Origin of the sequence: Sphingobacterium puteale (assembly GCF_003627955.1) — a bacterium.
Classification (GTDB): domain Bacteria; phylum Bacteroidota; class Bacteroidia; order Sphingobacteriales; family Sphingobacteriaceae; genus Sphingobacterium; species Sphingobacterium puteale.
The window spans coordinates 1-57,671 of the sequence record NZ_RBWS01000012.1; the positions used below are offsets into that span (position 1 = coordinate 1).

Consider the following 57,671-nt stretch of genomic DNA (forward strand, 5'->3'; position numbering starts at 1 on the left):
AGCGGAAAAATCTTACAAAGATCGGGATAACAGAACAAAAAATGGTGACCGAAATTATTCTGACCACCATTTTTTATAACATTTACTGAATATCCCTTATTAAAGGTATCAATATATTTCAAGCCTCTTCGTGCTCACTAATGATGCAAAATCATGTAAAAATCTTAGAATAATACGTTCTGTAAACGTTTTTTAAAATCCTTGTCATCCATCCAATCGTAGACCGTATCTTTCATTTTTTTTATGATCTCTGCCTTAGATTCTGCAACAACCTTTTTCTTTTTGGTAAGTACATTGGAGACCGGGGCATTGGTAAGTTCAATTTTGGTTGCAAACATATTGATATTCATGCTAGGGACGGATATCCCTAGAATCAATCCGGGTAAGCCATGGATTAATTCGGGACCGCCTGCTATCGGAATCTGTCCCGCAAAAAATGCGACAACATAAATAGAATCTTGTATGATCCCATTTGCGCGTCGACAATCATATCCGGCTATGTTGCGATATTCGTCAGTATACTTCCATTTCACCGCCGGCAAAGAATCTTTCATTAATAACTGCTCATCACCAAAGGGCAGTAACTTGGTAAACTCCCCTTTCTTAAAATTCATATAAGTCTTTGAATCCGTCAGTGCGGGGTTGTACCAAGAAACATTTCGATAATTCGCGGGATAATCTTCCTCTACTGTTTCAAACAACGTTTCCTGATCGTAAAATTTTAATGTATGATGTGTGATCACTTCAACGGGCCCATTTTTGACCGCATTGTCTACCCCCAGCTTATCCCAGGTATCCAGATCTGGCTTACTGAGATACGTCCGTTTCAGATAGTTCTGCACATGAAATTTCCGTTCGAAAGTCACAGTACCACTGCTCGGAAAGAATGCATGCTGTGCCTGTATAGCAGTAACGGACAAGCATACAAACCACATTACTAATATTATTTGCTTCCTCATTTAGCATCTCCTTTCATCTGTAAATAATTTTTTCTTCCATCGGCAAGATGGAGTTTGGACAATAAAATTGATAATTTAATCATGGACGGTTCATTGTTGTAAAATTGTAGATCACTTTTAACATCCCATAACGACGCAATACATCATTGCTTGTCTGGATAAATGCCGTACCATCCTGATAGCGATTCACCCCAATATTTTTATTTAATATATCGTTGACAAATAATTGCGCTTCTAAAGATTTGTCCTTTAAAAACTTTTTAGAGATATAGCCATTCATGTTCATCATGTTAATGGATTGCAAAGTCTTTGTTGCAGCCTGATAATTCTGTTGCATGGATAGCGAAATTTTAAAGTCTTGGGGTAGGTAATAGGTGACTTGTGCATAGGAATTAAATTTAAATGTGGTCTGGTTCAATTCGGGCTGCAGATAGGAGTCCATCTGTTCGACCCCGGGACTTAAATTAATATTAAAATCCATTTTATTGGCCTTATACCGATTAAAGCCAATTTCGGGCCCGATACTCCAGGTCTTATTACGGTTGAGCCTTGGTTCTTCATTAAGCAGCGACAGATAGCTATATTGAGTATTATATTCTGCATTCATGCCCATATTCATTTTCAAACCCCATTTCTTCTTTAACATGAAATTATATGATCCGCTTCCGTAAAAACGCCAGTTGTCCTTATCAATATTTACAAAAGAAATCTGTCGGGTACCGTCTTCCAGATTATAACGAACACTGCTGTTAATGTTTCGTTTCCCCTGATTGGCGCTGACATAAAAGTAGAAGCTCTGGTCTTTGATCTGTTTGTAGGAATTATAATTGATGGAATAGGAATTATTAAAACCGGCTTTCAGGTCCGGATTGTCCAAATATTCGACAAGCGGCTGACTATTTTGTTTGAGCGGTTCAATCTGTGTGAGCGAAGGCTGAACAGTCTGCCCGTAATAATTGAGCCATATATTCTTGGTTTTTGAAATCTTATAGTTCACATTAAGTGAGGGTCTAATGGATATCTGATCACGTTGCAATACGGTATTCAAATTGTTATAAGTCCGTTTTACAGCCTCAAAATCAGTACGGTTGCTCAGATTGACCGTCCATGTGTTTGTTTTATAATTCAATGCCGTATTGACACTATTTTTTAAACTGGAAAAATTAAAATCATTCAATACACTTTCATCCAGCACGGTATATTTTTGTGTCTTAGGATCCTTATTGAAGGATTGATTAAGTGTCTCTGATTTATTGCTGGAAAAGGAATATCCTATTGATCCAGTGATCCTTTTTGAGAGCGGCTCGGTATAGGTGACTGAGGCTCCGTAGGTGTTATTGCTGAGCTTATCTTCTTTGAACTGATCAATTGTGTCGGTACGGGAATCGTTGTAAAATCTGTTTTCGGAAAAATACTTTGTATCTGACCGGCTCTGATCCGTATTTACATTCACATTGAATGTAATGGAGCGACGTTCTTTTTTAAAGCGTCGTGTCAATAGTGCATTCACGTTGATTTTATCCTGATCACTATTCAGATCCGTGCTCGACGTGGTCTTTGTAATCGGCTGTCCACCTAAGGTGCTCTGGTAAGCTTCCGCTTCGGAAATATTATCCCTATTGGATTTATTAAAGCCCATATTCACCGTCAGATCAGCTAACGAATCCAACTTATAATCGTATCTAAGATTGGCAACATTGGCTCTGTTCTCATTTTCTGATCTGGTGATATTACTGTCTATCTGCGCGCGCTCCGGCAAGTTATTCTGCGCATTATAAGTACTTGTATTATTTACATTGATCTGGCTGCGCTTGTAGTTGACATTGATTTTATGTTTGTCATCTTTGGTTTTATCGGAATAACTTACCCCCATATTTAGTGCCTTAGGTACGCCGCCGCCCTGGTATCGCCCATCCCATCCACCTTCCGTTTCGTCTCCGCCCGAAGAGATCATAATGCCCCCTCCATCCATCATCTGAACATTGCCGCTCCCCCCGACACCATATTTTTGACTATCTTCAAACCCCAGTCCCACCATACCATCGTTGGCCAGGATACCGTAAGCCGCAATTTTCTGCGCTCCTTTAAATTTATTGAGCATGACTTTGCCGCCATAGTATTTATCCGTTCCGGCCCCAGCAATTGCCTGACCGAACATCCCTTTCTTCTTATCCTCTTTCAGCTTGATATCTATGGTCTGTGTACGCTCCCCATCATCCACACCGGTACGTACGGCCAGATCTGATTTCTTTTCGTAAACCTGTACCTTGCTCACCATATCCGACCTGATGTTTTTCGTAATCAGGGTGGGGTCATCTCCAAAAAATTCCTCCCCATCAAGCAGTACCTTTTTGACCTCTTTTCCCTGCGCCGTAATCTTACCTGTCCCGTCGATCGTAATGCCGGGCAACACCCTGAGCAGATCATCTACTTTGGCATCTTTCTCCACCTTAAAACTACCGGCATCGTACTCTATCGTATCTCCCTTAATAACGACTGGAATTCGTCCATTGACCTGTACCTCTTCCAAAAGTAATGCTGCCTTTGACAGCGATATCATGCCAAGATCAAGACCTTGAGCTGTCATATGGATCTCCTTCACAAGGTCAGCATATTGCGGATAAGACACGACTATTTTATAAATACCTGTATCCAGATTGGCAATTTGGAAAGTCCCATTTTCTTTTGTTCGATCGAACTTAATTAAAATAGAATCTTTTGGGTTAAGTAAAGCAACAGACGCTTGATGGAGTTTGGCTTTGTCTTTAGCATCAACAACTAGACCTGTAAGCCTCTGTTGGGCATGGGAAATAGCGCTTATGGCCGAAAGTACAAGAAGCAAAACTAAGGTATAGGTTAGTCTCATAAATTTCCGTTTATATATTGTCGCAATAAAGATATCAATGTTGCTACGGAAAATTCGTAAAATAATGTTAAATAATTAAGAAATTAAAAAAACAAACAAAACAAGCACATAACACTGAAAACAAGCAAGATACAGCAATTAAACAATAGAAAGGAGGAATACATGACATACCGGTTAACATGAGAAGAAATACTATCTTTATGTTTTTGCTTATTTGTTATAAGAAAAAGACACAATTATTCATTATACCCCCTTAGAGTTTTTAAATCCGCTTTTTATTTCGTCTCGACCGCATTCAAGTTCAACTCTTTTTCTTTATTGATTAAATAGGCATAAGAAAGCGCCAGCATTTTTCGATGCTGGCGCTTACATTTAAAAGTGGCTAAGGGAGCTGCTAGTAACCGAATAGCTTAACCAAATAAGCCTTTAACTCCTCTCCCCTTAGGTTTTTAGCAAGAATCTTTCCATCCGGATCTATCAGGAAAGTTGTAGGCAGTGCTGTCACAGCAAATCGACTAACTGCAATATTGTTTTCCACCGGGCTATCGTGCAGCTGAATCCAAGGCAATTGTTGGGTTTTAAGCATGTTCTTCCATGCACTTTCACTCTTATCGGTAGAAATACTTAAAATCTCGAACGCCGATTTACCCTTATATTTTCCGTAAATCTCCTTGAGTGTTTTAAATTCTTCGATACAGGGACCGCACCAAGAGGCCCAAAAGTCCAATAACACATAGGAGCCTTTCATGGAAGCAAAATCAATTTTTTGACCGTTTTCATTTGGCAACGAAAAATTTGCCACCAGAGCTCCTTCTTTTGATAACAAAGCCCCATGAATCTGATTACCGGCAGACTTACCATAATAGGACTGTTTGACATCAGGGCTCAAACTTTCATAGGCTTCTAATGCCACTTCAGGCTTCATGGCCTTTCCATAACGATCCAATAAAAAAGCGGCTCCAAAAGAACTCTTATTTTGAGCAACGACCTGCGCAATCACTGCAGCCTCATCCGCCCCTTTCGTCTGCATGCGTGTGAAATATTGATTCAGCACATCATGAGCTTTGGATCCCGAAACCTTGGCGGTATAGAAAGACTCCAGGTCACCCGCAATATGGATTGTTGTTGGAGCATCAACAAGAATACCAAATGGTGCGTAACCGCCATGTTTTTTAGATTCTGCCTCCGAGGCCAACATGTGCCTGGTGGCTACGGTAAATGGCCGTTCTATTTGCCAGGTCCCTTTTGTAACCGTAGCTGTATCATTATCGCCCGTAATATTATTATAAAGATAGATCTTGGTACCATCAAATTTCGGATCAGCTTTTCCTACAAAAACAACCTTAGAAGTTGTCTGCGCATGAACAGCAGCAATGCAGAACAAGGATAAAACCGTCCCTATCGTTCGTATAATAAACTTTAATCTCATCATCCTTATTTCAATAGTTCTGCTAATTTTTCATGCAGCTGTTCGCCACGTAGGTCTTTGGCAACAATCTTCCCATCAGGACCGATTAGAAAATTCTGTGGGATACCGCGTACACCGTAGAGCTTAGCTGCCTCGTTATTCCAGAACTTCAGATCACTTACATTTGTCCAGCTCAATTTGTCCGCTTCAATAGCCTTCAACCAGTTGTCTTTCTTGCCCGGTTGATCCAACGAAACACCCAGTACTGTAAAATTTTTATTCTTAAACTTATCATAAGCTGCTACAACATTTGGATTCTCCGCCCGACAAGGTCCACACCAAGACGCCCAGAAATCCAACAACACATATTTACCCCTAAAATCAGATAACTTAACCTGTTTGTCATTGACATCATGTTGAGTAAAGTCGGGTGCAAGCACACCAACTGCAGTTGATTTAGCCGCCATGATCTGTTTCGCGAAAGCTTCTCCGGTTTCAGAAGCCCGTACCGAAGCCGAAAGTTTATTAAATTCAGGCTCCAAAGCTAAAATTTCGGTCCCAGCATAGAGTTGATCCTGGATCGCCAATAAACTGAAATAAGAGTTTGGATTCTTTGCGATATAGTTTTGTTGCAACTGTTTCTTCTGCTCAGCAAATTTCATATACTGCTCCCGAAGTGGTCCCGCAAAAGCATCGTCTTTGCGTTGCTCTGCAGTCGCACTGCTGTATTTCAGATTGATTGCATTAATTCCTTCCTCGGCTTCCTTGATAAGATTCTTATACGCTGCGTGAGCATCCTGTAACGGCGAACCTTTAATAACGGCCGTTTTAACAGAGTCTATTGCCGTGATTGTCGTTTTCCCTTTATCGACATAAATACCGACCATGTCCCCTTTATATCCGATCTTATCCCAACCTTTGTTCTCCTGATCGTATACAATATAAACCATAGTAGGTCCATTAGCCTGCCCTTTAAAAGAGAAAGTCCCTTTGGTAACCTTCACAGAGTCCAACACTTGGCTATTGGGTGTGCGAATAGACATAAATACCTGCCCTTCTTTTTTGGGCTGTTGTATTTTTCCTTCAATGCTGAAATCCGACTTTTGCGCCATTACTGCTCCAGGAAGGGCCAACAAGGCGATCATTTTTAAAATTTTCATGTGTATAAATTTGATTTTTTAATGGTTGTACTTGCTATTTTACTCTTACTTTATGAATCATAGGTGAATGTCTTAATTCCACCTATGATGAACGGCTATTTTTGCGGTATTTTCTGCGTCTATCCCAGTCTCATTAATGGAAGCTATCTAATTTTTTGCGATACTTATTACCTGCAGCCTGAATGTCCCAATTGTATTCCTTTTTGAGAAAATCTGTCAAAATCTTGTATTTAGCGGCTCTTTTTTCACTGGAATCTAAGTATACTTTTTTAATGTTTGGATAGGATTCCGTTGTCAACAGACTAAACCACTGCCCCAAATCAACTTCGTAACCCCTCGAGCCAGAGCCAGAGATATAACCACGTTCGGCGGCTAATTTGGAAACCTCACGATTACGAGCTTCAATATCTTCATCACTATTGCCCGGAAAATTTTTGTCAATTTCATCGAGTGCCTTTCCATTGTCATAAGGCATTCCTGCAGCCTCAAATCCAGGAACCTTTCCTTCCATTCGCTGCGCGAGCATCCCGGACAAATTGCCCCAGACCATACGGGTAAGTACAGAATCCTGGTAATAATGTGTTTCAGGCACGGTAATAGGTTGGGTATTTAATCGTTCATTGGGCCAGCAAACAATCAGGCGTGAACGTCCCAGCACATAAATATCCTGTTTCCACCAAGAGCCATTATAGGTCTTTACGAAAAAGAACTCCCGGGGAAATACCCTTCGCACAAAATCCGTAGAAACATTATGTAGCAAGGTATCTACAAACATAATGGCACTTGGCTTGGCTTTATCATCCATTGGTGTTGCCCCATAGCGATTATTGACATCTTGTACCAAAATACTATTTGTCACCTCCTTCGGATCCTTAAAATTAAGACGCAACCATAAATCATAGGTCTTGAACATCTCCTTAACAGCGGGTAACTCCTCTTCTTTTGGGCCAAAACGCTCTTGAAATCCGAAAGATTCTGAGGAATTGATTGATTCATTTTTTGTACATGAACTGGCCAGTAACAACATGCTGACTAGGCCGATTGAAAATATCTTCTTCATTGATGAATTGATTATCGTGGATTAATAGGCATATTGGGTGAATTATTCTGTTCTGATTGAGGAATCTGCAAGACATATTTTGGATCATCTTTACGCATGACAAACTCCTGTCCATTTTTATAAGTATGCTTGATTTCAGGCTTTCCAAGTCTACGCAGATCGAAAAATCGCAATCCACCGTCGAATGCGGTTTCCAGACGGCGCTCTTCGAGTACTCTTTTCAAAATACCTGCTTTATCACTATAGTCACTTTCCTTTAACCCGATAAACGTTCCTTTTTTGTAACGCGTCACCAACAGATCGTTGAGGTCTTTCAAAGCATTGCTATATTGCTGTTTTCTAGCGTAGGCCTCAGCGCGGATCACATAGGCCTCACTGGCTTTAAAGCCAATATAAAACCAATATTTCTCCTGTGTGGCAAACATATGGTATACCGTCTTTCCAACCATAATACCATCAGGTTGCGAAAAGTCTTCAAATGAATCAAACAAGTACTGCCTGTAATCTACCAGATTACCATTTCTTTTCGTTAGGTCCAAGATCTCTTCGGTAGGCTTAAATGCTGACTGTGAATAGTAAAAGAGATTATTATTGGCTCTCCCGGCTGTAAAGAACAAAATTTCCCTATTATAATCCGTATCAATAAAGCCTGTATTGCCCGAAAAAGCATACTTATTGGATTTACTATCGATATAGGATTGCATACTGTTCAGATCAGCAAGTTTTGCGCTTGACATCACTTCTCCGGCAAAGGCTATCGCCTGATCATATTGACCCATAAATAATGCAATACGGGCACGTAATAATTGCACAGTCGTAATATTGAGTCGAAAACGATCATCTGTAGGTTTTCCACGTAACAGACCTGCTGCTAACTCTAGATCTGAGTTGATCTGACTCCATACTTTGCCCAAGGGCTCACGTACATTGTTCTTACTAAATTCGTTGACATCAACTGCATTCAGCGGCATGGGCACCCCGGGGAGCTCGAGATTATTTGCCGAATAGACATCGGCATACATATTGACAAGATAAAAATAAGCATAAGCTCGTAGTGCTAGGGCTTCACCTTTTATTTTATCATAGTTAGATTGTTCTTCACTGGTAGGTATGACTTCTTTGAACTTGTCCAATACTGTGTTGGCGTAAAAAATAGTCTTGTAAAGCTGTCCCCAATAGGGATCATTCGGTGTATTGTCCAATTGATGGGATGAAGCGAATAAAAACCAAGGTTCATCTACGGCTCCTGGCTTATAGGTCGTGTTGAGATTTACCATAGCATTATCAGTCATCAACTCTGTTTTATAGAAATAATCGCTGCGCGGATATCCGCCTAATAAAATTGATTCATAGTCATTGATTGTTTCGGGTGTCATGCTATTGACAGGTGTGATGTCCAATAAGCCCGTACAAGATGTCAGGCCTATTGCTGAACAAAACAGGCCCAACAACAAATATTTAGATGTAATCTTCATCATAGTTTTTAGGTTTAAAATTGAACTTGTAGGGATGCAGTGTATGATCTTGGCACAGGGAGGAATGTATTTCCAAACGATACCTGAACGGATCTCGAGTCTGTGTAAGACATTTTGCTTCCTTGCGCTTCTGGATCCTGACCTTTCAGTTTAGCATCTTTCCATACATAGAGATTATTTCCCTGTAACATAAGACGAATATTCTGGATTCCTAATGCCCGCAATCTAGGCGTAAAATAATCGTACGATATGGAGAGATTCTGCATTCGGATAAAATCGCCTTTCACCGTTCTCAGATCGGAATTATCATACATTCGGCCATTAAATGGTGCGACACCTGTTACAGCAGCCTCAAATGCTGAATCCTCTAGTTTGGGGATATTCGTGTTGAGTTCATCTCCAGGTTTGCGCCATCTGTTTACCCATTCTTTGGATAAGTTCTGTGTAGGCTCTGGAAAAGTCAGGGCATAACCTTGAGAAAGGTTACGCAGTCGCATCATATTGCCAAAGCTGCCGATAAATAAGGTTGACAACGAAAAACGCTTATAGGAGAATGTATTTGTAAAACCCAACTGCGTCGTTGGCAGATTAGGCCCTTCATATTTCAGTCCGTCCAAATTCGTCATCCCATAGAGCACCTTCTCGCCCTCTTTATTGGTATAAAATGTCGCTCTGCCGTCTGTATTGAGTCCGGCATAGCGGTAGGACCACATGCCATCCAAAGGTTTTCCTACAACGGCTGATGCAGCATAATTCGTCCGATTTGCATCAGTCAGTGTGGTTACTGTTGGTTTGGAATTGACTTCGAGCACCTCGTTTCTGTTCAAGCCAAAATTGATATTTGATGACCATCTAAAATTCTTAGAATCCATATTGATTGAGCTGACAGAAAACTCCCAACCCCTATTGCGCATTGTCGCCCAGTTCACCTGAAGCGATTCGAATCCGGTCACTTGCGACACTTGTTTTGATCCCAACAGGTCTGTGCCTTTTTTATTATAAAATTCGATAGAGCCCATTAAACGCCGTTTCCATAAACCAAATTCAAGTCCCAAATTGGTTGTATAGGTCTTTTCCCATTTGAGATAAGGATTTTTCGGTGCGTTGATAATTAAATAATTGACCGGATTATCTACATTCACGGCACCGATCGTCGCAACCAAGTCGGAGTAGGCCTGAGAAGCAACATTACCCTGGCTGCCATAGGATCCTCTTAGTGTCAAATAGGATAACCAATCAATCTGATTTAGGAAGCGCTCCTGCTTCATCTGATAGTTCGCTCCCAATGCCCAAAGTGGCTGAAATAACTGATTAGTTTTCAGCCCAAATCTATTGGAACCATCTGTACGGGCGTTAAAGCTGACAGTATATCTATTGTCAAAGGTATAATTGAATGCACCGAAATAAGATACCGCAGCAGCTTCATCCAGACGTTCTGTCCAATAGGGAACACCCATCTTTTTCATCAGTTCAAACTGTGGCACTTGTTGATGGCCCCGATCATGTGCATATCCATAGACCTGCGTTACTTCCTCCTCAGTTTTAGATTTGCGGATCTCTTGCCCTAGCATCACATTCAAATAATGCTTGTCTTTAAAAAGGGGATTATAGATTATTTGATTCCGAAAGGTAATCGAACCGTTAATTGATGCCTTTCCTCTTCTATACCCCCCATCCTTCCAGATCTGCACTGCTGTATAGTCGACGATATCATAATAATCTTTTTTCCGGCTCCGCACAAAATAACTATCCTCCAAAGCTATATCTACATCACGTGTATTTTGTTTTGTATAACTAAACAAGGAGGTGAATGTCAGATCTTTCATGAATTTCCATTCAAAATCCACTGAAGACCGTAGTCCGAAGTTATTCGCATTTCTCCAGCCCTGTTCCCTGTTTTCCATAAAGTTATATTTCAAGGTATTATGGTAGAAATAACTATAGTTTCCATTGTTGTCAAAAGCGGGTTGCGCACGTGTGGTATAGATCGCCCATTCATAGGGGTTTTCGCGCGAATCGACAGCAAAAAAACTCTTATTGTCGCGTGCATTGATATCCATCATGACTCCCAATCGCATCTTGGGTGTTAAGAAAGTATAGGCTTTCAATGATCCCGTATAGGTTTTCTGTCCCACACCTTTGGCGGTCGCCTGATCATTATTGTAGCTTCCTGAGGCATAAAAAGTCGTCTTTTCATTTCCTCCAGAAAAACTTACATTATACCGTTGAGACAGCGAATTCCTAAATAGATGTTTAAACCAATCGGTATTGACCGTTTCCAGGTACTTTATTTTGTCTTCAAATTGACCCCAGCTAATCCGCTTATCATTTGCATCAATAAAATAACGTTCAAAATCAGTAACAGTGCCATATTCGCCAGGTTTAGGGCTGTTTGCATTAAACAAATTCCGCTGCAACATTTCTAAATTGACGTCCACCCGTTCCTTGGAATTCATCATATAGGCGTCCTCTATCCGTGGTCGTTCCCCCATAGTTAAAGTACTTGAAAAATTCACCCGGGTTTTACCTGCCCGTCCCTTCTTGGAAGTAATTACAATGACACCATTAGCGGCTTTAGTTCCATAGATAGCTGTTGCCGCTGCATCTTTTAAGACATTGATACTTTCGATATCTTCTACATTGACACCACCAATACCAGAAGCGATCAGGTTTCGATTAGTCATAATATCATCTACGGAAACATTCACTGCATCATCCAGAATAATACCATCGACAACCCATAAAGGCTGTACATTCCCGCTTAACGCAGCAGTACCACGAATGCGAATTTGCGGCATAGCGCCCGGAGCGCCCGAAGTACTCATGACCATAAGCCCAGGTACCTGTCCTTGTAGGAGTTTATCAATATTCGGCTGAAATATCGTTTCTAACTGCTCCATATTAACCGTAGCGACCGAACCGGTCAATGATTTGCGCTGTAGGTTTTGGTACCCTGTGACGACCACATCGTCCAGCTGATTTTCTATGGGGGTCAAGCGCACCTCTGTCCAGGTCTTACCCTGCATGGATATCTGCAAAGTCTGGAAACCCATGCTTTTGAAAATCAATGTTGTATTTGCATTTGTTACCGATAGGATGAATGTCCCATCGGTATCCGTTCCAACAGCATTCTTTGGATTGTCTTTTTCGGTCACTGTAATACCGACCAGTGGTTTTCCCTTATAATCCATTACACGGCCACGTAGCTGTACTTTCTGCTGTTTGGCTGAACGAGGCTTAGGGGTAATTACAATTGTTTTATTATCGATGCTATATTGCAGCGACTGATCTTTAAAACAGTGATCCAATACTTCTTGCACAGTAGCATTCTGCATGTCGATATCCACCGCTGTATTGGATTTGACAAGAGACTCATTGTAGAAGAAATCACAATTGCATTGTCTCTTGATTTCACTAAATACTTGAGAAAGTGGAACTCCCTTTCTCTTTATAGTGACCCGTTGTGCAAAAGCCGTCAGGCTAAACTGCGCACAGGTCAGTGCAACAAATAAAATTGCAGTGCGTTTGCCCAAAGCCCTCCTTTTCAATAGGTCTCTGGAATTGAATAAATTCATTTGGTCGTAATTTATTGGTCAAATAATTAAGGTATACTGCTGTCCCCCGCTCAGCAGTGGTTAGTTAGATTTCATAGGTAAAACTACATCATCAGAATCACCCTCCTTTCTTTTGCTCCCCAAGGAGTGATTTGATATTTTATCTGTCCTGTTCTCCGCAAGATGGACAACACTTCTTCTAATGTCTTTTCTTTGGAAATGACTCCAGTAAAGCCCAATTCGTCGGCTTGGCCGAGTACCCTAACATCTATGCCATACCAGTGCGACAACTCCACTCCGATCTCTTCCAAACCTGCATTAAAAAATGAAAATTCATTATTTCGCCAAGCATTCACATTGGCTAATAAGGCCGGAGAAACATCGATATTAGTATTCCCAGGGTTGACAACACTGCTTTCTCCGGGGGTCAAAATACGAAGCTTCGATGCTGTAGAAACGGCAACACTACCTTCCATCAATGTTGTTGTGGTCCGATTATGCGCATAGGCCTTAGCATTAAAATGCGTCCCCAGCACCTTGATTTTTTGATCATTTGAAACCACCACAAAAGGTTTCTGCTTATTGTGCGAAACTTCAAAATAAGCTTCTCCCTCCAGATAAACGATACGTTCGGATCCAACAAAATTAGCATCATAACGTAATTTAGTACCCGTATTCAGCCAAACTTTGGTCCCATCTGTCAACACGATTGCTCCAGTTTTACCCGTTGGAACGTTAATTTCCTGTACCATAGGTTCGGAGGCATTCTCAAGTTTTTTGATCTCAAAAAAAGAATCTTTATTTGTTGTTTTAGCAGTAGCATATTGCGTTTTGCTACTATCCGTCAACTCAATTTTCTCACCATTCGGCAGCGTCAATGTCATCAGTGATTCCACTTTGGAGCTTTCCATATATTTATTCGTGACAGTAACACCGGTAGTGCTTAAAGCCTCCTCAGATGCTTTATATTGATACCCTCCTACATAAAGAATCAGTATTGCTGCCGCAGCGGCCGCCCATGGCCATAAGCGGATCAAAATGGATGGTTTCGTTTTAATCTCTCCTCCAGTGAGCAACGATTCTAAGATTGGGTATTGGTTTTTCGATTGGGTATATAATTCCTCAATAATGTCCCCTTCCTCCAGCTGATCATCCATTGCTGCATCCATATACATTTCCAGTTCCTCACGAAAAGATTCGTCAGCGAATAATGCTACCAACCAAGCGGCCTGCTCCGGTGTGCAGGTGCCGGCCAAGTATTTCTCGAAAATCTCCTTTTTATCGTACATAATAATCGCTCAAATCACAGCCTTAATAACCTTAATACGGAGAAGACATAGAAAGTCTATGCTTAGAAAATCTTTTTTTTTTAAAAATCTAAAATTAGGTTTAAGGAGGATAAAAAAGACTATTGGGACTAGTCTTATGGGAAGCAAATCCCTAGTTAAGAAGCCCCAAAAGTGTCATCAAAAGCATAAAAAGTTTGGTTCCGAGCTCCTGTTTTAAAAAGCGCATCGCTTTGGCCATGTGATCTTTTACAGTACCAACTGAAACTTCATGGATCTTTGCGGCTTCTTCATAACTCTTTCCCTGGAATTTGCACAACAGGAAGATTTCTCTGCGCTTGGGAGGCAATTTTTCTATCGCTTTTGATAGTTCATCAGATAGCTGTTCCAACGTATCATTAGCTTCGTCCAGTTCATAATATAAGGTTGCCTGTGTCAGAAGCGCTTTACGCACAGCCTCATCTGTAGCTGATTGGCGAAAATAATCAATGGTCAGGTTACGGGCTATTGTATGTAGCAATGACCAAACGCCTTTCTCGGGAATAATTTTGGCGCGCATATCCCATAAGCGTACGAAGGCAATTTGATGTATTTCCAGCACATGCTCCTCGTCTGGTAGCAATCTGTTCAGCTTGTGCAACAAAGTGGGAGAATAGTGTTCATAAAGCTTAGAGAAAGCCGTTTTATCTCCCTTAATTAAAAGAGAAACCAGCTTAAACTCATCATTTTCATCGTTTTTCAAGTGATCTGTCCGTATATTATGAATGCTCCAAAATTATAAAATTTATCTTATTCTAAAGCAAAACTCCAATTATTGTCTATACCAATAAATCATGCTAAGGGGGCTTATTCTGCCAAGATATGTTTTTAGAAATACCCTCAGTATAAAAAAACAGCAGTAAGCTTGCGCCACTGCTGTCTATATTATTCATTGCAAACAAGCTTTTTTGTCTAGTCTGCAGACGGCGTCGAACACGTCAATTATTCGACGCTTAGATTCAATTCTTTTTCTTTATTGATTAAATGGGCGATGCTCGTATCATTCAAAATTTGCAACATCGCATTCCTGACTTCCACAAATGTATCACGGATGCCACAGGCATGCTCTTCGGTGCACTCTTCACAGGAACGATAGAAATTTAGACTGACACAAGGGAGCAAAGCAATCGGTCCATCGATCAGACGCATTACCTGAGATAAAAATACATCTTCCGGAGCTTTATTCAGACTATAGCCTCCCCCCGCTCCTTTTTTACTATAGAGAATACCTGCGTTGCGCATTTCAAGGAGAATCTGTTCCAAGAATTTTTTTGGAATATTTTCTTCCTGTGCAATTTTAACGATCTGCATAGGTTCATTTCCGTAGTTACGACCGAGCACCATAAGTGCCTTAATTGCATATTTTGTCTTTTTGGAAAGCATAATTTGTTAACCCCCTGTTGAATTGCAAATTTACGTTTTTTATTCAATAGAATAAAACCTATAAAACTAGCCTGTAAAAGAAAAGCCCTTAGCACAATTTACCTATTGGATATCCTTATGCTAAGGGCGAATATTATCTGATAATCTAATTGCTATTGGCCCAGTACTGCTGTAATGGGTTTACCGATACTTCCATTGGGTTCGGTAATATGCAATAGTGATGAAATCGTAGGCGCAATATCGACAATATGGACCTCGGTATTGGACACACCGGGCTTAATACCCCAGCCCATAAATACCAGTGGAATATGAGAATCGTATCCCGACCAAGTACCATGTGTCGTACCCGTAGAACGTGGCGTACCATCATACCATTGTGGTTCACAAACGATCTGGATAACACCGCTCCGTTTGTAATTATAGCCATTGATCATTTTTTCACGGACAGGCTCCGGGATCATTAGGCTTTCACCTTTCTCCATATCCGCAACATAAGCAACACCTTCAGTCTTGCGCAACTCGCGAATAATGGTCTCTTTTATTTTATCCCGATCCAATTGAAGCGAATCAATGATTTGATTATTCAGATGCACCTGATAATTCATCATACTCTTGACGATTTTTTCCTGTCCAAATTTCTCTTTCAACTTTTTGTTTAGATCCGAGATAATCTGACGGGAATAGAAATAACCGCCATTTCCTTTCATATCCATATAGAATCTAGAGTTGTAAGAAGCGCCATGGTCAGCAGTCAGGAAAAAGGTATAATTGCCTTTACCAACAGAGTTATCCAGATAAGCAAAGAAATCGGCCAGTTGTTTGTCCAATTGCAGATAAATATCTTCAATTTCTACAGCTGTCAATGAGTAACGGTGTCCGACATAATCTGTCGCCGAAAGACTGACACAAAGGAAATCGGTATTTTTAGTTGGGTTATTTCCCATCTGCTCATTCTTGATGGCTTCCATTGCCAGATCTAAGGTAAACTGATTACCCATTGGTGTTGTTTTTATCAACTCAAGACCTTCATCTTTCATCAACTTAGATGTCGCACGCGGCAAGGTTGGCTTCTCTTCACCGGGGTATTTCCCCTCATAGATATTATCATCAGCAATACTATTCGCTGCATAAGTACTCACATCGTACATCGGCTTCCAGTCTGCCTTAAGGTATTTTTCCGCTAACTTTTTCTTATTGAAGTCAACGACCCACTTTGGTAATTGATCCATATAGAAATTGGAGGTAATCCAATTGCCAGATTTTGCCTCAAACCAATAGGCAGCATCCGCAAAGTGACCGGCAGGTAATATACCGCCTCTGTCTTTAATTGCGATACCAATGACTTTAGATTTAAAATTTGAAGCCAGTTTCAACTGATCCGTTACTGTAGACGCCAGTAAATTACGTGGGGACTGTTTTCCTTCTTTCTCCGTAGTACCTACACCAACGACATTGTCATCTTGGGTACAATACATATTCTTACCTGTAAGCTCTTCGATCCAATCATTACCCGCAATACCGTGGATTGAAGGAACAGAACCAGTGTATACCGAACTGTGTCCTATAGCTGTATAGGTCGGAATATAATTGATCAGGGTATTCTCACAGGAGAAGCCTTCTTTCAAAAGTCGCTTGAAACCATCATTTCCATATCGATCCGCAAAGCGATATAGATAATCCCAACGCATCTGATCCACCATCAGACCGACGACCAATTTGGGTCGTTCCGGTTGTTGTGCCATGGCGGAGAGTGCAGCTATTCCAAATACGACACTTAAAAAAAATCTTTTAATCATAATAGTATTGAGTATTGAGTATTGAGTAATTAGTATTTAGATTTTAGTTGTGCAAACCTTTGGTTTACTAACATGATCTTTCATTCCTTGCTCTTTAATCTTTTTTCCCTAAATTCAGCAGCCACTGTGCAGGCGCCATTGTTTAATAACGAATGCTAATGTAGGGTTTAATCTTTTAAATGTGTTTTTAAAAATTGCCCTGTATAAGAATCTTTACAATGCGCAAGATCTTCTGGAAGTCCTGCAAAGACCAACTTTCCACCTTTATTGCCCCCTTCAGGCCCAATATCAATCACCCAATCGGCCGACTTGATCATGTCCATATTATGTTCGATGACCAAAATACTATTCCCAAGGGCGATCAGCGCATCAAATGATTTTAAGAGCTTTTTGATATCCTGAAAATGTAAGCCTGTAGTCGGTTCGTCAAAAATAAATAAGGTCTTCTTGCTGTTATTGCCTTTGATCAGGAAAGAAGCAAGTTTAATTCGTTGTGCCTCACCGCCAGAAAGTGTACTGGAAGACTGCCCGAGCTTCACATAGCCCAGACCTACATCCTGTAGTGGCTGTAACTTGGCCAATATCTTAGGCTGATCGCCAAAGAATACAATGGCTTCATCCACGCTCAGCTCAAGTATATCCGCTACGGATTTACCTTTATACTGCACATCTAGCACAAACTGCTTGAAACGTTTTCCACCACAGGCCTCACATGGAAGTACGATATCCGCCATAAATTGCATCTCGATCTTCACTTCCCCTTCACCTTGACAGACATCACAGCGGCCGCCCTCGACATTAAAAGAAAACGCAGCAGGTTTCAATCCCGCAGCTTTGGATGCAGCCTGATTAGCATACAAAGCTCTGATCTCATCCCAGGCTTTAACATAAGTTACTGGATTGGACCGTGAAGAACGACCGATTGGATTCTGGTCAACCATTTCGATCTGTTCCACTTGTGCAATATCGCCTTCTATGGAATCATATACACCTGTTTGTTCACCAGAATAATTACCGATTGATTTCTGCAAAGCCGGATAAAGAATACGTTTCACCAAGGATGTCTTTCCGGATCCCGATACCCCTGATACAACGGTAAATGTATTTAAAGGAAACTGCACATCGATCCCCTGAAGGTTATTTTCATGCGCTCCCTTTACAGTAATGCTATTGGACCATTTTCGTCGTTTTTTTGGAACTTCGATCTTGCTCTTGCCACTCAGATATTGACCTGTTAAACTCCTATCATCTTTTAGAATCTCACTATATGTTCCTGCAAATACCATCTCACCGCCATTGATCCCTGCTTCGGGGCCAATATCGATCAGATAATCTGCAGCCTCCATCATTTCCTGTTCATGCTCAACCACAACAACTGTATTACCTACATCACGCAAGGATTTCAGTACCGAAATCAGACGCTGAGTATCGCGTGGATGCAACCCAATACTCGGCTCATCCAGCACATAGATTGAGCCCACGAGCGAACTTCCGAGCGAAGTTGCCAAATTGATCCGTTGGGATTCCCCTCCGGATAGCGTATTGGACAGACGGTTTAAGGTAAGGTAGCTTAACCCTACATCGCATAGAAATTGTAGCCGGTTATTAATTTCGGCCAGCAGGCGTTTGGCAATCACCTTTTCATTTCCCTCCAGTGACAAATCCGTAAAAAATGCCAAAGCTTCTTCAAGAGGCATCAATACGATATCGGTAATTGACCTACCACCGACTTTGACATAGGTCGCATCTTTACGCAACCTTGTTCCCCTACAATCGGGACAGTCGGTTTTACCTCGGTAACGTGACAACATCACGCGGTATTGAATTTTATAGGTCTGTTCTTCGAGCTCTTCAAAGAACTTGTTAAGCCCTGTAAAATAACTATTTCCCGTCCAAAGTAATTCTTTTTGGGCTGTTGTCAGATCGGAATAGGCGCGGTGTATCGGAAAATCAAACTTTAGAGAATTCTTTACCAGCACCTGTAACCATTCATTCATTTTCTCTCCTCGCCAAGGAGCAATAGCGCCATCATAAACAGAGCGGCTCTTATCTGGTATAACAAGATCTGGGTCTATACCAATGATCTTCCCATAGCCTTCACACCGACGGCAGGCACCATAGGGATTATTGAAACTAAAGAAGTTAGGACTAGGCTCCTCAAAGGTAATTCCATCGAGTTCAAACTTGTGTGAGAAATGATGTCTTTTATCCTTTTCTTCGATATACAATTCACCTTTACCCTCAAAAAATCCCGTTTGAATGGAATCGGATAATCGATTCATGGTATCATCATCCTGCTCGATACGTACCCGATCCACGACAATCAATACCTCGCCGTCCTGAATCGTTTCATTGGCCATGCTCTTATCGTCAATAATACTTTCGATTTTTTGCATTTTATCCTGATAGACGACACGGACAAACCCTTTCTGCAGTAAGAGAGATAACTCTTCTTTGAGTTTTCGCTCATGGGAAGGCACCAGCGGAGCCAATAGCGTAACAGATTCTCCCTCGTCAAATTTCAAGGCAAAATCTACCACCGAGCTCACGCTATCTTTGGTCACCTCCCTACCTGAAACAGGAGAAATCGTCTTCCCGATCCTTGCATATAGTAATTTTAGATAGTCATATATTTCGGTAGAAGTTCCGACAGTGGAACGCGGATTGCTGGTAATAACACGTTGTTCAATTGCAATCGCTGGGGCGATCCCTTTGATGTAATCGACTTCGGGTTTATTCATCCGTCCCATAAACTGTCGTGCATAGGAAGAAAGACTTTCAACATACCGTCGTTGTCCTTCAGCGTATAGGGTGTCAAAAGCGAGGGAAGATTTTCCTGAACCTGACATTCCAGTAATGACAACCAATTTATTTTTGGGAATATCAACATCAATATTTTTCAGATTATTGACTCTAGCCCCTTTTATTTGAATATATTCTTTTGGAGTACGCTCCACTTTTTTACTCATAATAATCCTTATCTCACACAAAGTTACGCAATCTTGGCTGATTATAGTCCCTACGAATTAAAAGCTCTTGCGAAAAAATATAGTCCCTATCCCAGTGCAGTTCTATGGATTTAGAGGTTGCCTTTTTTCATTTCAGAGACAGCATAATCTACGGCTCTAGCTGTTAATGCCATATAGGTCAGCGACGGATTCTGCGTTCCTGTTGAGGTCATACAGGCACCGTCGGTGACAAATACATTTTTCACCAAATGTAACTGGTTCCATTTGTTCAACAAAGAGGTCTTGGGATCCAATCCCATACGTACTCCACCCATTTCGTGGATATCCAAACCCGGATTTTGGTTGCTGTCACTGACTTTGAGATTCTTGACTCCTGCAATATCCAGCATCTCCTGTCCTTGTTGAAAGAAGTCATCTCTCAATTTGTAGTCATTTTCCTCGTAACCGACAGCGGTAATCAATTGTGGAATACCATAAGGATCTTTCTTGTCTTTGCTCAATCGCACATGATTGCTTTCCTTGGGAATCGTCTCCCCTTGCATCATCATGGAAACACCCCAGCCTCCCAGTTCAGCTAAACTGTCTTTGTAAGCCCCACCAACTGACACTCCCTCAAAAGCCCCTCCCCGCGAACGGTAAGCGCCAAAAAACGAAGCATAACCTCTCAAAAAATCAGTTTCCTGCCGATGTACATTTCTAAAATTGGGAATAATAGGTTGGGTTGGCCTACGCCCATAATAATATTTATCTTCATAGCCTTCCATTGTACCCGATATTGAGCCCAAATAATTATGAAAAGCGACATATTTACCCAACAGGCCACTATCATTTCCAAGGCCATTCGGAAAACGATCGGAAGTGGAATTCAATAAAATCTGGTTTGTCGCTAATGCAGAGGCATTGACAAAAATGATTTTCGCAAAGAACTCTTGACTCGCCTTTGTGACTGTGTCGATGATACGGACACCGATCGCTTTCTGTAAACTATCATCATAAAGTATGGATTCGACAATCGCCTGGGGGCGTATGGTCAACTTTCCTGTTTTCGCCGCCCAAGGTAAAGTAGATGCATTGGAGCTAAAATATCCACCAAAAGGACATCCACGATGACATAGGCTACGTGCCTGACATTGACTCCGCCCTTGATCGATATGGATCTGCCGAGGTTGGGTCAAATGAGCACAGCGCCCCTGAATCACCGGACGATCTTTATACTGCTGCTCTATACGTTGTTGTATTGCTTTCTCCACCACGTTCATCTCCCAAGCGGGAAGAAAATCACCATCTGGCATCGCATCAATTCCGTCCCTGTTACCCGATATTCCGACGAAATGTTCGACATACGAATACCAAGGTGCAATATCATCGTAACGAATAGGCCAATCCACTGCAAAGCCATCCCTTGCAGGCCCTTCAAAATCGTACTTAGACCATCGCTGGGTCTGACGGGCCCAAAGGAGAGATTTACCGCCAACTTGATCAGCCCGAATCCAGTCAAATGGTTTTTCCTGGATATAAGGCTGGGCAGCATCCGGCAGAAAAAAGTGTTTGGCGTCTTCCCGATAGACATAGCATTTTGAAGCAATCGGATTTTCATCCTTGGTCTGCTGTTCCACCTGTCCCCCATGCTTGAACTGCCAAGGATCCATATACGCTGTGGGATAATCCTGAATATGTTTGGCATCTTTACCTCGATCCAAAACAAGTGTTTTCAATCCTTTCTCGCAAAATTCCTTAGCGGCCCATCCGCCAGATATGCCCGAACCGATCACAATAGTGTCAAAATGATTTTCCTTATTCATCTTTATATTTAGGTCGTATTTGAAAAGTTAATATACTGTAAATAATGGTATTGCAACAAATATTCTAAGCAACTTACATGATTTTGTTACAAAATAAATGCTGGATATCCTACATCGACGGGGTCTTATCTAACGATGTTTTTTAATAGGTGCTATCCAATACTTTCGAATAATTATTTTAAATATTTAACCATTTTCAATTAATCCTTCTAATTTTTTACATGTCTTAAAAATATAGTTTTGAAAAAGCAAAGTAGCAATAGTGATAGAGATTGCGTTTAAAGAATAAAATAAAAAAAAGGTTATGAGAAAAAATGTATTTAAAGTTATGGTCATGATGCTATTCGTTTTCGTCGCATCTACAACAGTAAGTAAAGCACAAATGGTGATTGATAAAATAGACTTAAATATTTTTCCTGCAGCGGAAAAAGGATACAAAAAAATGGTTATCGAAGTTCCATATTCGGAGAATGACAAGAACAAGAAGATCGAATTCTCTGTAGGTAAATGGATGGAGGTAGATGGTTGTAACAATTTTAATCTAGCTGGTTCTTTTGAGAAAAAAGATCTTCAGGGCTGGGGGTATGATTACTATGTATTCAAAACCAACGGAAATGTAGCAAGTACCATGATGGCCTGCCCGGATAAAGCCAAGAGAAATCTTTTTGTAAGCGCCCAACCCGAAACAGTACGTTACAACGGTCGGATGCCTATTGTTATTTATGTCCCTGAAGGATATGAGGCACAATTCAAAATCTATTCAACAGATGGAGATACCTATCGGGCTGCTGAAGTCAGAGAAAAGAAAAAATAATAGCCACTAAATTCTGTTTAGTTGGCCCAAAAACAACAAACAAAGCTTATAAAGAATAGGCCGTCTCATAATTTCTTACGAGACGGCCTCTTTTATCTTTATTATCCTTATCTATTGATTATTGAAATTTTTTCGCGTTTTGTTTACGCTCATTTTCTGTCAAATAGATTTTACGTAGACGCATAGATTGTGGTGTTACCTCAATATATTCATCTGCCTGAATATACTCCATACATTCTTCTAATGAGAATTTGATTGCTGGAGCAATACGTGTATTGTCATCTGAACCGGAAGCACGCATATTTGTCAATTGCTTTCCTTTAGTAACATTGATTGTTAAATCGTTATCACGGATGTGCTCACCCAAGATTTGTCCTTCGTATACATCTACACCTGGATCCACGAAGAAACGACCACGATCTTGCAATTTATCAATAGAATATGCTGTAGTTGAACCTGTATCCAAAGAAATCAATACACCTGCCAAACGACCAGGGATTGTACCTTTCCAAGGCTCGTAACCTTTCAAACGGTGAGCCATTACAGCTTCACCAGCTGTTGCAGTCAATACGTTGTTACGTAGACCAATGATACCACGAGAAGGAATAGAGAATTCAAGATGTTGCATATCACCTCTAGCTTCCATGATCAACAATTCACCTTTACGTTGTGTTACCAACTCAATTACCTTTCCAGAAACATCAGAAGGGACATCAACAACAAGCTCTTCAATCGGCTCACATTTTTGACCGTCGATTTCTTTCACGATAACTTGAGGTTGTCCTACTTGTAATTCATAACCTTCGCGACGCATTGTTTCGATCAATACAGATAAGTGAAGGATACCACGTCCGTATACCAACCACGCATCAGGAGATTCGGTAGGAACTACGCGCAACGCCAAGTTCTTTTCTAATTCTTTTTGTAAACGATCGTAGATATTACGAGATGTTACCAATTTACCTTCTTTACCAAAGAATGGGGAGTTGTTGATTGTAAACAACATGTTCATTGTTGGCTCATCGATGCTGATAACTTCCAATTGCTCGGGATTTTCAAAATCCGCGATGGTATCACCGATATCGAAACCTTCGATACCAACGACAGCACAAATATCACCTGCATGTACTTCTGGCACTTTGATACGACCTAAGCCTTCAAAAACCTGAAGTTCTTTAACACGTGACTTAACCACTTTTCCATCACGTTTTACCAATGATACTGGTTGGTTTTCCTTGATAGTACCACGGGCAACACGACCGATAGCGATACGTCCTACGAAAGTTGAGTAATCTAATGATGTTACCTGCATCTGCAAATTACCTTCAGTAACCACCGGAGCAGGAATATATTTAATGATTGCTTCTAACAAATCCGTGAAGTCTTCGGTACGATTTTTCCAATCTGTAGACATCCATCCTTGTTTTGAAGAACCGTATAATACTGGGAAATCCAATTGTTCTTCGGTAGCACCCAAGTTGAAGAATAAATCGAAAACATTTTCGTACACTTCATCAGGACGACAGTTTTCTTTATCCACTTTATTGACAACAACGATAGGTTTGATACCTAATCCAAGTGCTTTACCTGTAACGAAACGTGTTTGAGGCATTGGACCTTCAAAAGCATCTACAAGTAATACTACACCATCGGCCATCTTCAATACACGCTCCACTTCACCACCAAAGTCGGCGTGACCAGGAGTATCAATGATATTGATTTTAACACCTTTATATGTTACTGATACGTTCTTAGATACAATAGTGATCCCGCGCTCACGCTCTAAATCATTATTGTCTAGGATTAATTCACCAGCATTTTCATTTTCTCTGAATTGATTGGTAAAATATAAAATTTTGTCTACAAGCGTAGTTTTACCGTGGTCGACGTGAGCGATGATCGCAATGTTTCTAATGTTTTGCATTGAGCAAGAATAATTTTATAAAATTTTAGGGTGCAAAGATAAACATTTTGCACCATAAAATTTATAACTATGTGTATTTTATTTAATTACACCCAATTCTTTACCTACTTTGGTAAAGGCGGCGATCGCTTTATCCAGGTGTGCGAGCTCATGTCCTGCCGAAATCTGAACACGGATACGGGCTTTTCCCTGAGGCACAACAGGATAGTAGAAACCGATTACATAAATGCCTTCGTCCAACATTTTAGCCGCGAATTCTTGTGCAAGTTTCGCGTCGTAAAGCATCACAGGGACGATCGGGTGGAAACCCGGCTTGATATCAAATCCGGCTTCCGTCATTTTTTCACGGAAATATTTTGTATTGGATTCCAGTTTATCACGCAACGCTGTTGTCTCGCTCAACATATCCAATACGGCAACAGAAGCGCCTGCAATCGCCGGCGCTAATGTATTTGAAAATAAATACGGACGAGAACGCTGACGTAACAAATCAATGATCTCTTTTTTACCGGATGTGAAACCGCCAGAGGCTCCGCCGAGGGCTTTACCTAAAGTTCCAGTAATAATATCTACACGATCGATCACATTGAAAAGTTCATGTGTCCCGCGACCGGTAGCACCAATGAAGCCCGTACAATGTGATTCATCGATCATTACCAACGCTTGGTATTTGTCGGCCAGGTCACAGATCTTGTCCAATGGCGCCACTGATCCGTCCATGGAGAAAGCCCCATCGGTCACGATGATTTTGTGTCTTGCGCCGGATGCTGCCTGTAGCTGTGCTTCCAAGTCTGCCATATCCGCATTTTTATAACGGAAACGTTGTGCTTTACACAAACGTACCCCATCAATGATCGAAGCGTGGTTCAATTCATCCGAAATAATTGCGTCCTCAGCACCAAACAAAGGTTCGAAAACACCACCGTTCGCATCGAATGCCGCCGCATATAAAATCGTATCTTCTGTTCCTAAGAACTGGGAAATCTTTGCTTCTAATTCTTTATGCACATCTTGGGTACCACAGATAAAACGTACAGATGACATGCCATATCCGTGTGTATCAATCGCTTTCTTGGCCGCTTCGATTACTTTTGGGTGAGAAGACAGGCCCAAATAATTGTTAGCACAAAAATTGACAACTTCCTGTCCTGTGCTTACTTTGATGTCTGCTCCTTGTGGAGTAACGATCACCCGCTCTTGTTTATACAATCCCGCTTCTTTGATTGCTTCCAATTCCTTTTGTAAAACTGGTTGTAATGTATTGTACATAATTTGATTTTATTTTTTTATACAATATTACAGTTTTTCTTTGGTGGAAACAGCCTGTTTATTGAGAATTCACCGCAAATCAATGTTTTGATAACATTAAACCGTTTGCACAAATTTACGTAGCACTTTGGCTTCTTTCTTTTCGCAACGAATAATGGCTCCATCAAGAGGAGATAATAGGCAAACTACATTGGATCGTCGGGAGCATGGCAAGGTGGACTTAACGTGGACGCTATACGGACTTAAGATGGACGCAGTCCTTAGCCAATTTAGATCTGGCGCTTTGTATTCCTTTGTTTTAGGTCAACAACATATGATTTAATACGGATTGGCTTATTCGTAACGCAGGGCATCCACCGGATCTAATTTTGAAGCTTTTGATGCCGGATAATAACCGGATAGCATTCCCACAAGGCCACATACTGCAAATCCGAGAATAATAGCTGCCCAAGGGATAATAAAGGATGTTCCCAGCTGAAGGGCCAACAAATTACCGATCAGGATACCGATAAATATACCCGCGACACCGCCCATCATACAGATGACAATGGCTTCCATCAAAAACTGCTTGCGTATCACACTGGGCGTAGCACCTATTGCCTTCCGGATACCGATCTCTCTTGTCCGTTCAGTAACCGACACCAGCATGATATTCATCAGTCCGATGGATGCACCAACAAGGGTGATAAAGGCGATCACTACTGCTCCTAAGGTCACCATCGCCATATTCTGCATCAGCATTTGTGCCACCGCATCGGACTTGGTAATCTCAAAATCATTGGTTTGCCTTGCCGATAGGCCGCGGATATTCCGAAATACAATGGAAGCTTCACCAATAGCTGCTTCCAAACGCATGGGATCATTGGACGATACGGTGATCACATAGGATGGCTCTACGACCTGCATGACCGATCTTGCTTTCACCAGGGGAATAAAGCAGGCCCTATCGCCACCCATACCCGCGGAAGAGCCTTTGCTTTTTAGCACTCCGATGACCTGGTATCGGATATTATTGACCGTAATAAACTGCCCGATGGGGTCAATGATCTCCCCAAAAAGCATTTTACTGACTTCACTGCCGATGATAATCACCGCTCCCCCGGTCTCTACATCACGGACAGAGAAATTACGTCCTTCACTGACGATATAGCCCGAGGTCTGAAGATAATTTTCATCGGTACCAATAAGGCCGATATTTGGGTTTGTCTTTTTTGACTGAAATTTTGCGGTTGAATTCCATGTTACGTTGGCACTGATGGATGTCGTCGCATTAAAATGAAAATTCTGTTTGAACCTTGCGGCCTGGGCATAGGTAATATTGGCAAATACCTTAGACCGTGTACCTCCTGTACCGATCTGCACATTCAATCCCCTATTCCGTATATTGAATGAATTGGACCCCATGGAAGAAAAGGAATCCGTTAAGGAGTTTTTCATGGCGTCAATAGATGTCAATACACCGATCAGGGCCATCATCCCTATCGCAATGATCAATGCCGTTAAAAATGTCCGCAACTTGTTACCTACAATAGATTGCAGTGCAAGTTTTACATTTTCAACATAAGACATTTTTACGGACATGCGGCGACTTTTATAATTTGCAGATGAAAATACTGTTATTCCTCCACAAAACCAAAAGGCAATTTATTCTAATGGAATAAATTGCCTTTTTTATAACAGGTCAACGCCGACAGAAAGGTCGTCATTAGCTTTCTAAATAGCTTACATCCTATTACTTTCAGCCCTAATTAGATGATTAATTGATCCTTTTCCAGGTCTCTGTCCGTCCGAGCAAACTAACCCCCACATAGCCACGTATGTCGAGTTTGTCCCCTTTTAAAGTCATTTTACAACTATAGGTTTTCCCTGTTTTTGGATCATAGATCTTCCCATCTTCATAGGTATTTCCATCTTTTTCAAAATTGGTCAAGATCTCCAATCCCTGAATTGCCCGGCTCTGAAGCGCCTTGTCTGGGTTTTTAATATCTTTCTTGGGCTGTCCAGCTTCATTATTTGGAAATTTAAGCCAATAAAGCTTACCAAAAAATTTGTCCCCTTTTTTATAAATCTCCACACGGCCCTCGCCGCTCGGGTTTTCCCACTTTCCGATAATCGGATCTGTTTGCGCAAACAATGTTACTGTAACAAGCAACATGATGAATGACATCATAATTTTCTTCATTGGTCTATATTATTTTTATGAATTTATTTTAACATTTTTTTGCCTATCTCTCTAATCGCCTATCTCCAAAAGATTCTAGAAAAGAAAAATAAAACCGTCTAACCAATTCCAATGGAGTCCGGCGCATTAAAGCTTGTGGACTTATAAGTTAAATATACAAAATATTTACTATGCTTGCATATATTTATTTCCCATATCCCCTACTGATTTAAATAGATAAAAGAGCTGTTTCTTTCTGCTCTCATATTGGCTGATAAAAGAGAGACTCGATTTTTCATATATAAAGCCAGCTGACGTAGGGTTCGGAGATTTTTTGGAACTGCTTCGCCCTTTGTTCGCCCCTGATTCGAAAATGTTATACCCTTTTTCTGTGGAGAAGTACCGTACAAGATCCGAAGCAGTCCCCGACCTGGCATGGCAAAAAGGCGAAGGAACGGGCCGAAACTTTGGCATTGCGTTTGCACGATAGTTATTATATTATTACTTTATTCACTGTTTATAAATTAGCACATATTATGAAATTTATTATTAGTCTTCTACTTACTGGCGTAGTCGTCGCAGTTGCCTGTTGGATTGTTCCAGGTGCACATGTAGCAGGATTCGGCTGGGCTATTGTCGCGGGGTTGGTAATCGGATTTGTCAATGCAACCGTAGGTTCAATTTTGAGATTGTTCACTTTTCCATTAAACTGGCTGACGCTTGGGCTGGTTTCCTTTATTATCACCGTTTTGATGGTATTACTTTCAGACTCGCTCCTTGGATCCAAATTTGATGTGGATGGATTTTGGACAGCAGCGTTGTTCGCCATAGTCGTTGCCGTATTGGAAATGATCATCGGAAGCACTTCAAAAGACTAAAATTATATAATTATATATAAAAAAGGCTGTTTTCCGATTGGGGAAAACAGCCTTTTTCGATATCAGCAGGAATGATGATCTTTCGACGGAAAGACTATTTCTAAAGCTGTTTATGCGCTATTTTAATTCCCCTCCCCTCGCTTTTTAAGCTTAAAATAGCTAAATTTAAATTATTTAACAGATCCTCCGATATATGTGCGAACACAACCACGAGCATAGCCATACAGAAAAAGAGACTCCCTGGTGGATATCACAACGCAAACTTCTTATTGCACTTATCCTATTGATCACACTGTTGATCCTCAAATACGCCTTTAAGATCACGCCTCCTTTTTATGCTTCTTTATTTTTAAATGGTGTAGCGTACCTACTAGCAGGTATACCCGTTCTGCAGATGGCTTTACGGAAGGCCAAACGCGGCGATTTCTTCAATGAATTCTTTTTGATGAGTGTTGCAACCTTAGGGGCTTTTGCTATCCGGGAATTTGAAGAAGGGGTTGCCGTAATGGTCTTTTACCAGATCGGCGAATGGTTTCAGGATACAGCTGTAGATAACGCCAAAAAATCCATAAAATCGTTGTTGGACATCCGTCCGGATAAAGTCACGGTCTTGCGGGATGGAAAACAACTGGATGTAGATCCCAAAACCGTCAACATCGGTGAAGTGATTGTTGTTAAAGCAGGCGAAAAAGTTGCACTGGATGGGAAACTGCTGAATGAACGGGCTGCATTCAATACCGCAGCGCTCACCGGAGAAAGCAAGCCCGACACGAAATATAAGGGGGACGCCGTCTTTGCGGGTCTGATCAATTTAGAATCAGTTTGTGAAATCAGCGTAAACAGCCTGTTCAAGGACAGCAAGCTGAGTAAGATATTAGCGATGGTGCAGGATGCGACGGCGCGCAAATCCAAAACACAGCTATTTATCTCCAAGTTTGCAAAAATCTATGTCCCTATTATCTTCGCACTTGCTGTTCTTGTCCTTATCGTCCCGATATTTATTGCCAGTGACTACAGCTTTAGAGACTGGTTTTATCGTAGTCTGGTATTTCTTGTGATCAGCTGCCCCTGTGCCCTGGTCGTCTCGATCCCCTTAGGTTACTTCGGCGGAATAGGACTAGCTTCCAGAAACGGGATTTTGTTCAAAGGCGGTAATTTCCTGGATGCCATCACTGCTGTCGATACCATTGTCATGGATAAAACGGGTACCCTTACCGAAGGTGTTTTTGAAGTCAAAGAGGTCGTTGCTGTCAATGGACAGTTGGCGGAACTATTGGATTATGCCAAAGCCATTGAATCCAATTCGACCCATCCCATTGCAAAAGCGATAGCGCGCTACCATCCGGGAGATCCCACTTTTATTACCAAAGGAATCGTGGAAGTACCTGGTCATGGGCTCAAAGCGACGATCAACGATAAGCTTGTCCTTGCCGGCAACAGCAAACTGCTGGACAAGTTTGACGTCTCCTATCCGGAAGAAATAAAGCAAATTGTCCATTCCATCGTACTGATTGCAATAGACAGCCAATATGCAGGTTACATTACGGTTGCAGACCGAAATAAACCAGACGCTAAATCGGTAATTTCAGCCATGCGGGCACAAGACTTGTACACGGTCATGCTGTCCGGTGACAAAAAAGCGGTAGTGGGTGATGTGGCGAGGGAACTGGGGATAGATAAAGCCTACGGCGACCTTCTGCCAGAAGATAAAGTAAGCCATGTCCAAAGATTAATCGACGAAGGGCGAAATGTAGCTTTCGCGGGCGATGGCGTCAACGATGCTCCTGTGGTTGCTTTGGCTCAAGTAGGCATCGCAATGGGCGGATTAGGTGCAGACGCGACTATCGAAACGGCAGACGTTGTAATCCAAAATGATGAACCGCATAAAATTTTGTCTGCCATCAAAATCGGTAAGATCACCCGTAATATTGTCTGGCAGAATGTCGTCCTGGCAATGGGTATCAAAATTATTGTGCTGATCCTCGGGGCCGGAGGGGTTGCCACACTATGGGAAGCTGTGATCGCTGATGTTGGTGTGGCGCTATTGGCGATTTTAAATGCCATCCGAATTCAGAATAAAACGATATAATACAGTCCAGAAAGGACTGTTTAAAAGCAAGAAAAACTGTAAAAATACATTCGGCCAACCTTGTTTGAAGATCAGCCGGATGTACTATATGGATGAATTAATCGCGCCAGGATTTATAGGCATTGATCAATCCATTGGTGGAAGAATCATGGCTGGTGATCAGATTATCGTCGCTCAGCTCCGGTAGAATCTTATTGGCAAGCTGTTTACCAAGTTCAACCCCCCATTGGTCAAAACTATAGACATTCCAAATCACCCCCTGTACAAATATCTTGTGTTCGTAGAGCGCGATAAGTCTGCCCAATGTCCGTGGAGTCATTTTTTTCAATAAAATGGAGTTTGTTGGCCGATTGCCCTCAAACACTTTATAAGCTTTTAATTCTTCGATCTCGGCATTGGACTTACCTGCTTTTTGGAATTCAGCAACAACCTCTTCCTCGGTTTTACCATTCATCAAGGCCTCTGTCTGTGCAAAGAAATTAGACAATAAAAGTTGATGGTGATTGCCGATCGGGTTAAGGCTATTTGCAGGCGCGATAAAATCACATGGAATCAATTTCGTCCCCTGATGGATCAACTGGTAAAAAGCATGCTGACCGTTTGTTCCGGGTTCGCCCCAAATAATCGGCCCGGTCTGGTAGTCGACACGTTCGCCATTGCGGTCAATGTATTTTCCGTTGCTCTCCATGTCTCCCTGTTGAAAATAAGCTGCAAAGCGATGCAGGTATTGATCGTAAGGAAGGATGGCATGGCTTTCAGCCTCAAAAAAATTATTATACCATATACCGAGCACAGCCAATATTACCGGAATATTTTCTTCAAAAGCGCTGGTTCTGAAATGCTCATCTGCTTCATAGGCACCTTCTAAGAGTTCCTCGAAATTATCAAATCCGATCGCCAGACTGATGGAAAGCCCAATGGCAGACCATAGTGAATAGCGCCCACCAACCCAATCCCAAAATACAAACATATTTTGCGGATCTATACCAAAAGCCGTTACAGCCTCTGTATTGGTACTCAATGCCGCAAAATGTTTGGCGACATCTTCCTGCCCGGCTCCCTTACTCAGAAACCAATCTTTTGCCGTATGTGCATTGGCCATTGTCTCCTGGGTAGTGAATGTTTTGGATGCAATTAGAAACAAGGTAGTCTCCGGGTCAACTTCTTTTAGGGTTTCGGCAATATGTGTTCCGTCTACATTAGACACAAAATGCACGTTCAGCCTGGTTTTATATGCCTTTAAAGCCTCGGTTACCATCACCGGCCCCAAGTCAGAACCTCCGATACCGATATTAACGACATCAGTAATGACTTTTCCTGTATAACCTTTCCATTCGCCAGAGAGTATCTTTTCTGTAAAGGCTTTTATCTGTGCCAATACACTTCTAACCGCAGGCATGACGTCCTTGCCATCCACAAAGACAGGCTTATCGGACTGATTCCGCAAGGCGGTATGCAAGACGGGTCTATTTTCGGTCACATTGATCCGCTCTCCGGCAAACATCGCCGCTATTGCTTCGGATAGATGACATTCTTTGGCAAGCTGAACCAACAATGCCATGGTCTCCTCGTTGACGCGATTTTTGGAATAATCTAAAAGAATATCCTCAAAGAGAATCGAAAACTTCTTAAATCGCTGTGGATCCGCTGCAAAAAGCTCACGTAAGCCCTGCTGATTGATATCAATATAATGATCTACCAAATATTGGTAGGCTTTGGTCGTTGTAAAATTAATTTTTGGAAACATACTGTTTTTATTGAAATTATTTGTTTTAAATCACAGTAAGAACCTTCAGCATCTTTTTACCACATGCATTGAAGCTCATTAAACAAAGGTTTATACTGTTGACACTATCAAAACTAAAAAAAAAAGGCCAAATATTAGTATGGAGATATTAGATTGAAGATTTTGCTTCCCCAAGCCCCGGTGCTTACCAATTGTTTCCATTTTTTTTAATTTTCAATTTCTACTTTTTAATTTCTACATTAGCAGATATGACAAAAGAACAAATTCAAGACTTGAGGGATCGTGTTACATCCCTGAGGAGGCATCTTTGACATCGATGTCCGCAAAAATGAAATAGAAAGAGATCAGGCAATTACGCTGGAAGCAAACTTCTGGGATGATTCGAAGGCTGCAGAGAAAATATTGCTTGCGATCAAAAACCAAAAAGTATGGACTGATCATTTTGATGACGTAGCGTCAGCGGTTGAAGACACTTATGTCATGTATGAGTTTTTTCAATCCGGGGACGCAACAGATAAAGAACTGGACGATCAGTATAAACTTGCATTGGAAAAGATCGAAGAGCTGGAGTTCAAGAATATGCTCAGCGCCGAGGAGGATCAATTGGATGCCATCCTACAGATCACAGCTGGTGCCGGAGGTACCGAAAGTTGTGACTGGGCAGCCATGCTGATGCGCATGTATATTATGTGGGGTGAGAAAAATGGATATAAAGTGACCGAGCAGGACTCCCAGGAAGGCGATGTCGCGGGAATCAAAAGTGTTACTCTTCAATTGTCCGGAGCATTTGCTTATGGTTACCTTAAAGGTGAAAATGGCGTACACCGACTGGTCCGCATCTCGCCTTTTGACTCCAACGCCAAACGACATACCTCATTTGCATCGGTATATGTCTACCCATTGATTGACGACAACATAGAAATAGACGTTAAAGATTCGGAAATTGAATGGGACACCTTCCGTTCAGGAGGTGCCGGTGGCCAGAATGTCAACAAAGTGGAGACAGCCGTCAGGCTACACCATAAACCCACTGGCATCATTATCAAAAATCAGGAGACGAGATCGCAATTACAGAATAAGGAAAATGCGCTGCGCTTATTGAAATCGCAACTGTATGAGATTGAAATGCGCAAACGGCAGGAGGCCTCCGCTGCAATCGAAGGAAATAAAAAGAAAATCGAATGGGGATCCCAAATTCGTAATTATGTCTTGCATCCTTATAAATTAATCAAGGATTTACGGACAAATTACGAAACATCAAATACCCAAGCGGTACTGGATGGCGACTTGAACGATTTCCTGAAAAATTATTTAATGGAATTTGGAGGTTAATCTGCCATAAAAAACTAGAAAATTGAAGACGCTCCATTGATGGGCGTCTTTTTTTTGTCAAGCAATCACTGCCTTCTTTCATACACAGTCTGTCACTGTAGCTGTCAATCACTCTTTAAAAAAATCTCAAAAACGTTAAAAAACCTTAAATGTCGACTGTGTACACAGGGTAGCAAATAATTGATTAAACAGATGAACAATCAACTATAAACAATTAAAAAACAATGATTTACAAAACTTAAAAATGTATCAAGAACGTTACAAAGCATAAGTTTCTTCAATTTTTGGCACAAAATAAAGGCATGTATTTTGCGTTTATGCATTCGTAATATTTTCATTACAAAAGACCCTATGCTTGGGCCAGCAAAGAAAATAAAAAGAAGAATGTATATCTAAAAATAGAACGGTTATGAATTACATGAAAGAAAACTCAATCGTATCAAAGCAGATGGCCAAACAATGGAAACCTGCCGTGTACGACGTCAATGAAGAACAGCAACAAGCTCAGACAACAGTAAACAAAGTCGAAGAAAGCAATTTTGGAACGAAAGAATACGTTATTTTTGGAGCGACTTTTTTTGTGTTATTTGCATCAGTCTTTGGTGTATATATGCTTCAGCCAGATTTTGATGCATTACGTTTCCAACGTTTAGACAGTATCGGCGGAATATTTTTAATTGGCTTAGGAATATTTTTAGCCGTTGTCGCCCTAAGTTTTTTGATCTTTTTGATTGTGCTTCATCGAAGATACAAACCAATTGCGTCTGTTTCGGATGAAGAGCTACCTACCTGTACAATTATTGTTCCGGCTTATAATGAAGGACAACTGGTATACGACACACTCCATAGCTTGGCAAGCAGCGACTATCCGGAGAAAAAACTCCAGATCATTGCTATTGACGACGGAAGTAAGGACAACACTTTTGCCTGGATACAACGTGCGAAGATGGAATTGGGTGATCGTATTGAAATCTATCAACAACCCAAAAACATGGGTAAACGCCATGCATTATACCGTGGATTTAAATTGGGGACAGGCGAAGTTTTTATTACAGTAGATAGCGATTCTGTGGTCAACAAAGATACCATTCGCAATATGGCCAGTCCATTTGTGACCAACCCCGAATGTGGGGCAGTAGCAGGTAATGTGCGTGTACTGAATAATAAAAAGGCAATCATACCTCGTATGTTAAATGTGAGTTTTGTCTTCAGTTTTGAGTTTGTACGTTCGGCTCAAAGTATGCTTGGAACAGTGATGTGTACCCCTGGAGCATTATCTGGGTACCGCAGAGAAGCTGTTATGCACTGCTTGGAGGATTGGATCAATCAAACTTTTATGGGACAACCTTCTGATATCGGAGAAGATCGCGCCATGACAAATATGATATTAAAACAGGGATATCATGTATTATTCCAATCGAATGCTTACGTATACACCGATACACCTGTACGTTATAAAAATTTATATAAGATGTTTATCCGTTGGGAAAGAAGTAATGTGCGTGAAAATATTATGATGAGCCAGTTTGCTTTTAAGAATTTCCGTAAAGGGCCGAAATGGGGTGCACGTATCCTATTGATCATGCAATGGAAAAAAGTACTACTTTCCTACCCAATGATGTTATTAATGTTTTGGACCGTATTTCATTATCCATTGATGTTTTTGAGCTCAACGCTAGTCGGAATCCTTATATTCTCAAGTATTCAGGCTTATTTCTTTGCATCCAAAAATTCAGATGCAAAAGAAGCTTTCTGGGCTTATAGTTATAGCATATTTTACGCTTTCAGCTTATTTTGGATCACACCTTATGCCATTGCTACGGCTGGGCGTAAAGGTTGGTTGACAAGAGGCTAGTTTCGACGGAAAGAACGTATCTTTACTTTAAATATAAATATGACAGATTTTCAGATTAAAAAAATTGCCATTATTGGTCAGGGTTATGTGGGATTGCCTTTAGCGATAGCTTTCTCTGAATTCTTTCCGGTGATTGGCTTCGATATAAATAAAACTCGTATTGACGAACTTAAAGCTGGTATAGACCGTACACTTGAAGCAGATGGTGATGAGCTATTGCATGCACGGAATCTATTTACCGCATCGGAACAGCGCAGGGGCTACGATGCAAGTTCAACCGTTCATGATATCGCAGATGCCAATGTGTATATCGTCACAGTCCCGACGCCCATAGATCGTTATAACTCGCCTGACTTATCGCCGCTCTTGGCAGCATCTAAAATGATTGGAGAACTGCTAAAGGCTGGGGATTTAGTCGTCTATGAATCCACAGTCTATCCGGGATGTACCGAAGAGGAATGTGTCCCTGTTTTGGAAAAAAATTCGGGCTTGAAATTTAATCAAGACTTCTTTGTTGGCTACTCTCCAGAGCGTATAAACCCTGGCGATAAGGTGAATTCATTGCAAAAAGTAATGAAAGTAACTTCCGGAAGCACTGCCGAAGCGGGACTTGTGGTTGATGCGCTCTATAAAAAAATTATTCATGCCGGCACACATCTAGCTCCTTCCATCAAGGTAGCAGAAGCAGCAAAAGTGATTGAAAACGCGCAGCGGGATGTCAATATTTCATTTATGAACGAATTGGCCCTGATCTTTGATCGCGTTGGCATAGATACACAGGATGTGCTCGATGCTGCCGGAACAAAATATAATTTTCTCCGGTTCAAACCTGGTCTAGTTGGGGGACATTGCATTTCAGTAGATCCTTATTACTTAGCGCAAAAGGCGACGCAGCTGGGTTACCATCCGCATGTGATCTTGTCTGGCCGCGAGGTTAATGATCAGGTAGCTTCTTTTATTGCTTCCAAGGTGGTCAAACTGATGATACAGAAGAACATCAAATTTGACGGCGCGAAAGCCTTAGTGTTGGGGGTAACGTTTAAGGAAAACTGTCCTGATATCCGTAATAGCAAGGTCATTGACATGATCCATGATCTTAAAGAATTTGGTCTGGAAGTCGATATCTATGATCCTTGGGTAAATACAGATGAATTAAGAAAGCATTTTGGACTCGAATTATTGGAGACTCTACCGCAAACCGGTAATTACGACAGCATCATTCTGGCTGTAGGGCATCGTGAGTTTTTACACTTGGATCTCAAAAATTTAAAAAAGGATCCTTCTGTCGTATTTGACATCAAAGGAATACTTGACCGAAAATTGGTAGACGCCCGCTTGTAGTCTCATTTATTTGATACTATTTTTAGGTAGCATTCTTTTAAAACCTTCAGTTCTCACCGCCAAATATGGCGAAAACTGAAGGTTTTTCCATATTTGGAGGCAATGTAATCATTTGATTAAGAAAAATCTTCATCAAATCTTTTGTTTCGCAATTAACTTAACGCCACAATTATAGATCTGATCTCATTAAATTAAGCGCTATTTGGCACAAATTGCGGTAACTATGGAACTGTTAGGCGACACCGAGCTATTCACTAGCATTCAACCGGATAACCGTTATGCTTTTTCTGAATAAGTCAATCGCTATTCAGAGATCCTTTTCCGCATTATACGGCGCCGGGTTTGTCGTGATTCTATTCTATCTAAAAAATTGACTAAAATGGCGGGAATTGATAAACAAATTATCCAATAATTATCCCGGCAAATAGCGATATAACTAAGCATACATCTAAATATGCAACTATACATCTACCTGATCTCCAATTGAATAATACCTTTTTTTGTTTATGTGTAGCATTTACCAATAATTATCCGTACTATTAATAAAACCTAAAATAAGGTTAAGGCCAAGGGAAAATTCGCCTTTGTCTGATCAATATCAGATAATGTAACTACTATAAACTAAATCATGGAAAATAATTTGCGAAAATCAGATCAATTTAATGACCACAGCTACGGCCTCCATGCCAATTGGTACAATACCCTCTATCCAGAAAAAGAACAAAAGATTAAGGTAATCAAATCTTTAAATAGTTACAATGGAAGTATCAACCATTGGTTACAGAACCTTTTTTTCAATTGTCTGAATCCTTTTACCAAGGATAAAAATGCGAAATGGCTTACCCTTGGTGATGCTTATGGACATGACGCGCGACATCTACTTGACCAGAATATCCAGGATGTCACCGCAAGTGATCTGGATGACAGTTTCCTTAAAGTTTCCCATGAAGAAGAATTTATAAAGGATTTCTCCGCACAGAACGCTGAATCATTAACCTTGGAAGATGAGAGCGTGGATTATATACTCTGTAAGGAAAGCTACCATCATTTTCCACGTCCTTACGCCGCACTCTACGAAATGATCCGGGTAGCCAGAAAAGCTATTATAATTATTGAGCCACAGGACCCGATATCAAAAATGCCTTCCTTATTGTATTTGGCCAATCTACTGGGAAGAATCAACGACAGGACGATCAATAAGATCTGGAAAAATAGGTTCTCCTATGAAAAGGTGGGAAACTTTGTCTACAAGGTTTCGGAACGGGAATTTGAAAAATTTGCAGCTGGGCTTAATCTTCCTATGATTGCAATAAAAAAACTCAACCCAAACTTTTGGTTTCCGGGCAGTGAGCATATCAAAGCTAATAGAAAGGAGAAGCTTTTCAGGCGTATTCTTTTCAGAAAGAAAATACGTGATCTTTTTTCCAATTGGGGGATATTGCCGAGCCAGACACTTTCCATTGCCGTCTTTAAGAATATGCCCGATGATTCCCTAAAGAAATCCCTTATCGAAGAAGGATACAGATTGGTCGAGATCCCGAAAAATCCACATATCCAAAAGCCATCGTATTAATCACTTCTTTTGTCCCTGATCTTTGTTTCCGCGAGTTCATGTAAAAGGAGAAGATCATTTGGGGGCAATTGGACATGTTGGTACAGACCAAAATTAACCATCTGAACGTTGACAGACAGGATCTTCTTTTCGGAGTAATTTAAATCTGGGCTATTTCCCGCAATTTAAATGAAGTAAGATAAGTGCGACAGTATCGCTCCCGACGGGATTGGACGATTGAATTGCATAAAAAAAGCGACTCCTCTGAAGTCACTTTTGTAGCCCGTAGGGGAATCGAACCCCTGTTTCAAGAATGAAAATCTTGCGTCCTAACCCCTAGACGAACGGGCCGTTTTTTGTTTCGGTGTGCAAATATAGAAAGTTTTCTGTATCTGTCAAAATTTTCTCGGAATTTTTATTCATTTTTTTCTAAATAGATCACAAAACCCTCTGAAATGGCTATATTTAGACTCATTGAAAAAGTAACCAACATGACTAATTTTAAAAAAATTAAAAACCCGCTACTCTATGCTGGTCTTGGCATGGCATTTTTTAGCCAAGCAGCATATGCTCAAAAATCGAGCTCAATTGCCGATCAGCTGCAAATCACCTGGCAAGTCAAGGATGGCCAGAATATCCGTAAAAATCCTGTCTCAACAATCATTCTGAAAAATAAGGGCAGAAGTGCCATACAGCTGAATGATTGGAGCCTCTGGTTTAATTTTATCCGGTCTATTGATCCTGATAAAGTAGATAATAGATTTGCCATTGACCACAGGAATGGTGACCTATTTCAGGTTAGCTTTAAGAAAAACAATTTTCTATTAAAAGCACAGGACACCATCCATATTGATTTTACCACAACTGGACTCGTCAATTATACCGACGGACCAATCGGTTTGTATGTAAAAAACAGCAAAACCGGGCTTTCAACAGATATTCTGAACTATACAGCAGTGAAAACCGCACCTCAATCTGACACTGAAAAAGCGGATTATTGGTCTTATAAGTATGATCAGAACCAACTTACGGATGGAATCGAAGCACAAAGCATTATTCCTTTACCCAGTAATATTAACATCGACAATAACGCAAAGTTCAATATAACGAACGATACTAAGGTATTAATTGCCAGCGAATTTGCTTCAGAAGCGAATTTTCTGACAGATTTTCTAAACAAGTACACGGGAATCAAACTATCTCCTTCTTCGGCAAAAGAAGATGGAATTGTTATCGTCAAAACAAATGATCTAAAACCTGAATCCTACCGGCTAAACATTGATGCAAAGGGGATACACATAGAGGCATCGGATAAAGCAGGTGCATTTTATGCCATACAGTCTTTGAAATCCTTGATTAATCATCAACAATGGAATAAAACCACAAAATCAATTGCCTTACCTTACGCAAAAATAGAGGATAGTCCTCGTTATGGCTATCGTGGATTTATGTTGGATGCAGCCCGTAATTTTCATAGCAAGGCAGAAGTGTTGCGCATTTTAGACCTGATGGCCGCCTATAAATTAAATAAGTTCCATTTCCACTTTATTGACGATGAAGGTTGGCGATTGGAAATTCCATCCTTACCGGAACTGACTGCTGTGGGTGCTAACCGCACCGCTAATTTCGAAGACGGTAAAGGAATTCAACCCGCTTATGGTTCTGGTGCCACTGCAAAAGCGCATCAATTCTACACCGTAGCTGATTATATCGAAATCTTAAAATATGCGCAAGCAAGACATATCGATGTGATACCTGAAGTAGAAACACCGGGGCATGCCCGTGCGGCGATCAAAGCAATGCGCGCGCGTTATGCTCACTTCACTAAGGTGGGCGACAAACAGAAAGCAGAAGAGTTCCTATTGGATGATGCGGATGATAAATCGATCTATAACTCTGCACAGAACTGGAATGACAATGTGATGAACCCTGTCTTACCTTCAACCTATCATTTCCTGGGCAAAGTGGTCGATGAAATCAAAGCTATCCATGAAAAAGCTGGAGTACCATTGAAAATTATCGATTTGGGAGGTGATGAAACACCAAGCGGAGTCTGGGAAAAATCGCCGAAGATCCTTGCTTTCATGAAGGAAAATAACATCAGTAATGTACTTGATGTATGGCCAATATATATCGCCAAAATAAATCAACTTGTCCAAAGTAAAGGTCTGACTATGTCGGGATGGGAAGAAATGGGGATGCGTAATAAAGGGAAAGGAATGGAAGTTAACGCTGAATTGGGTAAATCCGGCATTCATCTCAATGTATGGAATAACCTGCCTGGACAAGGACAGGAAGATCTAGCCTATAAATTAGCGAATGCAGGCTATAAAGTTGTCTATACCAGCGCAGCAAACAATTACCTGGATATGTCATGGGATCGAGACTTTGCTGATCCGGGCCATAGCTGGGTGGGTACTGTAAACTTGAACAGAACCTATTCGTTCGCACCGGAAAACTTCTTCATCAACCTTCGTAAAGATGACACCGGAAAAGATCTCGTAAAAGAAGCTTATACTAACAAAGTGCAGCTTACTGCTGAAGGAAAGAAAAATCTGCTCGGCATCAAGGGTGCACTATGGGCTGAAAAAGTATCCACAGACCAACGCCTTGAGGAGATGATATTCCCCCGGTTAATTGCTATTGCCGATCGCGCCTGGGCGCAAGAACAAGCTTGGGAAAAAGGTAATTCTTATGATGAAGCAACCTATCGTAAGTCGTATACAGCCTTTATTAAGAAATTAGGCGAGGATGAATTGAGGAAACTGGATATTATTAATGGGGGGTATACCTATCGCCTTCCGAAGCTTGGAATAAAAAAAGAGGGTAACCAACTTTATATCAACACTGATTATCCCGGATTCAAAGTCTATTATACAGAGAATGGAAGCACACCGAATTTGAAATCAAAAGAAGTAAATGGCGCAATTCCTTTTCAAGCGGGCAACAAATATCTATTCAAGGTATTTGACTCCAAAGGTAGATCTGGAGATGTTATTGCCTATTAAAAACTGAGCTGGATTATTACAATAAATAGTGATATCCAATAAGCTCAAGCTCATCGGTGAAATAGCACGGCCGATAGCAGTTCTAAAACTGAAAAAGGGATGATTTCTATTCGAAATCATCCCTTTTTACTTGTGCTAACGATTAAATGCTATCTGCTTAAAACTTATAGCTTAATGATACGGCAGCATTTCTAGGGTCGATCTGATTGATAAAACCGCCTCGGAAATACGAGTTCAAGCCAATCTCATTGGTGATATTGTTAACAAATACTTTTGCATCAAACCTCTGCCATTTATAACCCACCTGTGCGTTTAAAGTTGTATAGGCTGGCATATTGAATGGTTTTTCGCCATAATATTCACCGTGGCCTTGCGGTGTTAGACTATATTCATTTACTGGACGATCGCCCACATAATAAACTCCGGCACTTAAGCTCAGATTTCTTAAAGCACCTTGATTAAAGACATATTGCACCCAGGCATTGGCCGTATGTTTTGGCGCATTCATTGGTGCGGAGCCATTCATGTAAGACGGAGAATTTTTATATCGGGCATCCAAATATGCATAGCCCAACATCACCGTTAGATTTTCCAATACACGACCATTTAATTCAGCTTCGATACCATCCCGGATTAAATCACCTGCTTTAAAATAAAGACCCGTCGGTTGATTTGCCTCATTATATTCCGCATTGGTTAAGTCAGACGTATAAATATGGAAATACGTTAAGTTGAAACGTAGTCTATTGCTCAACCAATCTGATTTAATCCCACCTTCGAATTGTTCGGTAGTTGAAGCACCTGCCTTGGTCCCATCAACCATTGGATTGGCAGCACTTCTAAGACTTGTGGAATTCGTATAGGATCCGAATACATTGAAATTCTCGAAAGGCGTTATGATAACACCCGCCATCGGATTCCAGGCTGATACCCTCTTATTTCCGTTTGATGTAAAGTCCTTTGTCGTCATCTCAGAGTAACGCAAACCCAATACTGCCTTAATGTATTTATTGAATTCAATAACATCCTGTGCCATAAAGCCAACAGAAGAATAGTAATTTCTCACCGGCGTTTTAGCCTCAAAAGCCACCTTCTTTCCTGTCCGTTTATTTCCCAAAGAATCCACATAAGATACTTGATCCAAATCATTAGCCCAGTCGCCATGAATATCAATAACATCAATCACCCCTGCAGCTAAAGCCGCCTGGTCGGTCTTTTTTAAAAGAACTTTATCTTCTAACAGATTCAATTTGGTATCAAACGAAGTTGTTGTTGCATCCGCAATACGATAATCTACACCAGCCTGTACCAAATGCTTTACTTTGCCTGTATACAAATCCTTTCCGATCAAATCAAATTGGAAGGTCTTGTTTTTATCATCACGCAAACTCTTGCTCATCTTCCGTGAAAAGGTATTGAACTTTTCCTCACGGTCCTTTATAAGAGTCGCCGATGTTGTCAAGTTATCGACCTGATAAGATGAGGTTGCTATGGAAGCGCGAATACTCCAACGATCGGTCAATTCATGATTGATCTGCCCCATAAAGCTCTTCATCTCTGTATTCACATTATCAGAATTCATACCCAAGAATTTATTATTTGGGATGACATACAACGCATTTACCGATTGAGATTTGTGTAAGTTAACTGCCGAATTCACTGGGGTACGATTATCGTTGAAATAGTCTCCTTCCAATGTGATCGTTGTTCTATCGGTTGGCTTCCAAGCCAGTGATGGGTTTAGATAGACACGGTTGGCTGAAAGCCCTTTTCTGAAACTATCATTTCTTTCATAGGCACCATCCATACGAAAAGCGACAGTCTCCTTTTTATCCAGTACCGTCTGAAAATCGAATGTCGGCCGAAACTGTCCCCAGCTTCCTACACGTACCCCAACCTCGCCGGAGTTTGTAAAATTAGGCGTTTTTGTCACGACGTTAATCACCCCGCCGGCATTACCAAGGTCAGTAATAACACCTTGTGTTACCGCAGCAGAACCTTTGATCATCTGGATGGACTCTACCCCTTGCATATCAACAACGCCAGAAGCGGTCTGGAACTGCGAGTCCATACGTACCCCATTTTTCAAAACTGGCACTCCTCTGAAACCTCTTGTAGACAATGATTCTTTGACACCGCCGTAAGAACCAAATAGCGTAACGCCCGGAATATTTCGAACAGCATCAGTCAATGTTAATATACCCTGATCTTGAATTACTTTATTGGATATCACCGATATACTCTGAATCTGATCGGAAGGTTTTAAAGGCATACGGGTAATCATCTCAAGCCCCTTTGGCTTTTTATTCCGCTCACCAAACACCTCCACTTCATCGATAGCCTGCTCATTGCTCACCAGCACCACCGGTTTTATGACCACTTCACGGCTAGCGGAGCTAAATACATAATCAACCGAGGTTGTTTGATATCCTAGATAGGTAAAACGGATAACCGCATTCTGATCGACACCCTGAAGTCTAAAATGACCTCTGTGGTCTGTCCGCACGGTTTTATCGCCGATTGAAACGGTCACTGAGCTTAATGGATTGTTGTTTGCATCAACAACCTTTCCTTTTACGATCCCTGAAGTTTGACCATATACAGCGCTTCCGATTAACAACGTAGAGGCAAGAGCAAGTAAGTGTTTGTCCATGTTAATAATTTTGGGTAATTATTTTTAATTATTCTAAATAACAGGGCAAAGATATAAAAACTCGATTATTTAGAATAATTAAAAATAAAAAAGCTCTGAATCGCTTATGATTCAGAGCTTTCCTAATATTAACTCAGTGTATTTTAGTCAAATTTCCATCGTACAAAAGCCTCTATCGCTTCGTAGTTAGCTAGACCTAACCTGTCATATAACGACGCGGTGTCACTCGTACGGTCTTCAGCACGTACCCAAAATTCACGTGGATCATCACCCGGGAATACAGGTAGATCTTTTTGGGATTGGTGTTTGAAGATCGCTAAACGCTTGCGGTACACCTCTTGTGGTGATAGGGGAACGGCCATTTCAATCTCATGGATTGGGTATTCATGCCATGCACCTCTGTACAACCATAACCAACAGTCTTTTGTCCACTCGTCTGTTTTGCTCAATCTTTTCAAGGCTTCGAATAAAATATCGAAACATACTTTATGTGTACCATGTGGGTCGGCAAAATCTCCCGCTGCAAATACTTGGTGCGGTTTTACCTGACGCAACAATTCCATTGTTTGTTGAATATCATCTTCAAACGATACTTCTTTCGCAAATTTTTGTCTGTCATAGAATGGAAGATCCTGGAAGTGGATATTTTCATCTGGCAATCCGACTAAACGAGCTCCGGCAATGGCTTCCCCTTTACGGATCAATGCCTTTATCTTGCGAACAAGCTCGGTATCGATCTGATTTGGCTTTTTAGTCGCAAAAATTGCTCTTTCCTCATCATAAATCTGATTAATCTGCGCAGCTTCTGTCTTCGCACCAATTTGATTTGCCAGATCCTCCGCAAATTCCAGGTAACGCACCACATCATCGTCCCATACAGCCGTATTACCACAAGTTTGGTATGCAACATGCACATTGTGCCCTTGATCTGCCAAACGGATAAATGTTCCGCCCATAGAGATGACATCGTCATCTGGGTGAGGAGAAAATACGATCACATTTTTCTTAGCTGGGTTGGCACGCTCCGGACGTTGCGAATCGTCTACGTTAGGTTTACCGCCCGGCCATCCTGTAATCGTATGCTGAAGTTCATTAAAAATACGGATATTGATGTTATAGGCAGGACCAGTTTCAGTTACCAGTTTTGCCATGCCATGGGCATTATAGTCCTCGTCAGTAAGTTTCAAAATCGGCTTATTGATCTCTAAGGCCAACCAAACAACTGCCTTTTTAATCAAAGAGGGTGTCCAGGTAACATCTTCGGCTAACCATGGAAGATCAAAACGTGTCAACAACGACGCTGCTGCCTCATCCAAAATGAACTCGACATTATCCGACAGTTGAAGATATGTAGCCGGAATCTCTGCTGAAATCTCGCCTTCAACAGCTTTTTTGATGATCTCCGCTTTCGTTTCAGTCCATGCCATCAGAATGATCTCGCGTGCTTTGAAAATTGTACCCACACCCATTGTAATGGCTTTTCTTGGCACATTTTCTTTTCCACCAAAAGCGCGAGAGGCGTCACGACGTGTCAGATCATCTAAGGTTACAATACGAGTACCGGAGTTGGGCGCAGAACCCGGTTCGTTAAAACCAATGTGTCCGGTACGGCCAATACCTAGCAATTGAATATCTAAACCTCCAGCAGCTGTAATCTTTTGCTCGTATGCCTCACAAAATGCATTGACTTGATCAGGTGCCAGGGTACCATCAGGAATATTTACATTCGCCTTATCAATATCCACATGATCGAACAAGTTTTTGTTCATAAAGGTCACATAGCTCTGATCGGCGTCAGGTTGCATAGGGTAATATTCGTCAAGATTGAAGGTAATCACGTTCTTAAAGCTTAAACCTTCTTCTTTGTGCAAGCGAATCAGTTCTTGATAGACCTGCACCGGTGTGGCACCAGTGGCAAGACCCAGAACAGCTTTTTCACCTTTCTCTTGCTTTGCACGAATAATGTCAGCAATACGATTTGCAACGTTTTTCGAAGCTGAATTTTGATCTGGATAGACGCTTACGGGGACTTTCTCGAAGCGTGTTTCTTCCAATAAATTTAATCTAGCCATTTTATGGATATATTGATAAACGTGAATTACAAATTTATGAAATTAGTGAGTTAAGTTGAAGTAAAATTTTAATAAAGTGCCCTGTTCTTAACAATATTTTAAATAAAACCTTTTAGCCCCAAATTTAGCATCTAAAACAGGCTAAATTTTATTCAAAATAGCTACCGCTTCCGATAAAGTAACGTCCTGCTTGGCGAAACAAACGCGCAAAACTTGTTGATCTGTAGCCTGTTTGTAGAATGCAGAGAGCGGGATTGTCGCTATTTTATGATGTGTTGTCAAATAACGGGCAAAATCGAATTCTTTCTCCTGACTGATTGCACTATAATCCAGATTCAGAAAATAGGTACCTTCACAGGGTAGTACTTTAAAACGGGATTCCTTCAAACCATTTTTGAGCAAGTCTCTTTTTTTCTCAAAAAAACCAGCGAGATTATCGATGTACGCAATATCTTTTAAATATTCCGCGATCGCAATTTGCATTGGTGTATTGACGCTGAACACGTTAAACTGATGAATCTTTCGAAATTCTCGTGTCAGCATGGCCGGAGCTACACAGTACCCAATCTTCCAGCCTGTCGTATGCAACAGCTTTCCGAAAGAAGCAACAACAAAACTCCGCTCGCGCAAGGCCGGAATGCTCAAAACTGATTGCGGTTCAACGCCATCAAAGACAAGATGCTCATAGACTTCATCGCTGAGCAGCAGAGTGCCCGTACCTTCCAGAAGCTTGCCAAGTTTATTCAATTCTTCATTTCCGAGAACTTTTCCCGTAGGATTATTCGGATTATTGATAATCACCAGTCGTGTTTTTTCGTTGATCAACGTGGCCACATAATCCCAGTCAATTTGAAAATCCGGTGCCAATAATCGAACCGGAATAACCTTACCCCCAAACAATTCGATCGTTGGGGCATAACTATCGTATGCCGGTTCGAATATAATCACTTCGTCTCCAGCCCCGACCACTGTTGCTAGTGCTGTAAAGATGGCCTGAGTTCCCCCGGCTGTTATCGTGAGTTCCTCTGAAGGATCTACATCCACGTCATATACAACCTTGTATTTATTTACGATCGTCTCTCGCAGACTTTGTGCGCCGATCATCGGCGCATACTGATTATGTCCTTTTTCCATCGCCGCAGAAACCAATTGGGTTAGCCTGGGATCTGTTTCAAAGTCCGGGAATCCCTGTGAAAGGTTCAGGGCCTGCTCCGCATTAGCAAGCGTGGTCATCTGGGTAAAGATCGATGTACCGACATGTGGAAGTTTAGCTATTAGGTTGAAGTTCATTTTTTGACATTTTATTAATCTACTAAATTAGTGGATTTTCTTATATTTGTAAATATATAGAAGAATAGCAACATGATAAAATACATCACACTACTTTTTTTGGTTCTTCCGCTCTTTGGTTCAGCCCAGAAAAAAGAATTGACCAAACAGGAATACATTGCCCGTGTTAAAGCAGCACCGGATTCCATTTCAACATTAGTTGATTTGCGTCGTGTAGGCGGCTACGACCCTGTCTATACTGAGCTACAAGCCCTTTATAACACTTTGAGCGATAATGTCAAGAACTCCAGTGAAGGAAAAGAATTCCAGGAATATTTAAATGCACTGGAGACTGTTCAGATCGGAAAAGTCGCACCTGCTTTTACACAAAATGATACAACGGGCAACCCCGTACAACTATCCGATTTTAAGGGCAAGTATGTACTGCTTGATTTTTGGGCTTCCTGGTGTCCGGACTGTCGCGTTGAAAGTCCTGATCTCGTAAAAACTTATCAACAGTTCAAAGGAGACAACTTTGAAATCCTGGGTATATCCTTTGACAAGGACCGCAACTCCTGGATCAAAGCCATTCATGCGGATAAGCTACACTGGAGACATGTTTCTGACTTAAAACGCTGGCAAAATGATGTCGGCACATTATACGCAGTAAAGTCTATCCCTCAAAATGTATTGATTGACCCCAATGGAAAAATCATTGCCAAAAACTTGCATGGCGATGCTTTACGTGAAAAGCTAAAAGAAGTTTTAAAGTAGGTTTTCGGTATACATGGCTGCTGTCTCCTTCAAAGTAAGCATCAGAAATGAGGCTATAGGGGAATAATAACCATATTAAAAAGAATAGGTGCCCAAAAATCAGGCACCTATTCTTTTTAATATATGTTTTAGCAAATCAGCCAAATAAAGCGCTAAAAATATCCTCCAATTTAGCCACTGGCCTAATGGCAATATTATATTTCTTGGCATCCAGTCCTTTGGTATTAAACTTGGAAATAAAGATTCCATCAAAACCCAGCTTCTCAGCTTCCTGGATACGTTGTTCAATCCGGTTGACTGCCCTGATTTCTCCCGATAAGCCGACCTCGCCGGCAAAAGTCAAGTTGCTCCGTATCGGAATATCTTGTTGTGACGAAATAATAGCCACGATAACTGCCAGATCGATGGCTGGGTCTTCAACGCGAAGTCCTCCGGCAATATTCAAAAATACATCCTGTGCGCTTAACCGAAAACCAAATCGCTTTTCCAATACAGCCAACAACATGTTTAATCGTTTTGTATCATAACCTGTAGATGAGCGTTGGGCAGTTCCAAATGCGGAATTGCTAACCAAAGCCTGAACTTCAATCATCATTGGCCGCATGCCCTCCAGCATGGCCGCAATGGAAACCCCACTCACGGGCTCATCACGTTGTGAAATCATAATTTCGGACGGATTGGACACCTCCCGCAATCCGGAACCCTGCATTTCATATATACCCAATTCCGAAGCGGAGCCAAACCTATTTTTTACCGCACGCAATATACGGTAGACGTGATGGCGGTCACCCTCAAATTGAAGTACGGTATCGACCATATGTTCCAAGACTTTCGGTCCTGCAATGGAACCATCTTTGGTAATATGCCCTACAATAAATACAGGTGTGCTGGTTTCTTTGGCGAACCGGAGTAATTCGGCTGTACATTCCCGCACCTGGGAAACCGAACCCGGTGCCGATTCAATCTGTGATGAATGCAGCGTTTGGATGGAATCGATGACAATAACATTGGGCTGTACGGTTTCAATCTGCTTGAAAATATTTTGTGTGGATGTTTCCGTCAGAATATAACAATTGGCTTTAGAGGACTGCGACAATCGTTCGGCCCGCATCTTGATCTGCTGCTCACTCTCCTCTCCGGAAATATAGAGTGTTTTGACCTGTGGAATGGACAAAGCCAGCTGCAGCATCAAGGTGGACTTTCCTATTCCGGGCTCACCACCGATCAACACCAAGGAGCCCGGAACTATGCCGCCACCTAATACACGGTTGAACTCTTGATCTGGAGTTAGGATACGCGATTCATCCTGGTATACAATTTCATGAATAATAGCAGCTTTGTTTGCCCGCTTTGCATTCCCTGTTGTTGTCGTGCTTCGCCATTCAGGAACTTTTGAGCTTGACTTTTCGACCACCTCCTCAACAAAACTATTCCATTGTTTGCACGAAGGACACTGTCCCATCCATTTGGGAGATTCATAGCCGCAGTTTTGACAGAAATATGCCGATTTTGTTTTTGCCATCTACGAAATTACAAATTTCTATCCGTTACCTTACCTTTCATTTTCTTTTAAAATCCGCAAAAAATTCTGGCCCATGATTTTAGCGATATCTGCTTTGTTGTAACCTCTTTCCAAAAGTCCCTTTGTCAATAAAGGAAATTTTGAAACATCTTCTAAGCCCTGAGGTGACGATTCGATGCCGTCAAAATCCGACCCAACCGCAACATGATCAATACCTACTTTCCTTACTAGGTAATCAATGTGATCCAATAATTTGGATAATGGTGCATCAACTTCGTATTTCGCCTCCTTGGATAACTGATCATACATACTCCAGGTGCTTTTTGTCATATCGGCTTCCTCTCCAACTTGTTTTTTGTAGATCTTCTTTAACCTTGTTTCATAGGTCGGGTCTAAAAAACCAGAGTAAAAGTTCACACCGATCACACCGCCATTTTTCTTCAACGCTTCCAATTGTTCATCTTTCAGGTTTCGGAAATGTGGACATAAACGATAGGCATTGCTGTGAGACACTAATATTGGTTTACTGGAAACCGCAAGTACATCATAAAAAGTCTGCTCGCCACCGTGGGAGAGATCGACTAGCATGCCAAGTTCGTTCATTTTTTTAACGATCGCTTTCCCATGATTCGTTAATCCCTTTGCCTTCGAATCCATCTTTTTGGACTCCATCGCAGCGCAACTTGCCCACGGTAGATTATAGTTCCAGGTCAAGGTCAAATATTTCGCGCCACGTTCATGGAGCCGGACAAGATTATCAATACTCTCCTCGATCATATTACCGCCCTCCACACCAATAATTGCGGCAATTTTTCCAGTCTTTAGAATTGTGTCGATATCATCCACTGATTTAGCCAAGGCAATAGTTCCCGCATTCGTCGCTACCATTTTCTCCAGCGAATCTATCTGCGCATTGGCATGCTCAAATGCTCCGGTCTTCCATTTCGCATCATCGGACCAAACAGCAAATACTTGTACATCCACTCCACCTTCCTTTAGCCGTGGCAAATCCGTGGCGCCGGAATTCAGACGCCGACCGATATCTTTTCCCTGAAAAATAGATTCATAGATCACATCATTATGCCCATCAACAACAACCATGTCTGCATGAATTTGCTTATAATCCTGACTATGGCTCAAGTGATTTAAGGATAACATGCATAAGCCCATAAGCACTAATTTTTTTGTCATTTTTTCACCTCATTGATTGTTTCATAAATCGCATCCTGAATCCGGCTGCGGATATTGAGATCCAACAATTTGGTACTGACCTGCGGATGCACCCGATTGGATAAAAAGATATAGACCAGTTGATTTTGCGGATCTATCCAGATACAGGTACCTGTGTAACCAGTATGTCCGAAGACAGTGCTATTGGCCAATTTAGATGGATATTCATTTTTCGGGTTTGGATCCCAGCGGTCAAACCCCAGTCCCCTCCGACTTGAGGTGGACTGCTTACTGGTAAACTGATCTATCGTTTCAGTCTTAAAATAGCGCTCTCCGCCATATTCACCCCGATTCAGCAACAGTTGTCCATATATCGCCAGATCATTGGCGGAGGCAAATAACCCCGCATGTCCGGCGACTCCCTCCGCCATAGCTGCTCCTTGATCGTGCACATACCCTTCCAATAATGTCCTGCGAAATGAAGTATCCTGCTCCGTAGGTACAATCTGCTCTTTTGAAAATCGTTCCCTTGGAAGATACCCCGCATGTGTCATTCCTAATGGCCGATAGAAATTTTCCTGAACATAATCCTGCAAAGGTACTGCCGTCTGATGTTCGGCAACTTCCTTCATCACATACATGCTGATGTCACTATACACATAGTTTCCTGTTGGCTTAACTGGAGAATTTAACATCTCGGGCCACATCACATCCCGATAGTAATGGTTGAGAATATAACTATTGTCGGCCATCTTAACCTGATGCTGTTGATCTGGACTGGCAACAACATCTCCGGCCTTCAAATATTTATAAAATGGGATAAATGGCGTAAAGCCAGCTTCATGCAGCATTACGGAACGCAATTTGATATCTTTTTTATTTGTATACTTCGCTTGCCACAGATAGTGCCCCATGGTACTGTCCAGATTAATGATATTACGTTCGGTCAGACGCATAATAACTGGAGTAGTACCCGCGATTTTACTGACTGAGGCCAGATCAAAGATATCACTCGTTTTCGTTGGAACTGCCTTCGTGTAGGTATGATAACCGTATGATTTTTCCAATAACACCTGCCCGTCTTTGATAACCATCACGACCGCTCCCGGAGTCGCCTGTTTCTCAATTGCTTCTTGTGCAATGGCATCAATTTTTTTGGTCAATTTACCCAAGTTCAGACTTGAGTTTTCACCAAAACTGTATTGAAGTCGCGTTTGAGCCGTCTTGACGTTTCCTTCAGTAATGGCTGCTCCGCCAAAAATAGACATGGCGGCATTGCGTTGACCGACAGCGGTAAAAGGCGCCAGCAGTTCAATCAAATCGGATTGCGGATGCTCAGACACAGTCTTTCTGCTTCGCTCATGTTCAAAGAAATGGCAGAGCACAACCTTTTTATTGTTCAGGACTGCCTGCCTGAGCTGCGCCAAACAATCTGCATCCAAATCATCTTCCTTGCCAGCTACAATAATCGTATTATAATACTTGATATCTTCGTCAAATTTACTAAAATCAAAAAGCGCTGTATTCGCATAACGCGTCAGCTGGCCTATAAACGCAGCATATTTGTCCACATTTGGAACAACGACAGCAATACGCCGTTGATCTAGCCCTGTGAGTGGCAGCAGCTGATCTACATTATTATAAAGTATGGTTTCGTTTTTTATGGTCGACTTATATTGAGCGAACAGGGGGGCAATACAGAACAAACCTGCAAATAACACCCCGAAAAATCCTTTTTTCATTCTGTTTTTATCGTTTTTTAGGTTCTATCAAATAAAAATACGAATAAAATAAAAAAGCCAAGTCCATTTCAGTAAAAAAATCAATTTTGTTACGCTTGTTTTTTAAAGGCCCCGGTTAGGGATTTTCGGGATGAGCAAGTATAAATCTTTTTTTTTCTGTAAGTTTGATTAATGCCGGAATTGATTCAAAATAAAACAATATTTTCCCTGTTAGAGGTGAGCAAAAGTATCCAAAAAACGCTTGCAGAGCGTTACAAGAGCTTATATTGGATCAAGGCGGAGATGAATAAGCTCAACCACTATACACATTCCGGACATTGTTACCCCGAACTCGTTGAAAAACAAGATGGCAAAGTCGTTGCAGAGATCAGATCAACTCTGTGGAAAGCAGATTTCACCCGAATCAATAACAATTTTCTGAAAATTGCCCAAGAACCCTTAAGGGAAGGCATTACCATGTTATTTCAGGCGAGCATTTCCTATGATCCGATGTATGGTTTAAGCTTAAGGATTGTTGATATTGATCCTACTTTTACCTTAGGGGAACTGGAGAAAGAAAAACTGGACAGCATTAGAAAGCTCAAAGAAGAAGGCATTTACGAGGCCAATAAATCTATTCCGTTTCCAATGCTTCCAAAAAAGCTAGCAATTATTTCGGTGGAGACAAGCAAAGGTCTTTCTGATTTTTACAAAATTATAAATCAAAATCCCTGGGGTTACAAGTTGGAATGCACACTATTTCCAGCGCTCTTACAGGGAGATAAATCCATTCCCTCAATTATCAATCAACTCGCGGTCATTGCGGATAAAATAGCTGAATTTGACGTGGTTGCCATTATTCGTGGCGGCGGCGGAGAGGTTGGCCTATCCAGCTACAATAATTATTTGCTGGCAAAGGCAATAGCGATCTTTCCCATTCCTATATTGACCGGCATTGGCCATTCCACCAACTATACTGTGAGTGAGATGGTCGCCTACAAAAATGCGATCACACCGAGTGAGCTGGCAGATTTCCTTATTCAAAAATTCCACAATTTTTCTGTCCCAATCGAAAAGGCAGCGGAAGGAATCCAACAGCTGATCTTGACACGGTTTAAGGAGGAAAGAAACTTCTTGTCTCAAATGGCAACGCATATCCAATGGGTCGGAAAAAGAGAACTTCAGACAGCGCGCGCCAATATTCAGCATATACAGCACGAGCTGGGTGCCTTAATCAAACTACGCTTTTATGAACATAAAACGGCTTTAGCACACACCGAACGGATTATCCAGCTTTCTGATCCGCGGCGAATGCTCAAACAAGGATTTTCCATCACAAAAGTCAATGGCAAGTTACTCCAATCTCTTGATCAACTATCTCCGGGCGACCTGATTCAAACGATTCTGGAAGATGGTGAAATTATAAGTACTGTAACGCATAAGAAAGCGCATAGCGACAGTTCCGAAAACAGCTAACCGGAACTATTTTAAACTGAAAAATTTTAAGAAGATAAAATAAAATGGAGCAAAAATATACTTATACCGACGCCTTCAACGAATTACAAACAATTGTGAAAGAAATTGAAAACGGCACAACAAATATTGATGAGCTTGCTGAAAAAATAAAACGTGCGTCCGACCTCATTGAAGTATGCCGCGCAAAATTGACCGCGACCGAAGACGAGGTGAATCAATTGTTACAAAAAATCTCTCCTGCACAGGAGTCAGATCCAGGTTACCCCTCCTAATATTGATAGGCAACCACTTGTTTATCTCTTCGCAAAATCTCCATGAATTCTCGATGTTGCTTTATGTTTCCAGTCAAGCGCCATATGGTATTTAGGCTTTCTTTTGTATACCGCTGATTGACAATAGTTGCTTTAAACTTCATCTGTTTAATCAACTGATCAGTATGTTCAAAGTCCGCTTCGGATAAGGTCTGAAGCTCATAATCTTTAATTTTATGATAATTATCAATATAGGCTTGCAAATAAGTCAGTAATCCTAAAATCACTAAAACCAACCCCACGCCGATAAAAGCCAGAAAGATGTAACCAGCACCAATACACATACCCAGAGATGCGGTTGCCCATATTGTGGTCGCCGTTGTTATGCCGCTAACTTTGTTATCTTCCTTGAAGATTACACCAGCTCCTAAAAAACCGATACCCGTAATAATATTGGCGGCTAACCGATCCGGATTTCCAGTTCCAATTTTCAGTGAAAGAATTGTAAATAGGCATGAGCCAAAACTCACCAGTATAAAAGTCCGCAATCCTGCGGATTTATTCCTGTACTCGCGTTCGATACCAATTAAAAGTCCGATCAGAACGGATAACATAATCAGTAAGACATCGCGGCCTTCAAAAGCGTACAATAAATCATTCATGGATGTGATAACTATTCTTACCCCAATTTACAAAAAAAGAGCCCATTATTTACGAGGGCTCTCTTTTATATTCAATGCGTTTAGATTTCTTCCTCCCGTACTTCATCAGCCACACTTTTTCAAGGTTGCACACCAAAGTACAAGATATAATTAGGATGATGACATCAGTCCAGCTAAATCCTAATAAGATATGAGCTGTATTAGAACATGGGGACTTCAATCAGCAGCAATTTTGCATTATAATCTGCTGTGATCTCTATGTTTTCCGAATCGTAGATGCCAATAGCATCTCTTCGGGATAAAGTTTCGTTGGCCACCTTCACCTTTCCTTCAAGCACAAAAAGGTACATACCATTTCTTTCCGAATGAACAGTATAAGAAACTGTATTCCCTTCATCCAAATCCGCAAGACTGAAATACGCATCCTGATGAATATGAACGGCGTCCGGATCAGAACTATCAGGAGATACAATGGTTGCAAACGTATTATGGCGATTTAAATGCAGGTAAGATTTTTGATCATAACCCGGTGTGAGGTTCATTTCATTGGGTATAACCCATATTTGCAGAAATCTAACAAGATCTTTCTGATCTCCATTAAACTCTGAGTGCTTCACCCCTTTACCCGCGGACATAATTTGTACTTCTCCTGTTTCAATATTACGGACATTGCCCATACTGTCCTGATGGGAAAGTATTCCCTCCAAAGGTATACTCACGATTTCCATATTGTCATGGCCATGACGACCAAAACCCTGACCGCCCTCCATCTGATCATCGTTTAATACTCGTAATGCTCCAAAATTTATTTTTTCAGGATCAAAATACTGCCCAAAGCTAAATGAATGGGCACTTTTCAACCAACCAAAATCAACATGGCCACGATCGTTTTCTCGGTGTATGATCTTTTGCATCTGTTCTCCCTGTTATATAAATAACTATTAATCAGAGGGCAAAACTCATACCAACAAGCTTTTTAGTGAAAAATCTGCCAATTTGACAAAAAAACATCACTAAAGTATTTTGAGTTTACCGGGAGCTACAGCCTGAATAAGTGCCCTGGCGAGGATTCGATTGGGATCCACTACGGTCATTCCATTGTGATCTCTTTCGGGAATGGCCAATGGCAATTCGGCACATCCCAAAATAATCACCTGTGCGCCCTGTTTTTTCAAATCATCCATAGCCATTAACAAATCTTCTCTTGCCTTATTGGCTATTGGTTCTGGTTGTGCCTTAATACCATAATCTTTATCATAAATAGCATTGTTTACTTTTTCTTTCTGTGCACCTTCAGGTTCTACGACAGGAAATCCTTTTTTCATAAAAGCTTCCCGATACTGGCTATAAGCCTGTTCACCTGCTGTCGATAACACACCTATAGTGCTATCTGGATAGTTCTCATCGACAAAACGCACTGTCTCATGGACAATATGAAGCAACTTTAGTTCACTTCCTAAACGAGCCATTTCATCCTGAATAACTGAAAAAATCGGTTCTGCATGCGCTGTATTCGACGGAATTGCCGCAATAGTTGCCCCTGCCAGTTCCAGCTGTTTTAAAATCACGGCTATAGCCTTTCCGGGATTCTCCTTCGATCTATCCAATAAATATGCGGAACGACCCGGAATCAGATTCGGACAGGAAAACAACAACAGTGGCAAGTGTTCCTGATCGGAACTTGCCACTGTCTCATCTATAATTTTCCTGGCTATATCCAAGCCCGCATAAGGACCAAGACCTCCTACTATACCAATCATAACAAATTTTTTATACCTTATGATATAACCAATAGCTCGCCGAATGGTTTCATAAAGTTTACCATTCGATGGACTGATCCTCGTCCGGAATCTGCGTGTTGAGCTGACGCTCCAGGATCAATGAGCCCGAGACCTTGAATTTGATTGCCGTCGTAGAAACAAGGGTATAATCCGTAAATTCGTAATCCACATTATTGATTGTGATGTAACGATGCAGTAAATAAGGGCGGACGGCATCCATCTGCTCTGTGATGGTATAACTTGCATCTTTTTTCACTGCAAATTTCATCTCTGGATTCTCTGCACGAAACGTCACACCTCCTGTTTCATTAAATGTCGCGAAAACTTTGTAATTCTTTCGGTCCTTTCGCTCTTCATCTATATTTCCCGCATAAAAGAAAATCGTATTCTCATCGACAACATAACTCTTGATTTGACTTTTTACGATCGGGGTTTCATTTTCATGTCCTTCCATAACAACCTTCAGAGCTGTGCCGCTATAGGTCCCTGAGTAATTATTAAAAGGGTTGATGCGTAACAATGCTTTTTTATAATGCTTTCGGGGATTGACTTTATATAGCCCCCCCGGATCATCCAAAATAGTCAGGGGAAGC

Annotated in this window: 39 protein-coding genes and 1 tRNA gene (1 of these 40 running past the window's edge); 11 read left to right on the forward strand and 29 right to left on the reverse strand. The window is 41.3% G+C overall.

From position 1 onward, the window contains the following. Nucleotides 1-164: 164 nt before the first annotated feature. The 13 genes from D7322_RS16070 to D7322_RS16130 all read right to left on the reverse strand — a co-directional run bounded on the left by D7322_RS16070 (nt 165) and on the right by D7322_RS16130 (nt 21,757). Nucleotides 165-959, reverse strand: coding sequence for a GLPGLI family protein (locus tag D7322_RS16070; protein WP_121125311.1), 795 nt, complete (start codon nt 957-959; stop codon nt 165-167). A gap of 79 nt (nt 960-1,038) precedes the next feature. Then, nucleotides 1,039-3,825 carry an outer membrane beta-barrel protein gene (locus D7322_RS16075; RefSeq protein WP_121125312.1) on the reverse strand — a complete coding sequence of 929 codons (2,787 nt, stop codon included), beginning with the start codon at nt 3,823-3,825 and terminating at the stop codon, nt 1,039-1,041. Nucleotides 3,826-4,219: 394 nt separating this feature from the next. Beyond that, the gene (locus tag D7322_RS16080) at nt 4,220-5,257 is read right to left on the reverse strand and encodes a TlpA disulfide reductase family protein (protein ID WP_121125313.1); all 1,038 of its coding nucleotides are present in this window, start codon (nt 5,255-5,257) and stop codon (nt 4,220-4,222) included. Between the two features lie 2 nt (nt 5,258-5,259). Next, nucleotides 5,260-6,393 carry a TlpA disulfide reductase family protein gene (locus D7322_RS16085; RefSeq protein WP_121125314.1) on the reverse strand — a complete coding sequence of 378 codons (1,134 nt, stop codon included), beginning with the start codon at nt 6,391-6,393 and terminating at the stop codon, nt 5,260-5,262. A gap of 133 nt (nt 6,394-6,526) precedes the next feature. Then, entirely contained in the window at nt 6,527-7,453 is a 927-nt protein-coding gene (locus tag D7322_RS16090) for a hypothetical protein (RefSeq protein ID WP_147430448.1), read from the reverse strand. Between the two features lie 11 nt (nt 7,454-7,464). Further along, on the reverse strand, nt 7,465-8,931 hold the full coding sequence (locus D7322_RS16095) for a RagB/SusD family nutrient uptake outer membrane protein (protein ID WP_121125316.1): 1,467 nt from the start codon (nt 8,929-8,931) through the stop codon (nt 7,465-7,467). Between the two features lie 11 nt (nt 8,932-8,942). Next, nucleotides 8,943-12,503, reverse strand: a complete 3,561-nt coding sequence (locus tag D7322_RS16100) for a SusC/RagA family TonB-linked outer membrane protein (protein WP_121125317.1) — start codon at nt 12,501-12,503, stop codon at nt 8,943-8,945. 83 nt (nt 12,504-12,586) lie between these two features. Beyond that, nucleotides 12,587-13,771 carry a FecR family protein gene (locus D7322_RS16105; protein WP_121125318.1) on the reverse strand — a complete coding sequence of 395 codons (1,185 nt, stop codon included), beginning with the start codon at nt 13,769-13,771 and terminating at the stop codon, nt 12,587-12,589. 151 nt (nt 13,772-13,922) lie between these two features. Next, nucleotides 13,923-14,510, reverse strand: a complete 588-nt coding sequence (locus D7322_RS16110) for an RNA polymerase sigma factor (protein WP_183078730.1) — start codon at nt 14,508-14,510, stop codon at nt 13,923-13,925. A 239-nt stretch (nt 14,511-14,749) separates the two neighbouring features. Then, the gene (locus D7322_RS16115; protein ID WP_121125320.1) at nt 14,750-15,190 is read right to left on the reverse strand and encodes an RrF2 family transcriptional regulator; all 441 of its coding nucleotides are present in this window, start codon (nt 15,188-15,190) and stop codon (nt 14,750-14,752) included. Between the two features lie 152 nt (nt 15,191-15,342). After that, the gene (pafA, locus tag D7322_RS16120) at nt 15,343-16,986 is read right to left on the reverse strand and encodes an alkaline phosphatase PafA (protein WP_121125321.1); all 1,644 of its coding nucleotides are present in this window, start codon (nt 16,984-16,986) and stop codon (nt 15,343-15,345) included. 167 nt (nt 16,987-17,153) lie between these two features. Then, a complete protein-coding gene (gene uvrA, locus D7322_RS16125) occupies nt 17,154-19,955 on the reverse strand; it encodes an excinuclease ABC subunit UvrA (RefSeq protein ID WP_121125322.1) in 2,802 nt (933 codons plus the stop codon). A gap of 110 nt (nt 19,956-20,065) precedes the next feature. Further along, complete coding sequence (locus tag D7322_RS16130) at nt 20,066-21,757, reverse strand: GMC oxidoreductase (protein WP_104384636.1); 1,692 nt, start codon at nt 21,755-21,757, stop codon at nt 20,066-20,068. A gap of 304 nt (nt 21,758-22,061) precedes the next feature. Between D7322_RS16130 and D7322_RS16135 the strand changes: the two genes are divergently transcribed. After that, nucleotides 22,062-22,571 (forward strand): ecotin, encoded by a 510-nt coding sequence (locus D7322_RS16135; protein WP_104384637.1) that lies wholly within the window; start codon nt 22,062-22,064, stop codon nt 22,569-22,571. Between the two features lie 118 nt (nt 22,572-22,689). On the opposite strand, the gene typA is transcribed toward D7322_RS16135, so the two are convergent. The 4 genes from typA to D7322_RS16155 all read right to left on the reverse strand — a co-directional run bounded on the left by typA (nt 22,690) and on the right by D7322_RS16155 (nt 27,946). Next, on the reverse strand, nt 22,690-24,495 hold the full coding sequence (typA, locus tag D7322_RS16140) for a translational GTPase TypA (protein WP_104384638.1): 1,806 nt from the start codon (nt 24,493-24,495) through the stop codon (nt 22,690-22,692). Nucleotides 24,496-24,573: 78 nt separating this feature from the next. Then, entirely contained in the window at nt 24,574-25,764 is a 1,191-nt protein-coding gene (gene kbl / locus D7322_RS16145; protein ID WP_121125323.1) for a glycine C-acetyltransferase, read from the reverse strand. A gap of 333 nt (nt 25,765-26,097) precedes the next feature. Then, on the reverse strand, nt 26,098-27,345 hold the full coding sequence (locus D7322_RS16150; protein WP_104384640.1) for an ABC transporter permease: 1,248 nt from the start codon (nt 27,343-27,345) through the stop codon (nt 26,098-26,100). Between the two features lie 175 nt (nt 27,346-27,520). Next, nucleotides 27,521-27,946, reverse strand: coding sequence for a DUF2147 domain-containing protein (locus D7322_RS16155; protein WP_104384641.1), 426 nt, complete (start codon nt 27,944-27,946; stop codon nt 27,521-27,523). 515 nt (nt 27,947-28,461) lie between these two features. Here D7322_RS16155 and D7322_RS16165 point away from each other — a divergent pair. Beyond that, entirely contained in the window at nt 28,462-28,803 is a 342-nt protein-coding gene (locus D7322_RS16165) for a phage holin family protein (protein ID WP_104384643.1), read from the forward strand. Between the two features lie 193 nt (nt 28,804-28,996). Next, nucleotides 28,997-30,892 (forward strand): heavy metal translocating P-type ATPase, encoded by a 1,896-nt coding sequence (locus D7322_RS16170; protein ID WP_121125325.1) that lies wholly within the window; start codon nt 28,997-28,999, stop codon nt 30,890-30,892. Nucleotides 30,893-30,989: 97 nt separating this feature from the next. Here D7322_RS16170 and pgi read toward each other — a convergent pair whose 3' ends face one another. Then, nucleotides 30,990-32,639 carry a glucose-6-phosphate isomerase gene (gene pgi, locus D7322_RS16175; RefSeq protein ID WP_121125326.1) on the reverse strand — a complete coding sequence of 550 codons (1,650 nt, stop codon included), beginning with the start codon at nt 32,637-32,639 and terminating at the stop codon, nt 30,990-30,992. 248 nt (nt 32,640-32,887) lie between these two features. Here pgi and prfB point away from each other — a divergent pair. The 4 genes from prfB to D7322_RS16195 all read left to right on the forward strand — a co-directional run bounded on the left by prfB (nt 32,888) and on the right by D7322_RS16195 (nt 38,740). Further along, nucleotides 32,888-33,971 (forward strand): peptide chain release factor 2 gene (prfB, locus tag D7322_RS16180; protein ID WP_121125327.1). Its coding sequence is split into 2 segments (ribosomal slippage): nt 32,888-32,947 and nt 32,949-33,971, totalling 1,083 coding nucleotides; the frame shifts between segments, so codons are not numbered across the junction. 409 nt (nt 33,972-34,380) lie between these two features. Continuing rightward, entirely contained in the window at nt 34,381-35,826 is a 1,446-nt protein-coding gene (locus tag D7322_RS16185) for a glycosyltransferase (protein WP_220700095.1), read from the forward strand. A 39-nt stretch (nt 35,827-35,865) separates the two neighbouring features. After that, nucleotides 35,866-37,167, forward strand: a complete 1,302-nt coding sequence (locus D7322_RS16190) for a nucleotide sugar dehydrogenase (protein ID WP_104384648.1) — start codon at nt 35,866-35,868, stop codon at nt 37,165-37,167. 628 nt (nt 37,168-37,795) lie between these two features. Then, on the forward strand, nt 37,796-38,740 hold the full coding sequence (locus D7322_RS16195; RefSeq protein WP_104384649.1) for a class I SAM-dependent methyltransferase: 945 nt from the start codon (nt 37,796-37,798) through the stop codon (nt 38,738-38,740). Nucleotides 38,741-38,998: 258 nt separating this feature from the next. On the opposite strand, the gene D7322_RS16200 is transcribed toward D7322_RS16195, so the two are convergent. Next, nucleotides 38,999-39,070 (reverse strand) — tRNA-Glu (locus D7322_RS16200). Nucleotides 39,071-39,174: 104 nt separating this feature from the next. Between D7322_RS16200 and D7322_RS16205 the strand changes: the two genes are divergently transcribed. Then, on the forward strand, nt 39,175-41,727 hold the full coding sequence (locus D7322_RS16205; RefSeq protein WP_121125329.1) for a family 20 glycosylhydrolase: 2,553 nt from the start codon (nt 39,175-39,177) through the stop codon (nt 41,725-41,727). A 157-nt stretch (nt 41,728-41,884) separates the two neighbouring features. Here D7322_RS16205 and D7322_RS16210 read toward each other — a convergent pair whose 3' ends face one another. From D7322_RS16210 to D7322_RS16220, 3 genes are all read right to left on the reverse strand, one after another. Further along, nucleotides 41,885-44,380 carry a TonB-dependent siderophore receptor gene (locus D7322_RS16210; RefSeq protein WP_121125330.1) on the reverse strand — a complete coding sequence of 832 codons (2,496 nt, stop codon included), beginning with the start codon at nt 44,378-44,380 and terminating at the stop codon, nt 41,885-41,887. Between the two features lie 143 nt (nt 44,381-44,523). After that, complete coding sequence (nagB, locus tag D7322_RS16215; protein ID WP_121125331.1) at nt 44,524-46,452, reverse strand: glucosamine-6-phosphate deaminase; 1,929 nt, start codon at nt 46,450-46,452, stop codon at nt 44,524-44,526. Between the two features lie 141 nt (nt 46,453-46,593). Continuing rightward, nucleotides 46,594-47,742: a methionine aminotransferase gene (locus tag D7322_RS16220; RefSeq protein ID WP_121125332.1), complete on the reverse strand. Its 1,149-nt coding sequence runs from the start codon at nt 47,740-47,742 to the stop codon at nt 46,594-46,596. A gap of 72 nt (nt 47,743-47,814) precedes the next feature. On the opposite strand from D7322_RS16220, the gene D7322_RS16225 reads away from it, so the two are divergent. After that, entirely contained in the window at nt 47,815-48,495 is a 681-nt protein-coding gene (locus D7322_RS16225) for a peroxiredoxin family protein (protein ID WP_104384669.1), read from the forward strand. 136 nt (nt 48,496-48,631) lie between these two features. Here D7322_RS16225 and radA read toward each other — a convergent pair whose 3' ends face one another. Genes radA through D7322_RS16240 form a run of 3 tightly spaced genes read right to left on the reverse strand, consistent with a single transcriptional unit; the run spans nt 48,632 to nt 52,929 of the window. Further along, a complete protein-coding gene (radA, locus tag D7322_RS16230; RefSeq protein WP_121125333.1) occupies nt 48,632-50,017 on the reverse strand; it encodes a DNA repair protein RadA in 1,386 nt (461 codons plus the stop codon). A 30-nt stretch (nt 50,018-50,047) separates the two neighbouring features. Then, a complete protein-coding gene (locus tag D7322_RS16235; RefSeq protein ID WP_121125334.1) occupies nt 50,048-51,208 on the reverse strand; it encodes a dipeptidase in 1,161 nt (386 codons plus the stop codon). Continuing rightward, a complete protein-coding gene (locus tag D7322_RS16240) occupies nt 51,205-52,929 on the reverse strand; it encodes a serine hydrolase domain-containing protein (RefSeq protein WP_104384672.1) in 1,725 nt (574 codons plus the stop codon). The genes D7322_RS16235 and D7322_RS16240 overlap by 4 nt, the downstream gene beginning before the upstream one ends. 171 nt (nt 52,930-53,100) lie before the next feature. Between D7322_RS16240 and xseA the strand changes: the two genes are divergently transcribed. Both xseA and xseB read left to right on the forward strand, forming a co-directional pair. Continuing rightward, nucleotides 53,101-54,384 carry an exodeoxyribonuclease VII large subunit gene (gene xseA / locus D7322_RS16245; RefSeq protein ID WP_121125335.1) on the forward strand — a complete coding sequence of 428 codons (1,284 nt, stop codon included), beginning with the start codon at nt 53,101-53,103 and terminating at the stop codon, nt 54,382-54,384. 44 nt (nt 54,385-54,428) lie between these two features. Then, a complete protein-coding gene (xseB, locus tag D7322_RS16250; RefSeq protein ID WP_121125336.1) occupies nt 54,429-54,656 on the forward strand; it encodes an exodeoxyribonuclease VII small subunit in 228 nt (75 codons plus the stop codon). Here xseB and D7322_RS16255 read toward each other — a convergent pair. From D7322_RS16255 to D7322_RS16270, 4 genes are all read right to left on the reverse strand, one after another. After that, nucleotides 54,653-55,297 (reverse strand): MgtC/SapB family protein, encoded by a 645-nt coding sequence (locus tag D7322_RS16255; protein ID WP_121125337.1) that lies wholly within the window; start codon nt 55,295-55,297, stop codon nt 54,653-54,655. The two genes, xseB and D7322_RS16255, sit on opposite strands and share 4 nt — an antisense overlap. Nucleotides 55,298-55,497: 200 nt before the next feature. Next, nucleotides 55,498-56,211 carry a pirin family protein gene (locus tag D7322_RS16260; protein ID WP_121125338.1) on the reverse strand — a complete coding sequence of 238 codons (714 nt, stop codon included), beginning with the start codon at nt 56,209-56,211 and terminating at the stop codon, nt 55,498-55,500. Nucleotides 56,212-56,310: 99 nt separating this feature from the next. Continuing rightward, on the reverse strand, nt 56,311-57,057 hold the full coding sequence (locus D7322_RS16265) for an aspartate/glutamate racemase family protein (RefSeq protein ID WP_121125339.1): 747 nt from the start codon (nt 57,055-57,057) through the stop codon (nt 56,311-56,313). Between the two features lie 58 nt (nt 57,058-57,115). Then, on the reverse strand, nt 57,116-57,671 hold the 3' portion of the coding sequence (locus tag D7322_RS16270) for a DUF4973 domain-containing protein (protein ID WP_121125340.1). It continues 428 nt past the right edge of the window; only the last 556 of its 984 coding nucleotides appear in the window; the start codon falls outside the window, past its right edge; the stop codon is at nt 57,116-57,118.

Bases quoted from the DNA above. Each gene is read 5' to 3' on its own strand.
- D7322_RS16070 (WP_121125311.1), bottom strand. From the start codon at position 959: ATGAGGAAGCAAATAATATTAGTAATGTGGTTTGTATGCTTGTCCGTT.
- D7322_RS16075 (WP_121125312.1), bottom strand. From the start codon at position 3,825: ATGAGACTAACCTATACCTTAGTTTTGCTTCTTGTACTTTCGGCCATA.
- D7322_RS16080 (WP_121125313.1), bottom strand. From the start codon at position 5,257: ATGATGAGATTAAAGTTTATTATACGAACGATAGGGACGGTTTTATCC.
- D7322_RS16085 (WP_121125314.1), bottom strand. From the start codon at position 6,393: ATGAAAATTTTAAAAATGATCGCCTTGTTGGCCCTTCCTGGAGCAGTA.
- D7322_RS16090 (WP_147430448.1), bottom strand. From the start codon at position 7,453: ATGAAGAAGATATTTTCAATCGGCCTAGTCAGCATGTTGTTACTGGCC.
- D7322_RS16095 (WP_121125316.1), bottom strand. From the start codon at position 8,931: ATGATGAAGATTACATCTAAATATTTGTTGTTGGGCCTGTTTTGTTCA.
- D7322_RS16100 (WP_121125317.1), bottom strand. From the start codon at position 12,503: ATGAATTTATTCAATTCCAGAGACCTATTGAAAAGGAGGGCTTTGGGC.
- D7322_RS16105 (WP_121125318.1), bottom strand. From the start codon at position 13,771: ATGTACGATAAAAAGGAGATTTTCGAGAAATACTTGGCCGGCACCTGC.
- D7322_RS16115 (WP_121125320.1), bottom strand. From the start codon at position 15,190: ATGCTTTCCAAAAAGACAAAATATGCAATTAAGGCACTTATGGTGCTC.
- pafA (WP_121125321.1), bottom strand. From the start codon at position 16,986: ATGATTAAAAGATTTTTTTTAAGTGTCGTATTTGGAATAGCTGCACTC.
- uvrA (WP_121125322.1), bottom strand. From the start codon at position 19,955: ATGAGTAAAAAAGTGGAGCGTACTCCAAAAGAATATATTCAAATAAAA.
- D7322_RS16130 (WP_104384636.1), bottom strand. From the start codon at position 21,757: ATGAATAAGGAAAATCATTTTGACACTATTGTGATCGGTTCGGGCATA.
- D7322_RS16135 (WP_104384637.1), top strand. From the start codon at position 22,062: ATGAGAAAAAATGTATTTAAAGTTATGGTCATGATGCTATTCGTTTTC.
- typA (WP_104384638.1), bottom strand. From the start codon at position 24,495: ATGCAAAACATTAGAAACATTGCGATCATCGCTCACGTCGACCACGGT.
- kbl (WP_121125323.1), bottom strand. From the start codon at position 25,764: ATGTACAATACATTACAACCAGTTTTACAAAAGGAATTGGAAGCAATC.
- D7322_RS16150 (WP_104384640.1), bottom strand. From the start codon at position 27,345: ATGTCCGTAAAAATGTCTTATGTTGAAAATGTAAAACTTGCACTGCAA.
- D7322_RS16155 (WP_104384641.1), bottom strand. From the start codon at position 27,946: ATGAAGAAAATTATGATGTCATTCATCATGTTGCTTGTTACAGTAACA.
- D7322_RS16165 (WP_104384643.1), top strand. From the start codon at position 28,462: ATGAAATTTATTATTAGTCTTCTACTTACTGGCGTAGTCGTCGCAGTT.
- D7322_RS16170 (WP_121125325.1), top strand. From the start codon at position 28,997: ATGTGCGAACACAACCACGAGCATAGCCATACAGAAAAAGAGACTCCC.
- pgi (WP_121125326.1), bottom strand. From the start codon at position 32,639: ATGTTTCCAAAAATTAATTTTACAACGACCAAAGCCTACCAATATTTG.
- D7322_RS16185 (WP_220700095.1), top strand. From the start codon at position 34,381: ATGAATTACATGAAAGAAAACTCAATCGTATCAAAGCAGATGGCCAAA.
- D7322_RS16190 (WP_104384648.1), top strand. From the start codon at position 35,866: ATGACAGATTTTCAGATTAAAAAAATTGCCATTATTGGTCAGGGTTAT.
- D7322_RS16195 (WP_104384649.1), top strand. From the start codon at position 37,796: ATGGAAAATAATTTGCGAAAATCAGATCAATTTAATGACCACAGCTAC.
- D7322_RS16205 (WP_121125329.1), top strand. From the start codon at position 39,175: ATGGCTATATTTAGACTCATTGAAAAAGTAACCAACATGACTAATTTT.
- D7322_RS16210 (WP_121125330.1), bottom strand. From the start codon at position 44,380: ATGGACAAACACTTACTTGCTCTTGCCTCTACGTTGTTAATCGGAAGC.
- nagB (WP_121125331.1), bottom strand. From the start codon at position 46,452: ATGGCTAGATTAAATTTATTGGAAGAAACACGCTTCGAGAAAGTCCCC.
- D7322_RS16220 (WP_121125332.1), bottom strand. From the start codon at position 47,742: ATGAACTTCAACCTAATAGCTAAACTTCCACATGTCGGTACATCGATC.
- D7322_RS16225 (WP_104384669.1), top strand. From the start codon at position 47,815: ATGATAAAATACATCACACTACTTTTTTTGGTTCTTCCGCTCTTTGGT.
- radA (WP_121125333.1), bottom strand. From the start codon at position 50,017: ATGGCAAAAACAAAATCGGCATATTTCTGTCAAAACTGCGGCTATGAA.
- D7322_RS16235 (WP_121125334.1), bottom strand. From the start codon at position 51,208: ATGACAAAAAAATTAGTGCTTATGGGCTTATGCATGTTATCCTTAAAT.
- D7322_RS16240 (WP_104384672.1), bottom strand. From the start codon at position 52,929: ATGAAAAAAGGATTTTTCGGGGTGTTATTTGCAGGTTTGTTCTGTATT.
- xseA (WP_121125335.1), top strand. From the start codon at position 53,101: ATGCCGGAATTGATTCAAAATAAAACAATATTTTCCCTGTTAGAGGTG.
- xseB (WP_121125336.1), top strand. From the start codon at position 54,429: ATGGAGCAAAAATATACTTATACCGACGCCTTCAACGAATTACAAACA.
- D7322_RS16255 (WP_121125337.1), bottom strand. From the start codon at position 55,297: ATGAATGATTTATTGTACGCTTTTGAAGGCCGCGATGTCTTACTGATT.
- D7322_RS16260 (WP_121125338.1), bottom strand. From the start codon at position 56,211: ATGCAAAAGATCATACACCGAGAAAACGATCGTGGCCATGTTGATTTT.
- D7322_RS16265 (WP_121125339.1), bottom strand. From the start codon at position 57,057: ATGATTGGTATAGTAGGAGGTCTTGGTCCTTATGCGGGCTTGGATATA.